Annotated in this window: 52 protein-coding genes (2 of these 52 only partly in view); 46 read left to right on the forward strand and 6 right to left on the reverse strand. The window is 32.2% G+C overall.

Annotation, left to right across the window (positions count from 1 at the left end; translation table 11 throughout):
* The 14 genes from liaF to ACFVR2_RS20345 all read left to right on the forward strand — a co-directional run.
* Positions 1-218, forward strand: the end of a protein-coding gene (gene liaF, locus ACFVR2_RS20280) for a cell wall-active antibiotics response protein LiaF (protein WP_335474909.1). 520 nt of this gene lie to the left of the window's left edge; 218 of the gene's 738 nt are visible here — the last part of the coding sequence; the start codon falls outside the window, past its left edge; its stop codon occupies positions 216-218.
* A complete protein-coding gene (locus tag ACFVR2_RS20285; protein WP_387365884.1) occupies positions 215-1,231 on the forward strand; it encodes a sensor histidine kinase in 1,017 nt (338 codons plus the stop codon). Before liaF ends, ACFVR2_RS20285 begins: the two co-directional genes overlap by 4 nt.
* A gap of 11 nt (positions 1,232-1,242) precedes the next feature.
* The gene (locus tag ACFVR2_RS20290; protein WP_387365887.1) at positions 1,243-1,881 is read left to right on the forward strand and encodes a response regulator transcription factor; all 639 of its coding nucleotides are present in this window, start codon (positions 1,243-1,245) and stop codon (positions 1,879-1,881) included.
* A 135-nt stretch (positions 1,882-2,016) separates the two neighbouring features.
* Positions 2,017-5,214 carry a DEAD/DEAH box helicase gene (locus ACFVR2_RS20295; protein WP_387365890.1) on the forward strand — a complete coding sequence of 1,066 codons (3,198 nt, stop codon included), beginning with the start codon at positions 2,017-2,019 and terminating at the stop codon, positions 5,212-5,214.
* Between the two features lie 170 nt (positions 5,215-5,384).
* Positions 5,385-6,749 (forward strand): 4-aminobutyrate--2-oxoglutarate transaminase, encoded by a 1,365-nt coding sequence (gene gabT, locus ACFVR2_RS20300; protein ID WP_387365893.1) that lies wholly within the window; start codon positions 5,385-5,387, stop codon positions 6,747-6,749.
* Between the two features lies 1 nt (position 6,750).
* Positions 6,751-8,175, forward strand: a complete 1,425-nt coding sequence (locus ACFVR2_RS20305; RefSeq protein WP_387365896.1) for an aldehyde dehydrogenase family protein — start codon at positions 6,751-6,753, stop codon at positions 8,173-8,175.
* A gap of 400 nt (positions 8,176-8,575) precedes the next feature.
* A complete protein-coding gene (locus ACFVR2_RS20310) occupies positions 8,576-8,854 on the forward strand; it encodes a hypothetical protein (protein ID WP_387365899.1) in 279 nt (92 codons plus the stop codon).
* 678 nt (positions 8,855-9,532) lie between these two features.
* Entirely contained in the window at positions 9,533-13,831 is a 4,299-nt protein-coding gene (locus ACFVR2_RS20315) for a S8 family serine peptidase (RefSeq protein WP_387365902.1), read from the forward strand.
* 463 nt (positions 13,832-14,294) lie between these two features.
* Complete coding sequence (locus tag ACFVR2_RS20320; protein WP_387365905.1) at positions 14,295-14,798, forward strand: GNAT family N-acetyltransferase; 504 nt, start codon at positions 14,295-14,297, stop codon at positions 14,796-14,798.
* Positions 14,799-15,047: 249 nt separating this feature from the next.
* The gene (gerXB, locus tag ACFVR2_RS20325; protein ID WP_387365908.1) at positions 15,048-16,142 is read left to right on the forward strand and encodes a spore germination protein GerXB; all 1,095 of its coding nucleotides are present in this window, start codon (positions 15,048-15,050) and stop codon (positions 16,140-16,142) included.
* Positions 16,132-17,631 carry a spore germination protein GerXA gene (gene gerXA, locus ACFVR2_RS20330; protein ID WP_387365911.1) on the forward strand — a complete coding sequence of 500 codons (1,500 nt, stop codon included), beginning with the start codon at positions 16,132-16,134 and terminating at the stop codon, positions 17,629-17,631. The genes gerXB and gerXA overlap by 11 nt, the downstream gene beginning before the upstream one ends.
* Positions 17,628-18,800, forward strand: a complete 1,173-nt coding sequence (gerXC, locus tag ACFVR2_RS20335; protein ID WP_387365914.1) for a spore germination protein GerXC — start codon at positions 17,628-17,630, stop codon at positions 18,798-18,800. Before gerXA ends, gerXC begins: the two co-directional genes overlap by 4 nt.
* A 428-nt stretch (positions 18,801-19,228) precedes the next feature.
* On the forward strand, positions 19,229-19,549 hold the full coding sequence (locus tag ACFVR2_RS20340; protein ID WP_387365917.1) for a hypothetical protein: 321 nt from the start codon (positions 19,229-19,231) through the stop codon (positions 19,547-19,549).
* 344 nt (positions 19,550-19,893) lie between these two features.
* Positions 19,894-20,592: a YoaK family protein gene (locus ACFVR2_RS20345; RefSeq protein ID WP_387365920.1), complete on the forward strand. Its 699-nt coding sequence runs from the start codon at positions 19,894-19,896 to the stop codon at positions 20,590-20,592.
* A 64-nt stretch (positions 20,593-20,656) separates the two neighbouring features.
* Here the strand turns inward: ACFVR2_RS20345 and ACFVR2_RS20350 are convergent, their stop codons facing one another.
* Complete coding sequence (locus ACFVR2_RS20350) at positions 20,657-21,361, reverse strand: DUF554 domain-containing protein (RefSeq protein ID WP_387365923.1); 705 nt, start codon at positions 21,359-21,361, stop codon at positions 20,657-20,659.
* Positions 21,362-21,387: 26 nt separating this feature from the next.
* Positions 21,388-22,362 (reverse strand): NAD(P)H-quinone oxidoreductase, encoded by a 975-nt coding sequence (locus tag ACFVR2_RS20355; protein WP_387365926.1) that lies wholly within the window; start codon positions 22,360-22,362, stop codon positions 21,388-21,390.
* 221 nt (positions 22,363-22,583) lie between these two features.
* Here ACFVR2_RS20355 and ACFVR2_RS20360 point away from each other — a divergent pair, with 221 nt between their 5' ends.
* The 3 genes from ACFVR2_RS20360 to ACFVR2_RS20370 all read left to right on the forward strand — a co-directional run bounded on the left by ACFVR2_RS20360 (position 22,584) and on the right by ACFVR2_RS20370 (position 24,170).
* On the forward strand, positions 22,584-23,150 hold the full coding sequence (locus ACFVR2_RS20360) for an RNA polymerase sigma factor (protein ID WP_387365928.1): 567 nt from the start codon (positions 22,584-22,586) through the stop codon (positions 23,148-23,150).
* The gene (locus ACFVR2_RS20365; protein ID WP_387365930.1) at positions 23,125-23,640 is read left to right on the forward strand and encodes a hypothetical protein; all 516 of its coding nucleotides are present in this window, start codon (positions 23,125-23,127) and stop codon (positions 23,638-23,640) included. Before ACFVR2_RS20360 ends, ACFVR2_RS20365 begins: the two co-directional genes overlap by 26 nt.
* A 62-nt stretch (positions 23,641-23,702) precedes the next feature.
* Positions 23,703-24,170 (forward strand): hypothetical protein, encoded by a 468-nt coding sequence (locus tag ACFVR2_RS20370; RefSeq protein WP_387365933.1) that lies wholly within the window; start codon positions 23,703-23,705, stop codon positions 24,168-24,170.
* A 76-nt stretch (positions 24,171-24,246) separates the two neighbouring features.
* Here ACFVR2_RS20370 and ACFVR2_RS20375 read toward each other — a convergent pair whose 3' ends face one another.
* Entirely contained in the window at positions 24,247-24,759 is a 513-nt protein-coding gene (locus ACFVR2_RS20375) for a GNAT family N-acetyltransferase (protein ID WP_387365936.1), read from the reverse strand.
* A gap of 514 nt (positions 24,760-25,273) precedes the next feature.
* Between ACFVR2_RS20375 and ACFVR2_RS20380 the strand changes: the two genes are divergently transcribed.
* From ACFVR2_RS20380 to ACFVR2_RS20455, 16 genes are all read left to right on the forward strand, one after another.
* The gene (locus ACFVR2_RS20380; protein WP_387365939.1) at positions 25,274-26,104 is read left to right on the forward strand and encodes an alpha/beta hydrolase; all 831 of its coding nucleotides are present in this window, start codon (positions 25,274-25,276) and stop codon (positions 26,102-26,104) included.
* A 65-nt stretch (positions 26,105-26,169) separates the two neighbouring features.
* The gene (locus tag ACFVR2_RS20385; protein WP_387365942.1) at positions 26,170-27,357 is read left to right on the forward strand and encodes an ATP-grasp domain-containing protein; all 1,188 of its coding nucleotides are present in this window, start codon (positions 26,170-26,172) and stop codon (positions 27,355-27,357) included.
* A gap of 17 nt (positions 27,358-27,374) precedes the next feature.
* Positions 27,375-28,115, forward strand: coding sequence for an esterase family protein (locus ACFVR2_RS20390; RefSeq protein WP_387365945.1), 741 nt, complete (start codon positions 27,375-27,377; stop codon positions 28,113-28,115).
* Positions 28,116-28,271: 156 nt separating this feature from the next.
* Positions 28,272-28,664, forward strand: a complete 393-nt coding sequence (locus tag ACFVR2_RS20395; protein ID WP_387365948.1) for a hypothetical protein — start codon at positions 28,272-28,274, stop codon at positions 28,662-28,664.
* A gap of 382 nt (positions 28,665-29,046) precedes the next feature.
* A complete protein-coding gene (locus tag ACFVR2_RS20400; protein ID WP_387365951.1) occupies positions 29,047-31,320 on the forward strand; it encodes an AAA domain-containing protein in 2,274 nt (757 codons plus the stop codon).
* A gap of 97 nt (positions 31,321-31,417) precedes the next feature.
* On the forward strand, positions 31,418-32,593 hold the full coding sequence (locus ACFVR2_RS20405; RefSeq protein WP_387365954.1) for an amino acid deaminase/aldolase: 1,176 nt from the start codon (positions 31,418-31,420) through the stop codon (positions 32,591-32,593).
* Positions 32,581-33,888, forward strand: coding sequence for a D-arabinono-1,4-lactone oxidase (locus ACFVR2_RS20410; RefSeq protein ID WP_387365957.1), 1,308 nt, complete (start codon positions 32,581-32,583; stop codon positions 33,886-33,888). Before ACFVR2_RS20405 ends, ACFVR2_RS20410 begins: the two co-directional genes overlap by 13 nt.
* A gap of 291 nt (positions 33,889-34,179) precedes the next feature.
* The gene (gene efeO / locus ACFVR2_RS20415) at positions 34,180-35,028 is read left to right on the forward strand and encodes an iron uptake system protein EfeO (RefSeq protein WP_387365960.1); all 849 of its coding nucleotides are present in this window, start codon (positions 34,180-34,182) and stop codon (positions 35,026-35,028) included.
* Position 35,029: 1 nt separating this feature from the next.
* Positions 35,030-36,280 carry an iron uptake transporter deferrochelatase/peroxidase subunit gene (efeB, locus tag ACFVR2_RS20420; RefSeq protein ID WP_387365963.1) on the forward strand — a complete coding sequence of 417 codons (1,251 nt, stop codon included), beginning with the start codon at positions 35,030-35,032 and terminating at the stop codon, positions 36,278-36,280.
* Between the two features lie 9 nt (positions 36,281-36,289).
* On the forward strand, positions 36,290-38,002 hold the full coding sequence (locus ACFVR2_RS20425; RefSeq protein WP_387365966.1) for an FTR1 family iron permease: 1,713 nt from the start codon (positions 36,290-36,292) through the stop codon (positions 38,000-38,002).
* A gap of 243 nt (positions 38,003-38,245) precedes the next feature.
* A complete protein-coding gene (msrA, locus tag ACFVR2_RS20430) occupies positions 38,246-38,764 on the forward strand; it encodes a peptide-methionine (S)-S-oxide reductase MsrA (protein WP_097977945.1) in 519 nt (172 codons plus the stop codon).
* A gap of 116 nt (positions 38,765-38,880) precedes the next feature.
* Positions 38,881-40,320, forward strand: coding sequence for an MDR family MFS transporter (locus tag ACFVR2_RS20435; RefSeq protein WP_387365969.1), 1,440 nt, complete (start codon positions 38,881-38,883; stop codon positions 40,318-40,320).
* A gap of 25 nt (positions 40,321-40,345) precedes the next feature.
* A complete protein-coding gene (rarD, locus tag ACFVR2_RS20440) occupies positions 40,346-41,281 on the forward strand; it encodes an EamA family transporter RarD (RefSeq protein WP_387365972.1) in 936 nt (311 codons plus the stop codon).
* A 36-nt stretch (positions 41,282-41,317) separates the two neighbouring features.
* Positions 41,318-41,794: a Cys-tRNA(Pro) deacylase gene (ybaK, locus tag ACFVR2_RS20445; protein ID WP_387365975.1), complete on the forward strand. Its 477-nt coding sequence runs from the start codon at positions 41,318-41,320 to the stop codon at positions 41,792-41,794.
* Positions 41,795-41,816: 22 nt separating this feature from the next.
* Entirely contained in the window at positions 41,817-42,077 is a 261-nt protein-coding gene (locus tag ACFVR2_RS20450) for a DUF1294 domain-containing protein (RefSeq protein ID WP_097977681.1), read from the forward strand.
* Between the two features lie 230 nt (positions 42,078-42,307).
* The gene (locus ACFVR2_RS20455; protein WP_387365978.1) at positions 42,308-42,607 is read left to right on the forward strand and encodes an SMI1/KNR4 family protein; all 300 of its coding nucleotides are present in this window, start codon (positions 42,308-42,310) and stop codon (positions 42,605-42,607) included.
* A 510-nt stretch (positions 42,608-43,117) separates the two neighbouring features.
* Here ACFVR2_RS20455 and ACFVR2_RS20460 read toward each other — a convergent pair.
* Both ACFVR2_RS20460 and ACFVR2_RS20465 read right to left on the reverse strand, forming a co-directional pair.
* A complete protein-coding gene (locus tag ACFVR2_RS20460) occupies positions 43,118-43,492 on the reverse strand; it encodes a hypothetical protein (protein ID WP_387365981.1) in 375 nt (124 codons plus the stop codon).
* Between the two features lie 302 nt (positions 43,493-43,794).
* On the reverse strand, positions 43,795-45,018 hold the full coding sequence (locus tag ACFVR2_RS20465; RefSeq protein ID WP_387365984.1) for an MFS transporter: 1,224 nt from the start codon (positions 45,016-45,018) through the stop codon (positions 43,795-43,797).
* 278 nt (positions 45,019-45,296) lie between these two features.
* Between ACFVR2_RS20465 and ACFVR2_RS20470 the strand changes: the two genes are divergently transcribed.
* From ACFVR2_RS20470 to ACFVR2_RS20500, 7 genes are all read left to right on the forward strand, one after another.
* Positions 45,297-45,683 carry a hypothetical protein gene (locus tag ACFVR2_RS20470; protein ID WP_387365987.1) on the forward strand — a complete coding sequence of 129 codons (387 nt, stop codon included), beginning with the start codon at positions 45,297-45,299 and terminating at the stop codon, positions 45,681-45,683.
* Between the two features lie 120 nt (positions 45,684-45,803).
* Positions 45,804-46,082, forward strand: coding sequence for a hypothetical protein (locus ACFVR2_RS20475; RefSeq protein WP_387365990.1), 279 nt, complete (start codon positions 45,804-45,806; stop codon positions 46,080-46,082).
* Positions 46,083-46,291: 209 nt separating this feature from the next.
* On the forward strand, positions 46,292-48,250 hold the full coding sequence (locus ACFVR2_RS20480) for a fructose-1,6-bisphosphatase (RefSeq protein ID WP_387365993.1): 1,959 nt from the start codon (positions 46,292-46,294) through the stop codon (positions 48,248-48,250).
* A 482-nt stretch (positions 48,251-48,732) separates the two neighbouring features.
* Positions 48,733-49,236 carry a GNAT family N-acetyltransferase gene (locus ACFVR2_RS20485; protein WP_387365996.1) on the forward strand — a complete coding sequence of 168 codons (504 nt, stop codon included), beginning with the start codon at positions 48,733-48,735 and terminating at the stop codon, positions 49,234-49,236.
* A 141-nt stretch (positions 49,237-49,377) separates the two neighbouring features.
* Complete coding sequence (locus tag ACFVR2_RS20490) at positions 49,378-49,671, forward strand: antibiotic biosynthesis monooxygenase family protein (RefSeq protein WP_387365999.1); 294 nt, start codon at positions 49,378-49,380, stop codon at positions 49,669-49,671.
* A gap of 275 nt (positions 49,672-49,946) precedes the next feature.
* Complete coding sequence (locus ACFVR2_RS20495) at positions 49,947-50,234, forward strand: hypothetical protein (RefSeq protein WP_387366002.1); 288 nt, start codon at positions 49,947-49,949, stop codon at positions 50,232-50,234.
* 88 nt (positions 50,235-50,322) lie between these two features.
* A complete protein-coding gene (locus ACFVR2_RS20500) occupies positions 50,323-51,162 on the forward strand; it encodes an SPFH domain-containing protein (protein WP_387366005.1) in 840 nt (279 codons plus the stop codon).
* Between the two features lie 472 nt (positions 51,163-51,634).
* Here the strand turns inward: ACFVR2_RS20500 and ACFVR2_RS20505 are convergent, their stop codons facing one another.
* Entirely contained in the window at positions 51,635-53,041 is a 1,407-nt protein-coding gene (locus tag ACFVR2_RS20505; protein WP_387366008.1) for a catalase, read from the reverse strand.
* Positions 53,042-53,431: 390 nt separating this feature from the next.
* On the opposite strand from ACFVR2_RS20505, the gene ACFVR2_RS20510 reads away from it, so the two are divergent.
* The 6 genes from ACFVR2_RS20510 to ACFVR2_RS20535 form a co-directional block, all read left to right on the forward strand.
* Positions 53,432-53,959: a hypothetical protein gene (locus tag ACFVR2_RS20510; protein WP_387366010.1), complete on the forward strand. Its 528-nt coding sequence runs from the start codon at positions 53,432-53,434 to the stop codon at positions 53,957-53,959.
* A gap of 194 nt (positions 53,960-54,153) precedes the next feature.
* On the forward strand, positions 54,154-54,495 hold the full coding sequence (locus ACFVR2_RS20515) for a hypothetical protein (protein ID WP_387366013.1): 342 nt from the start codon (positions 54,154-54,156) through the stop codon (positions 54,493-54,495).
* A gap of 351 nt (positions 54,496-54,846) precedes the next feature.
* Positions 54,847-55,176, forward strand: a complete 330-nt coding sequence (locus ACFVR2_RS20520) for a hypothetical protein (RefSeq protein WP_387366016.1) — start codon at positions 54,847-54,849, stop codon at positions 55,174-55,176.
* 25 nt (positions 55,177-55,201) lie between these two features.
* Entirely contained in the window at positions 55,202-56,080 is an 879-nt protein-coding gene (locus ACFVR2_RS20525) for an ABC transporter permease subunit (protein ID WP_387366019.1), read from the forward strand.
* Positions 56,077-57,096, forward strand: coding sequence for an ABC transporter permease (locus ACFVR2_RS20530; protein WP_387366022.1), 1,020 nt, complete (start codon positions 56,077-56,079; stop codon positions 57,094-57,096). Before ACFVR2_RS20525 ends, ACFVR2_RS20530 begins: the two co-directional genes overlap by 4 nt.
* A gap of 345 nt (positions 57,097-57,441) precedes the next feature.
* Positions 57,442-57,671, forward strand: partial view of a GNAT family N-acetyltransferase gene (locus ACFVR2_RS20535; RefSeq protein WP_387366025.1) — the start only. 265 nt of this gene lie beyond the right edge of the window; the window shows 230 of its 495 coding nt (coding positions 1-230); the start codon lies at positions 57,442-57,444; the stop codon falls past the right edge of the window.

Raw genomic sequence — 57,671 nt, forward strand, 5'->3', positions numbered from 1 at the left:
ATGGGATCATCGGTAATATTACTTTATATGTGCCGTATGATTTAGAAGTTTCGATCCAGCACTCTACTTTATTTGGCAAAATTAATATTCTTAAAAATAAATTGAACGGGTTTAACAAGAATTGTAAGTTCACTTCAAATGATTATAAAGAAGCTTCAAGAAAGTTGAAAATTGTCACTTCTTTAGCGATCGGAAATATTGAGGTGACAAACAAATGAAAATCGACAAAGGTATCTTTTTATCAATTTGTCTTGCTGCATTTACATCAAGTATTTTAATTTGTGGTGTTGTTTATTATTTTATAGATCATACTTTCCTTGATAAATTATTTCTGTATAAAATTGGAAATTTTTCTTTACTATTAATACTATTTGTAGCAATCATAATTATATCAATTGTTTATAGTACAGCAGTTTTGAGCACGATTCGTCATAATGAAAAAGCTTTACTGGAAGGTATATTAAAGGCAGAAAATGGAATTTATCATAAAGAATCAGAACATTCAATTCGGTCAATTGATAACGAAATCGAATTACAACTTCAAAAAATATCTAAACAAATTGAAGATTCAAGGAAGACTGTTCAAAAATTAGTAGATGAAAAGAAATTAATCGAATCTCAGACAATTGAAGATGTCGTAACGAAAGAGCGACATAGACTAGCAAGGGAACTACATGATTCCGTTAGCCAACAATTATTTGCGATTTCGATGATGATTTCTGCGATCAATGAACTTGGTGAAACTACGTTTAAAGAACAATTACAATATATAGAAAAAATGGCGATTAATGCTCAATCAGAAATGCGTGCACTTTTATTACATTTAAGACCAGTTCAGTTAGAAGGTAAAAGCTTAAAAGAAGGTGTAGAAAAGCTTCTAACTGAATTAACAAATCGTCAAGCTCTTCAATTAAAATGGAAAATCGATGATATTTCACTGTCAAAAGGTGTAGAGGATCATTTATTTAGGATTATTCAAGAAGCATTATCGAATACTTTAAGGCATGCAAATGCAAAAACCTTTGAAATACGAATTAGAAAAATTGAAGATTTTGTATTAGTTCGAATGATTGATGATGGAATCGGTTTTGATGTTGAAAACCGAAAAACTGGTTCGTATGGATTGCAATCAATAAGTGAACGTTCTTCTGAAATTGGCGGAACGGCAAAAATAGTAAGTATACCAAAAAGAGGAACCCAGATTGAGGTAAAAGTTCCAGTAATTGAATAGAGGTGGGAAAATTGATCAAAGTCGTGTTAGTTGATGATCATGAGATGGTAAGAATGGGTGTTTCTACATATTTAAGTACTCAATCTGATATTGAAGTGGTTGGTCAAGCAAGTAATGGAAAAGAAGGCGTAGAACTTGTTTTAGAAAAACGTCCTGATATTGTATTAATGGACTTAATTATGGAAGTTATGGATGGAATTGAAGCGACAAAACAAATTATTTCAAAATGGCCAGAAGCAAAAATCATTATTGTTACAAGCTTTATTGATGATGAAAATGTTTATCCAGCAATTGATGCAGGTGCAATTAGTTATATGTTAAAAACATCTAGAGCTAGTGATATCGCAGGTGCAATACGAACAACTCATAAAGGTGGCTCAGTTTTAGAACCAGTTGTTACTGGGAAAATGATGAATAGAATGAGAAAATCTGCTCAACGCGAATTACATGATGATTTAACGGCTAGGGAACAAGAAGTCCTTCATTTAATGACTGAAGGTAAATCAAATCAAGAAATCGCCGATACATTGTTTGTATCATTAAAAACGGTTAAAACACATGTAAGTAATATTTTAACGAAATTAGAAGTCGTCGATCGAACTCAGGCCGTGATTTATGCTTTTAGACATGGAATTGTAGAACAAAAATAAATATATTCACAAAAAGAAGTCAAAAATGGCTTCTTTTTTCTATTTTTATAAGATTTGAAGCAATATTTTAGATAAATAAATAATTAATGGTAAGATAGTTATATTCGTTTTATTAATTTTGGAAGGAGCAGTTAATTGAAGATCAGATTAAATCATAAAATCATAAAAGAACGCTGCGGTACAGTCTCCTTCAAAAGGGGTGACTCTTTTTATCGCGCAAATAAAGTAAAGATCGAAAAATATAATAATGATGCCTGTACAGCTACAGTTATAGGAAATGAAGATTTTACCGTTAATGTCATAAAAGAAGAAAATGATGATTTTTATTGTAAGTGCACTTGTCCAAAACTAGCTTCAATTAAAACGGATTGTCAACATATAGCTGCCGTTTTAATTTCGATTTTTGAACGGCAGAAAAAAGAGGAAAATCATACAGAAATAGATGTTTTTATAGAAAACTCCGATTTAAATAAGTCGAATGGTATTTTAGAACTTTTTCATGATAAAAAGTTTCGAAAAAGCGAAAAATTAAGACATTTTGACAATAGGCAAGTAATTAATGTTGAGTTTATTTGCGAAGTCGTTGAAATGAGTGAAGGATATAAAATCCTTGGAATAGCAATGGCATTTGGAAAAAAGAAAGTAGAAAATCTACGCAATTTTTTAAAGAATGTTAAAGAGGGAAAACCAAGTGAAATTTCGGCTGATATTATATTTGACCCTAATTTACATTGTGTACAAAATGAAGTTAATCGTATTTGGGAACTTTTAATAAAGTTGTTAGATGATGAAAAAATGTTTAATGATCCTCTAACTAAGAAAGATGAATTCATTTTCATTTCTCCGACAATTTGGAGCCAATTCATTCATTTAGTAACAGTCACAGAAAACGTTAAAATGATTGAAAACGGAATACCATTTAATGGAATTTCATTTACCGAAGATAAATTACCATTAGAATTTGAAATTGAGCAATTGGATGGTCAATACTTTTTAACTGCAAAAGGAATTGAGAAATTAACGATAATGGAAGCCTATTCAACAGTCTTATATCGTGGAAGAATATATAATCTTAAAATAGAGGAATTTAATCGCCTTGTTGAATTAAAACAAATATTTAAAAACACAGCGCATGAAAAAATAAATATTCCAACAGACCAAATCCATCTTTATGTTGAGAAAGTAATTCCGGGACTTATAAAGCTTGGTAAGGTGCAAATACCTACATCATTATCAAATCAATATTCAAATACCCCATTAAGAGCAAAGCTATATTTAGATCGTATAAAAAATAAATTACTTGCAGGGCTAGAATTTCATTATGATCGCATAGTGATTAATCCGCTAGATAAAAGAGAAATCCAGCTAAGTAAAACGTTAGTTAGAGATGAAGAGAATGAAATAGAAATATTACAATTAATGGAAGATAGTTCTTTTTCAAAAACAGAAGGTGGCTATTTCTTACAAAATGAAGAACTTGAATACGAGTTTTTAAGAAATATATTACCGAAACTTGAAAAGCTTACTGAAATTTATGCAACGACCGCAGTTCGAAATAGAATTTTTAAAGAAAATAAGAAACCTCAAATACGCGTCAATTTAAAAAGAGAACGAACGAATTGGTTGGAATTTAAATTTGAATTAGACATTCCTGAGAAACAAATCAAAGAAGTATTATTAGCACTAAAAGAAAAACGGAAATATTATCGGTTACAGGATGGTACTTTATACTCGCTTGAAACGAGAGAATTACAAGAAATCAGGCGATTTTTAAATGCAGTACCTGAGCAAGAAGTTGATTATGAAAGTGTATTAAACTTACCCATAAAAAATGGTCTATATTTATTAGATTCTACGGAAGAAACTAGTTTATTTAAAATTGAAGATCGTTTGAATCATTTTTATGAGAGTTTAATAAACCCAAACGAAATAGTAGAAGAAGTACCTAAAACATTGAAAAATCTTTTAAGAGATTACCAAATTTTTGGATACAAATGGATGAAGAATTTAGCTAAATTCGGATTTGGAGGGATTTTAGCGGATGATATGGGATTAGGTAAAACAATTCAAAGTCTTACTTATATTCAATCCGTTTTAAACGAAATCCGTTCATTGAATGCACCAATCCTAATTGTTTGTCCTACCGCATTAACGTATAACTGGTTAAGCGAAGTATTTAAATTTGTACCAGAAATTCAAGCACTTGTCATTGATGGAAATAAAAATGAGAGATTGAAAATACAAAAAGAACTAGTCAATATCGATGTATTAATTACCTCTTATTCGTTGTTAAGAAATGATATAAAATGGTACGAAAAGCAAAAGTTTCATACAGTATTTTTTGATGAGGCACAGAATTTTAAAAATCCATTTACTCAAACAGCTAAAGTCGTAAAAAAACTAAATGCTGATCAACGATTTGCATTGACAGGTACTCCAATTGAAAATTCACTTGAAGAACTTTGGGCAATTTATCATGTTGTTTTTCCTGAATTATTAGGAGGGTTAAAGGAATTTAGCAATTTAACTAAGAAAACAATCTCTAAAAGAGTTCGACCTTTCTTATTAAGAAGATTAAAAGAGGATGTGCTAAAAGAACTTCCAGAGAAAATCGAATCGAAGGAATTTGTCGAATTGTTACCAGAGCAAAAAAAATTATATGCAGCATATTTAGCAAAACTACGACACGATACACTAAAGCATTTAGCCGTGGATAAATTTACATTAGGCAAAAATCATATAAAAATATTAGCCGGTTTAACGCGTTTAAGACAAATTTGTTGCCATCCAGCTTTGTTTATAGATGGTTACGAAGGTAGTTCAGCTAAGTTTGAACAGCTTTTTCAAATAATTGAGGCATCAAAAATAGCCGGTAGGAGAGTATTGATATTTTCTCAATTTACGAAAATGTTAGATTTAATCGGTAGAGAACTATCAATAATGGGAGAGCAATTTTTTTATCTAGATGGACAAACTCCGTCAGAAGAACGTCTATCGATCTGCAATCGATTTAATGCTGGTGAACATAACTTCTTCTTAATTTCATTAAAGGCAGGAGGAGTGGGACTCAATTTAACAGGAGCTGATACAGTTATTCTTTATGATAATTGGTGGAATCCTGCGGTTGAAAACCAGGCAACAGATCGAGCATACCGTTTCGGCCAAATAAATGATGTTAATGTAATCAAGCTAGTCGCTAAAGGAACGATTGAAGATAAAATGAATGAACTACAAGAGAAGAAAAAACAATTAATAGGTGAAATTATTGAAACGAATGGAAAACCTTCATTTAATTTAACTGAAGAAGATATTCGTGAATTATTAATGTTTTAAAATAAATTGCCGCTCGCCTGAGTGGCTTTTCCCTTTCCCTCGAAAAAGCTCTTGGCTTCATTTTATTTCATTCTTAAATGTTTGAAAGCGAGTATATTAGTAATGAAGCTAATAATTTAATAAATTCATAGATTGAAAATGAAATTATTTTTATGAGAGGGAGAGTTAGCATGAGCAATAATCGAAAATTTGTTAATGTCTCAGCAGGAGTTCCAGGGCCAAAGGGGAAAGAACTTATAAAATTACGTAGCGAGTTTGTTCCAAATGGTGTTGGAAATAATACACCTGTTTTTGTAGAAAAAGCACACGGTACGATCGTTGAGGATGTTGATGGAAATGAATTTTTAGATTTTGCTGGAGCGATTGGTACTTTAAATGTAGGACATACTCCAAAGAATGTTGTACAAGCGATTAAAAATCAATCAGAGCGATTAATCCACGCTTGCTTTCATGTTGGAATGTATAAGTCTTATATTGATTTAGCTAAAAAATTAACTGAAATAACGCCTGGGGATTTTTCTAAAAAAACAATTCTATTAAATAGTGGTGCTGAAGCAGTTGAAAATGCTGTTAAAATTGCGAGGAAGTACACTGGTCGTTCAGGAATTATTTCGTTTACCCGAGGATTTCATGGGCGAACTTTATTAGGGATGTCTTTAACAAGTAAAGTAAAACCATATAAATATAAGATGGGACCATTTGCTCCTGCTACATATAAAGCTAAATTCCCTTATTTATCAAATCGACCAAAAGAGTTAACTGAAGAAGAATATATTAATTTTTGTATTTCTCAATTTAAGGATTTTCTATTAACAGATGTATCACCAGAAGAAGTAGCTGCAGTTATTATGGAGCCCGTACAGGGAGAAGGAGGATTTATTGTTCCTCCAAAGAAATTTGTAAAAGAAGTATATAATATTTGTAAGTCACATGGAATTTTATTTATAGCGGATGAAATTCAAACAGGATTTGGGCGAACGGGTGAATTGTTTGCATCAACGATTTTTGAAATTGAACCAGATTTAATCACAATGTCAAAATCAATCGCAGCGGGTGTACCCATTAGTGCGGTGTCAGGTCGAACTGAAATAATGGATGCGGCATCACCTGGTGAACTAGGTGGAACTTATGGAGGAAGTCCTTTAGGTTGCGTAGCAGCACTCGAGGTGATTGAAAAAATTGAAAGTGAAAAATTATGGATTCGAGCTAGATCGATTGGAGAAAAAATTAAATCATTTTTTGAACAATTGAAAAATGATTTTCCAATTATTTATGACATTAGAGGATTAGGAGCAATGGTAGGTATCGAATTTGTAGATCCTACTACTGATCAACCAGCAAAAGAGTTTGTTGCAGCATTAACAAAAAAATGTTGTGAAAATGGAGTCATTATTCTAAGCGCAGGTGTTCATAGTAATGTTCTTCGTTTCTTAACGCCTTTAATTATTTCTGATGAGGAATTAGATGAAGGTTTAGATATTATAAAACAATCAATACATCAAGTTGCTAGTCAGCTTGTATCTGAGGTGAAATAGAATGCAAAAACAATTTTATATAAATGGAAGATGGGTTGAAGGGATAAAACATGAAGATCTTGTTGCCCCTCATTCTGGTGAAGTTTTAGCTGAAATACCAATCGCAACGATAGAGAATTTGGAAGAAGCGATCAAAGCGGCTAATAATGCGAAATCTCAAATGGAAAAGCTCAGCTCATATGAGAGAAGTGTCATTTTAGAGCAATTAGTTGAACAGTTTAAAGAAAATCGTTCAAAACTTGCTGAGATTTTAGCATTAGAGGCATCCAAACCTCTAAAGGCTGCTCTAGGTGAAATTGATCGAACGATTGCAACTTATAAAATAGCTGCTGAAGAAGCAAAAAGAATATACGGTGAAACAATCCCTCTTGATGCAGTAGCAGGTGGTGAAGGTCGAGTCACTTATACAGTCAGAGAGCCAGTTGGGGTAATTGGTGCAATTACACCGTTTAATTTCCCGTTTAATTTAGTAGCACATAAAGTTGGTCCAGCAATTGCTGCAGGAAATACAATTGTTTTAAAACCAGCTAGTCAGACTCCACTCTCTGCAATTGCATTAGCTGAAATGATTGATAAAACGGATTTACCTAAGGGTGCGTTTAACTTGATTACAGGAAAGGGCTCCGAAATCGGCGATGCTTTAGTAAAACATCCTGAAGTGAATGCAATTACATTTACTGGCAGTCCTGAAGTAGGCATTTCATTAAAAAACAAAGCAGGATTAAAAAAAGTAACATTAGAACTAGGTTCAAACTCAGCGTTGATCATCGACGAAGATGTCAAGCTAACTGATGAATTAATCAATCGCTGTGTATGGGGAGCCTTTATTTATAACGGCCAAGTATGTATTTCATTACAAAGAATTTTTGTCCACCATACACTTTATAATGAATTCCTATTGAAGATGAAAAATGCTACTAAATTATTAAATATGGGTTCGCCATTAGACCTTCAAACAGATATTAGTGCCCTGATTTCTAAAAAAGATGTTGCTAGAATTGATGAATGGGTTAAGCAATCAATTAAAGATGGAGCCGATCTAGTAACTGGTGGCGATATAATAGAAGATCGTCTTTATAAACCAACTATTTTAACAAACGTAAAGAACAGCAGTGATGTATCCTGTAAGGAAATTTTTGGTCCAGTTGTAGTCATCAATTCATATGAACATTTTGATGAAGCAATAAATGAAGTAAACAATAGTCGGTTTGGATTACAAGCTGGTGTCTATACAAACAACTTACAAAGAGCATTGTATTCTACTAAAAAATTACATGTAGGTGGCGTGCTAGTAAACGATGTTCCTACATTTAGAGTTGATTTAATGCCTTACGGTGGAGTAAAAGAAAGCGGTTATGGAAGAGAAGGCATAAAGTATGCAATACAAGAGATGACTGAAATGAAACTAGTCTCTATTAAACTTTAATCTTTTTTGAAAGGACTTATCATATTTGAAGATGATAGGTTCTTTTTTTTATGGATAAAAGGTAAAAATTACTTCATAAAGTGAACCTTGTTCAACTAATGTCAATTTAGTTTAATAAGAAATGACTAATAACATAAAAAGAAAAAAATTACCTGTAAGTAGACATGTTGGTGAACCTTTTAGTATTCGATGGTCCAAGAATAAAGAAATATTAGTTAATAAGAAACAAATTAATATTAACACACAGGGCTAATTTTATTGCATGTAAAAGAAATTTAGACAGACATATATATTTTAATTAAATAGAATTTAAAAATTGAATGTTTATTCATTAAATATGATGAATAGAAACTAATTAAAGAATAGATGAACTACTGTTAAAATGGAGGAGTGCCATTCAATGAATAAAAATTTGCTGCCATTATCTATTATGTTTTTAGGGGTATGTCTTGTTATAAGTTCTTTTTTTATTTCGCAGTCTTTAAAATTTAATGGGGATAAAGAAAAGATACAAATCAAGCAAAGTGAGAAACTGAAACTACAAAATAGATATGAATTTATTAAAATAACTGATAATCATTATATTATCTTTGATAGACATTCTGGAGACTATTGGAGTCAAGATAATGGTTTAGACAATTGGATTAAGCAAAAACCTAATCCGACTTCATCAAAATAAATTGTTAGGCTATTTTATGGACAAAGCTAGGATATAAATCAATATGTAACTAACTTATGTTATTGTTGAACAACGCATAAATTTTAATAGAATTTTATCATCGTCTATACCTTTTTCATTCGTTTTTACTTTTTTCGATTTACCATTATTGAGGATAAAATAAAATAACCTCTTGTACAACTAAATATGCTATAGTTGTACAACATAATCGGCTGAATAATAATGGCAGATTATTTGCATTAGGGTTCATTTATAGCTTGGAGAATCGTTGCTCCAAAAAGATGATATTAAATTCGATTTTGAATTTAATGTCATCTTTTTTTATTTGTTATTGTGTATCTCGCTTATATATATAGGTTTTTTCAGAGCTCTATATGTAAGTGGGAGTTTTGGTGAAAGTATTTCTTATTTTAATAGTATCTTTTAGTTTTCTAGAAATATAGGGACCATGCTAGTTCTGAGCTAGGAAATAACTATACACAAATAGTAAGGAAAAATAAAAAAAAGGAAATTGTGTGTTTTAAAAAGTATTTTTTATGGAATTTAGTATAGTGAAAGTTTAAAAGTGTGACACAAACTTTAGTTAAAAAAATTTCAATTTGACGAAATTTTGAAAACCGAAAATTCCGTCAATTTAGAATATAATGAAAATATCAACAGAGAGGAAGAAGGGAAAAGATGAAAAAACAGATCAAAAAAAATGTTACAACAGTGGCACTTACAACAGGTCTTGTAGCTAGCGTATTTAATCCGATGTCGATTACACACAATGTTCATGCACAACCAGTTTCAAAAGTAGAACAAGTTTTATCAGCTCTTACACCAGCACAACGTGAGGCAATTAAACAATTAAAAATCAGTGATAAAGAAGGACTACAAGTATCTGCTGATGTGGATTTAACAAGTGAAGCGACAACTTCTGTCATTGTTGAATTTAAGGACAAGCCAGCAAATACAGCAGTCATGGTAGCAGAAGCAGATGGAACAACTCTTTCTGAAGCAGACGCACAAGAAAAAGTAGATGCTTCACATGACACATTTCAACAAGATTTAAAAACGATTTTTAGTAAAGAGTTAAAAGAGAAGAAAAATCCTTACGAAATTAAGCGTGCTTACAAAAAAGCATTTAATGGAGTTGCGATGACACTCCCGTCAAATAAAGTAAAAAGTTTGCTTAAATCTAGTGCTGTACAAGCAGTATGGAGCGATTTACAAGTTCAGTTAGATGATCCATCTACTAAAGAACTAACGACTACTGAACAACAATCTTCAACTCATTCGATGGTAACGTTTCCTGGCGTTGAAAAACTTCATCAAGAAGGCTATACAGGAAAAGGGGTAAAAGTTGGTATTATTGATACTGGTATTGATTATAATCATCCAGATTTAAAAGGTGCTTTTAAAGGTGGATACGATTTCGTAGATAATGACAATGATCCGATGGAAACAACTTATGCGGATTGGAAGAAATCGGGACAACCTGAAACAAGTGGTGGTGAAGCCTATTATACAGAGCATGGAACGCATGTAGCTGGAATCATTGCCGGTCAAGGTAAAAACAATGCGGACTATTCTGTAACAGGCGTTGCACCTGATGCTGATATTTACTCTTATCGTGTTTTAGGTGCATATGGATCTGGTCAAACTTCAGCAATTTTAGCTGGTATTGACAAAGCAGTATCAGACGGAATGGATATCATCAGTATGTCACTAGGAGCAAACTATAATGACCCATTATACCCTACGGCAATTGCTGTAAATAATGCCGTTCTTACTGGGGTAACAGCAGTTATTGCAGCAGGGAATTCTGGCAATAAAATGTATACATTAGGTACTCCAGGAAATGCTCCTTTGGCAATCACAGTTGGAGCAAGTGATACGTCTGTTACCATTCCACAATTTTCAGGAACTGCTCATCCATCAACAGGTGATTCAGCAGTTGATATGAAATTAGCTGCACAAGGATATTCGGATAACGTAGCAGATTTACAAGGCCAAACATTTAAATTAGTAAATGTAGGAGTTGGCTCAGATACTTCGTACTATAAACGTGATGCAAATGGTCAATATACGATACCAAGAGATGTGAATGGAAAAATAGTTGTAGCAAAACGTGGCAGCATAGGTATAGCAGATATCGTCACTAATGCTAAAAAGCATGGAGCAAAAGCTGTTATTTTAAGCAATACAGATAATGATACATTACAAGATGTATTTTTAGGAAATACATATGGCTATATCCCAACATTTTTAATAAGCAGTAAACAAGGATATGCTATTACTGGTGATTTACCTCTAACTACAGCAAAGTTAGACGCTTCGATCGACTTTACATTCGGTAATATGAGTCAAACTGTCACACAAGGTAATAAATTAGCAGACTTTAGTTCTCGAGGTCCATCTCGTGTTTTATATGATATTAAACCTGAAGTAACAGCACCAGGGGTTTCTGTCTTCTCAACTGTGCCTGCTTATATGCATAAGGATGATAATGGAAAGGCATTAACTGATTATCAAAATGCATATGAACGCTTATCTGGTACTTCGATGGCAACACCAAATGTTTCAGGGGTAGCAGCATTGTTAAAACAAGCTCACCCAGATATGACGCCAGCTGATATTAAGTCAACACTAATGAATACAGCAGATCCATTAAATGATAAATATAGTGTATATGAAGTAGGGGCAGGTCTAGTAGATCCGTACAAAGCTGTTCATGCTGGGACAGAAATTCAAGTGAAAGACCAGACGAAAACGTTAAGCAGTAATGCGAAAGATGCGGGAAGTGCTACTCTTGCAAGTAAAGGAATCAAAACGATTAAAAACATTACTGGAGCTTTAAGCTTTGGCGAACAAGCTATTAATGGTAAGGATCTTACAGATCAACGTTCAATGACCTTATTTAATAAAAGTTCTGAAGATAAAACATTTGATGTAAAGGTCCAATTCCAGACATTGGGCGCACGATTTACAAATGACTCTAGAGCAGACCAAGATGCAGCTGCGAATGGCGTTACATTAGATGTTAAATCTTCTGTAAAAGTGAAACGATATAGCAGTACGAATATGGATGCTACAATCAACGTTCCTAAGAGTGCTAAACTTGGTACTTATGAAGGGTATGTAGTTTACACAAATCAAAAGAACCCTGATGAAACGTATAAAGTACCGTTTGCCATTCATACAGTTGATGAGGGGATTGATTATGTAAAAGGAGATCCAGCTGCTTTCACCTTACCATATGAAGCAGGTAGCAATGCAACAAAGTGGTCAATTGGAGTGGACTTTAAACTAAAATCTCACGTGCGTACGTTTGACTTCTTCCTTGTCGATCCAAAAACAAACGAAGAAATTGGTTACCTAGGCACAGCTGATGGAATGGGTGCGGATGAAAATATTGAGTATTATTTCCGTGGTGTATTGAACAATGGTCAATATTATCCTTTAACAGGAAACCCGGATAGCCCAATTACATTTGATTATAAGGAAGTTGACCCAGGATTATGGAAAATACGAATGGTTGGTACAAATGATAAAGGTGCAACCTTCTCTAGTGACGCTCCGGTTTATTATGGAGTAAAAGAGCCAAAGGTTACGATGAACTATGATGCAGGCCAAATCGTAGAAACAGCTAATGCTACTGACAAAACTGTAACAGTAACAGGTAATGCATTTGATAAAGACATAGCTGAAATGCAAGCAGCAGGCATTACTGCTTCACAAGGCGAAAATAAAATGTATTATTATAATCCGAATAATTCGAATGAAATAAACATTCCTGTAGACGGAAATGGAAACTTCAATTCGACAATTCCATTAGCTACAGCTGGCCCAATATCGTTACCAATTACAGAGTATGACTTCTATGACAGAGATAAATCAACTGTAGAAAATTATGGAAGTTTTAAAGACATATACTTTGTGAAAAAAGGTACTGCTTATTCTACAGCAATTGCCGATAAACAAAGAATCAACATGGGAGATACAAATACAGTTACGTTCTCAACAAAAAATATTGCAACTAAAGTGAAAAAAGCTGAATACTCATTCTTATATCCAGTCCAGTTCCTAGATGTTGTGAATGTTAAGCCACATGGAATATATAATGGAAACTTAGATGTTCAATATACAACTACTTCTTTTAACAGTTCTTACAATAAAATGACGATCACAGCAACGGCGCTTGGTGACCTTGCGACTACGGGAATTAATGGAGATACTTCTTTAGTAGACCTAACGTTTAAAGCAAAAGACAAATATTACAAAGGTCCAATGCAATTTGAAGATCCAGCTGGTTCATCTAGATTCTTTAAGGCTGTATATACAAACGTGGATAATAGTACCTTAACAACTCAAGGTATTCAACCATATTTCTACGTTACTCCTACTTATTCTCTTATGAGGGGAGCGGTTCAGGCGGAAGGATTAGCAGTAGGGTTTAATAATTTAGGTTCTCCTAATATGAACGCTAAGATTGACTATAATAAAGCTGGTACAAAAATTAGTGTGAAAGATTCCGATGGTAAAGAATACGGAGTAGCTGATCCTTTAGGATATAGTTCAACTTCTCCATTTGGTTTTACATCTAGATTACCAATTACAGATAAGTCGTTTACATTATCAATTGACGTACCAGGACATTTCACATTCAAAAAGGACTTTACAGTTGGTTTGAAAGAAGACGGTAAAGTAACAGCTGGATCTAAACCAGTTGATTATAGCTATATTCCTGGTGGAGATGTAAATAAAGATAATGTAATTGACGTGAAAGATGCTCTGTACATCCAAACGTATTGGGGAACGAATAAACGTGATGCAGATATCAACTATGATGGTGTGGTTGATGAGCAAGATATGCAGTACGTAATTAATAACTACCTAGTGCAAAACCCATTTTTTGACAATTCACCAAAGGCAGTTAAGAAATACAAAGGCGAAACTTTAGATGACGTTTTAACAGATCTTGGTCTAGAGTAATAGAATAGTAATAATTTTTAATCGGTGACGATGAATAATCGTTACCGATTTTTTTATGTAAAAAACAGTAGTCTGGGGGGAGGGGGAATCAAATTAAATAATGGCGAAAGATTCAGGTACGTAATTGATTGAGATTTGGGAAAGCTATATGAAGGTCACAGGAAAATTTCTTATTCAACAAAATGGTAGTTTAGTAGAATAAGATAAAGGGATTATAAAATTTTTAATTGAATATAATCAGTGATTCGTTTTTAACTCATGGTATGGAGAATAAGTTTATATGTCATTTGTGTGAATATTCCGACTGATATGAACAACCCTATGGATTTCAAGGAGATGTACCAATCTATAATATTTGTTCATGCTGTGGGGGAAAGTTTGGTTATATGACAAACAAATTACTTAAAACCAATAGATTAAAACGGAGAAAAGGCAATTTCATAAACTTGAAGGGAGAATAAAAATGGAAATTCGAAAATTAACAATTGAAGATTTACCTGAGTTTATTCGTTTAAGAAGTGAAGGATTATCGTTATCACCAGAAGCATTCGGAGAAAGTTTAACTGAATATAAGGGAAAATCAATCGAACAGCACACAAATAATTTTCCTAAGACTTTCGATAATTTTATAATTGGTGCAATCGACAAAGACGTACTTGTTGGGGTTGCTGGCTTCTACCAAAAAAGATCTGATAAAATGAAACATAAGGGAACAATTTGGGGAATGTATGTTACTCCAGATTATCGTGGTAAAGGTGTAGGGAAGAAAGTTTTAAGTCAAGCGATTCAGAATGCTATGGAGATTGAAGAAATTTTACAAATTGAATTGGCAGTCATTTCATCAAATCAATCTGCAAAAAGACTTTATGAATCTGTAGGCTTTGAAAGCTTTGGGACTGAAAAAAGAGCATTATTTGTAAATGGTGAATTTTACGATGAGGACCATATGGTTAAGTTTATTAAATAAGAAGAAAGAGATGATCAAACATATGATTTGATCGTCTTTTTTTGGTTCTATTAAAGTAGTTTGTTGATTTTATTAAACTAACGGCATGATAGTTTCTGAGGTATTTTAATGATAAATTAAAGAACCACATACTATATATGTAGGTTTTGATATAGATAATTAAGTAGGAGTGTGAGTTCAAAAATAATAATAATATTCCAAAAGGATATACTATCTTGGTAACGAATTTGCTTTAAAGGAGGAATGTACATGAAAAACCAAACTATCAACTTGCTTCAAATGTCATTTATCTTAATTGGTAGTACTGGACTTGTTAACCATGTCATTATCATTCCTATGGTTTTGGACGTTTCGGGCCGTGATTCTTGGATTACCATTTTGCTCTCAAGCGTTTCTTTACTATTCTTGATACCGATTCTCTACTTTATCCAAAAACGTATGAATGGAGAACATTTGTTTCTATGGCTTAAGGGAAATTTCGGGAGATTTATTACCTATCCATTAATGGCTATGATCCTCCTATACTTATTTTCCTCGGGTGTCGTCCTTTTAAAGGAAACGTTAACCTTTTTATCGTTTTATCTGCCGATGACACCTAGAGTATTATTAGGTGCTACTTTTTCTATAATCTGTTTTTATAATGCAAAGCACGGAATTCAATCCATAGGCTTAACGGCGGGAATCCTTCTCCCAATAGTTATTCTTTTAGGTTTTTTTGTCATGGCTGCGAATTTTCCGCATAAAGACTACGCTTTTTTAAAACCCTATATAGAACACGGTACTACTCCTGTTATAAAAGGCATGATCTATCCAATATCAGGATTTGTAGAGGTTGCTTTTATCCTATTTTTTCATCATCACTTAAATGAAAAAATAAAGTTTACAACTTTGATTTGGATTGGAATCACTTTTGTAATCCTTACTCTTGGCCCAACTATCGGAGCCATCACAGAGTTTGGTCCATTCGTGGCTGCTAAGCAACGATACCCAGCCTTTGAAGAATGGAGGCTAGTATCAATTGGTCGTTATATTGAACATCTCGACTTTTTATCAGTTTATCAATGGTTTGTTGGAGCTTTCATCCGCTTGTCTCTTTTAACTTTTTTAGTCTCAGATATTCTTCAGGTTACAAATAAGAAGGTAGATAGTGGAGTAAAATTTTTTTTCCTCGGGTGGGTCACTCTGATTTCCATTTTGTCCATTAATGACACGTCTTTTTATTTGTTTTTATCCCGTCAATTTTTACCGGGTACTTTTGTATTCATACTCTTGATTCTTGTACTTTTAGCCATCCTCTCCATGTTTGTGAATAAAGAGAATGGAGGTAAAACCAATGAAGCTTAATAATCAACCTGATCAAGATAAGATGAAGGTCAAATGGGATGAAGAAATTTTAAGGGGCTGGTTTGAAGGAGCGCAAGATGTCATCTTCCAAAAACATCAAATCGATAGTGGCAAACGTTATTTTTCTATTTTATCTGTATATTGTCAGAGTCTCATTGACATAAAAGAATTGAGAAAAACTATCATGCCTCATCTTCATGAAGTGTTGGAAAATGGATTTTCCGGTGATGCAAAGGATTTGGAGTCAAAACTTGATTTCCCTATAACTTTCGTTAAATCAGACTTTTCACAGGAAGATCTCGCCCAAAAAATTTATGAAGGAGAAGTTCTCTTTTTCCTCACTGCGTCTAGGCTGGTTTTTTCCATCAAACTAGCGATGCTTCCAGCGAGATCTGTAGAAGCACCTAGTACGGAAGTGACACTAAGAGGGGGGAGAGACGGTTTTGTAGAAGAACTTCAAACCAATATTGGATTAATACGAAAAAGATTGAAAACAAGCTCCCTTAGTTATGAAGAATTTGTTATTGGAACTAGAAGTAAAACCAGGGTTGCTGTTCTTTTTTTGAAAGATGTTATTTCACAGGATATTTTAGAAGAAGTACGATCCAAATTAAATAATATTAAAGTCGATGGCATTGTTTCATCTGATCAAATTGAAGAACTTATTACAGACCGACCTTTCAGCCTCTTCCCTTTATTAGAATATACGGGACGACCTGATTATGCTGTAAATTGCCTACTATATGGACGTTTCGTTTTATTAGTGGAAGGCTCTCCGACTGCATCTATTGGACCTGTTACTCTTGTGTTTTTCGTGAATAATGCAGAGGACCAGCATTCGTCAGCGCCTTTTGCAAGTTTGGGAAGAGTACTGAGGATCTTCAGCTTAATTATAGCTGTTTTTCTACCGGGATTTTGGATTGCATTAGTCGCTTATCATCCGGATCAAATACCATACACATTGTTGGCAACACTGGCTTTGTCTAGAGAGGGAGTTCCATTCCCTACTACTTTAGAGGGATTCTTGATGATTTTTTTATTTGAGTTACTGAGAGAGGCAGGTCTTAGAATCCCTACTACTGTTGGTCAAACGTTATCTGTAGTAGGTGGTTTAATTATTGGGCAAGCTGCCATCAGCGCAGGATTGGCTTCTCCTGGTATTGTCGTAATGATGGCAATTTCTGTGGTTTCGACATTTACTTTGATCAACCAGTCGCTTTCGGGAACATTAAGTATTCTCCGATATTTTGTCTATCTACTATCAAGCTTACTCGGAATAACAGGGCTTATATTTTCTGTTTTTATTATTTGTATTCATCTTGTGAATTTACGCTCTTTCGGGGTTCCATTTATGGCCCCCTACTCTCCATTTGTACCAACTAGTTTGATACCAGCAACAATCCGAATTCGTTTTAAAAATATGATAAAGAGACCGAAAGAGATTCATACGAACGATAGCACGAAACAAAAGGATGAGGAAAAAAGATGAGGAAAAAATTTTTTCAAAAAAAACTTCTTATATTATTTCCATCTATTTTTCTGTTAACAGGCTGTTGGGACACAAGGGAAGTTGAGCATGTATGGTACATAAATGCCTTAGGAGTTGACTTTAAAGATAATCAATACGTGCTCTATCCACAATTTATCAATTTTTCCACTTTTGCAAAACAAGAAACCACTATGCGGACACCACAGCCAATTTTTATTGGAAAAGGAACAGGGGAGATTTTAGACCATTCAGCGTTCGATTTTTATAAAACGGCTCAACAAAGGGTCTCTTGGGAGCACATTAATACAGTCGTATTCTCTGAGAATATATTAAAACATGGAGATATTCGACAAATTGATGAATTTTTTGCTCGTTTCTTTCAGTTTAGGAATACGATGTGGGTATTTGGAACAAAGGAACCAATCGAGGAGGTTCTAGCAACTGGATCTATCTTAAATCTCTCACCCCTTTATACTGTGAGGGATATCCCAAATGAAATGACAAAAAACTATTCTCTTTTTAGTCCTTTGATATTTTACAAATTTCGTGCTTATTTTTATGAGCCTGCGATGACCACACAAATACCATTCTTATCGATTACAAAAAAATGGAAATCAGACAAAAATGATTTCCCATTATTAAAATATAGCGGGTCGGCTTTTGTAGCTTCAAAGCGCTACAAAGGGTATTTGTCTGATAAAGACTTATCAGGTTTAAAATGGACGGGCAAGACTTTCACCCGAGCACCGATCCTATTAAAAAAAGATGGGGAGCCCGTTACAGAAATCGTATTGAAAAAACCAAAAATCCAAACAGTAGCCTATATAAAGAACCACGAACCGCATTTTCGAATGAAGATTCGCGTAGAAGGAGATATTTTTCAGGTAGTAAAATATTTACCTATGAAAACCGTAAAACAAATAGCTGAAAAAACATTGAAAAAGGAAATTGAAGAAACCTACAAAAATGGGATTAATAAAGGAATTGATGTTTATCAGCTTTCACAAATACTTTATCGAAATAATTTAAAAGACTGGAAAAAATTTGAAAAAAACGGAGTTATCCCGCTTTCGGCGTCATCCTTAGAAGTTGAGGTAAAGGTACAAATTATGACAAGCGGCCAATGGAAGTCAACCAATTTACAGAAGCCATTCTCACGAGAACCATAATTAGGCTAATTAATTTCATGTTACATTGATCCATTTAATGAAACCCGAATAAGAAATTTAAACTACCATGAAAGAACGATTGTAGCTTACATTCACTGTTGTGAATCATAGATTCATGGTTGGCTAACGCATGCTTTAGTTGAACAACAAGATCGACATAAAAGTCGATTTTTTTTATTGAGCTAAATTACAGGATCGTGGAATAAGGATTTTCTTAATTTATATTAAAAAAGGCGATATTCCCCCAAGTAATGGTTAGCTTAAAACAAGTGTGTCGTGGCGAAAGAGAATCTGAAGGAAGTCGGCGGCAAATTTCCGACCTAAGGAACACGAACTTCATATCATCAATTGATTGTTTGATATGATCATGAACAAACAAGTATCCTATGGAGTACGATGTAGTATTCGATATTAGGGAGGAATACACATTGAGTAATACGAATGTACATGCATTACTTAGATGGAAGAAAGAATTAAACGCAGAAATCAAAAGACTAGATAAAGAGTTAGTCGATTTAACAAAAGAAATAGATAAAGTTAGAACAAGATATTCAGTAGCCGAAAAAGCATTTATACAATATCGTAACGAAACAATCTCACAAGAATTTGTTACACCATTAAGTGTACAACTTAATGAATTAAATAATAAGTACGATGTTTTATTGCTGGTGAATAAACAGAAAAAAACAGCTATTACTTCAATTTTGGAAACTGTCGATTCAATTATTAACGGATATTTCACAAACTAATGGTGTTTTCAATTTTGAGGAGCTCCCTAGCCGGTAGGCAAGTGAAAACTAAGGTTTTGACAATATTAAGAGAAAGAGGGTTTGGGTTCTTATTCAACTACGCACTACTTTAGTTGGATAAGAGTTCCTAAAGGTTGTCTAATTAGACAACCTTTTTTTAGTTCAAAAATCAACATTTAAATTTTACAGAGCTTTTTTTAAAAAAACAAACAAATAACCAAAAAACAACCAAAGTAGATAATTGATTAGTTTGGGTTGTAATTGTTGGATTATTGTTCACATTTATATACATACTAACTGTGATATGATTATGTTAGTTTAGTAATAGTAGTAGGAGAACAAGATTGAAATCTAAACAAAAAATAATTCCATCATTATCATCAAATTCAGTCTATCTTGGATTATTGTTAGCTTTAGTAGGTGGATTTTTAGATGGGTATACGTTTATAAGCAGAGATGGTGTATTTGCCAATGCGCAAACGGGAAATCTTGTTCTATTGGCAATAAATCTATCATTTGGAAATTGGAAAAACTCTGTGGATTATATTCTACCTATTATAGCCTTTATTCTAGGTGTATTAGTTGCTGAATCCGTTAAACATCCACGTTTAAAGGAACTTTTATATAGCTATAGACGGTCGATTCTTATATTAGAATGTTTCGTATTAATTATTGTAGGGGTATTACCTAGTAGTGTACCTAATTTAGTTGTGACAGTTTGCATTTCGTTTGTCTCATCATTACAAATATCAACGTTCACTCATTTAGATAAATGGACATACAATTCAACTATGACAACGGGTAATATTAGAATTGCATCACAGGCAGCATATACAGCTTTTGTAAATCGTGATAAAGAAGCAAAAACAAAATTTAAAGAGTTTTTAGTTATTATCCTTTCCTTTTCATTTGGTGCATTGTTTGGAAGTCTTTCCACAAAGTATATTGGGAATCAAGCTGTTTGGATTGCTGCAGGAGTATTATTAATCGCATTGATCTTATACCATAAAGACAAAGGTTTTTTTAGAAGGAAACTACATTAATTTGAATTGAAAAATGAGCCCTCTTTTGGGGCTCATTTTAGTTTTCAGACATAGTCCTAAATATTTATTTAAAAAATTGAATCAAACAAACAAAAATAAGTGCAAATATAATAGAAGGTAACATATTTCCGATTTTTATTTTTACTAATCCTAATGAATTCAAACCAAGAGCAATTAATAAAATTCCTCCTGTACCTGATATTTCAGCAATAATTGAATCTAATAAATGCTGAGTAACTAGATTCGGTACAAATGATGCAAAAATAGCAATGAATCCTTGATAGATTAAGACTGGGACAGCAGAGAATAATACGCCAATGCCAAGTGTTGAAGTTAAAATGATTGATAGAAAACCGTCCATCATTGATTTTGTATATAAAATTTCATGATTATGACGAAGTCCGCTATCTAGAGCTCCAAGAATGGCCATCGCGCCAACACAGAATAATAATGTCGAAGTAACAAATCCTTTAGAAATAGAACCTTCGTTTTTAGAATGAAATTTACTTTCGATAAATAGACCTAGTTGATCTAGTTTAGCTTCGATATCTAACCATTCTCCTACAACTGCACCTAATGATAAGCTGAAAACGACGATCAGAATTTGATTTGTTTTCATAGCTAAAGTAAATCCTATGACAATAATTACAAGAGAAATTGACTGAGTTACTAAGTTTTTCATTCGATCTGGAATTCTTTTAATAAACAAACCTAGTAAAGAGCCAAAAATAATAGCTGCTGCATTAACAATTGAACCGAGTAGTACCATGATTATCCCCTTTAACTTGCATATAATTAATCTATTTTTAAGACTATTTTTCCGATATTTAAATTGTTCTCCATTCGAGAATGTGCTTCATTCACTTCATGCAAACTATACACTGAATCGATAATCGGTTTTATTTTCTTATTGATAAAAAGAGGTAATACATATTTTTTGAATTGGTTCGTTAAATAGATTTTTTGCTCAAGTGTTTGTGAACGCAAAGTACTCCCTATAATCGAAATTCTTTTTGTCAAAAGTGGTAATAAGTTCATATCGTTCACTTTAACTCCACCCATTGTACCAATCAAAATGAGCCTACCATTACTATTTAATGATTGTAAGTTTTGATGGAAATAGGATGCACCAATAAAATCTAAAATGACGTCTACACCTACATGATCAGTAACTTTTTCGACTACAGTTTTAAAATCTTCATTTTTATAGTTAATCACATGATTTGCACCTAATTCGGTACAAGCTGCAAGTTTCATTTCATTACCAGCAGTAACGATTGAACTTGCACCAAATTCTCTTGCTAACTGAATTGCAGCGGTCCCAACACCACTAGCTCCGGCATGAATTAAAACAGTTTCATTTTCTTTTAATCTACCTAATTCAAATAAATTTAAGTAAGCTGTCAAAAATACTTCAGGTATAGCCGCAGCCTCTTCGAACGAAAAATGATCTGGGATTGAAATTGCCAAATCTGAAGGAATGGAAACATACTGTGCATAACCTCCGCCTGGCAATAAGCTACAAACATGATCCCCAACTTCCCAATTTGTAACACTAGCCCCAACTTGTTCAACAATCCCGGCCATCTCTAAACCTAAAATTGGAGATGCGCCTTTAGGTACGGGGTATTTACCATGTTTTTGAAGTAAGTCAGCTCGATTAATAGCCGTAGCATGAACTTTAACAAGTAGTTCATTCTCACCTAAAACAGGCATTTCATAATCGTCAATAAATAAATGCTTTGATTCATCAATTTGAACTGCCTTCATTCTAAAAAACCTACCTTTAATTAAGTTATTTCTTATCATACTATATAACTAATCGAAAGAATATTTTAAAAACTCGGATTGATGAAATTTGTATTTTTTCTTAATAGCATTCCTTACTCATTCTTTTTAAAGTAATTTTAAGGAAAATATTTTTTTAAAAAATTCGAACTATTAACTGATTTCAAGTGTATATAGAGTAAGTGGTGAAAGGAGGAGAACTAGTGCCTGAAAGAATTGACAAAGATCGTTTTGAAGAATTGTTTAATAATCACTCGTCATTGGTATATCGCACTGCTTACTTTTTAACCAAATCAAATGTAATGGCAGATGATATTACGCAAGAGACGTTCATTCGAATCATAAAAAAATTACAACTGTTTGATCAAACAAAACCAATTGAACCTTGGATTTATCGAATGACAGTAAATATCACTCGCAATATGATACGTAAACAAAAAATCAAGAAACTTTTCGGCATTAATCATGATGTTCAAGCTGAAAATGACGTTGAACAATCGATTTTACAAAATGAAATGGAAGATGAACTATGGAAAGAGATAAACTTATTACCGCAAAAGAGTAAAGAAGTGATTGTTCTTCATTATTATTTAGAACTCAAATTAAATGAAGTGGCGAACTCTCTAAATATTCCAATCGGTACATGTAAATCAAGGCTAAATTACGCGTTGACAAAATTAAGAAATCGTTTATCGAAAAACGAACTGTTTAAAGTAGAACAAAAACTGAAAGGAGAAGAACTAAATGGTGGAAAACAATCCTATTTCTGAAATTAAACACACTCTTCAGAAGAAATTAGATCAACATAATCCTTCTGTCACATATGATCAAATATGGAATAAAGCTAATTCCAATTTGGGGCATAATCGAATTCGAAAACCGGTTGTTTCAGTTGGGATTCTTTTGATGTTGGCATTTACCATTTTTATTAATTCACCTATTAAAAACGCACTGAAAGAAGACATAGGTATTACAAATAAATCTAAAAGTATTTCTGCAGATGCCAGTATTGGACTATTAGTCGTAAACGGAGCTCAATATCGGTTTGAAGGAATTTTACATAATAAGGAATTTGAACTTAAAGACCAAATTGGTGTAGTCAAAGAAGTTGTTCAAGATCATACGATTCCGAAAATCAATTTTTCGTCTAATATGTTAAAGGTTGGCGATAAAATTTATTTAACGAATGGGGATCCAAAAGTCATGATTGTAAAACAGGAGGACGGAACAATCTTAAAGTTTTTAAAAACTGAAAAATGATTGAAATTGGAGTCATAAATAAAGAAATTTAAATTCCAATTTGAAAATAGGGAGTGTCCAAAATGTCAAAATGGTTAAGTGTAGCTGTACTTTTTTTCTTTCTTATTCTCGCTGGATGTTCAGCAAGTAATGGTTTGAAAGGTAATAAACCTCCAAAAACAATGGTTCAAATAGCGAATCAAACATATGACACGAAGTTAGGTACTTATTGTTGGCAAACGAAAGGACAGGGGGAATGCGTTGATACAGCTGGACCTGTCCAACTATTAGAGGGGAAAAAGCCGATTGAAGTAAAACCTGGAGAAAATGTTAAAATTATAATAAATTATAATCCTAAACCAAATGAAATCCACTTAACTCAAATAAATAATAGTAAGGAAGCTGAAATATTATTAGTGAGGAATCAATTTTCAGCACCTATAAATAAAGGGGTATATTATTACTCATATGGAGTATGGTGGATGGATAAAAAAGATAAGCACTTATCACATGGCGATGCCTCTTATGTTTTTGCTTTAGAAGTAAAATAGAACGTTTTTCGTTAAAATAAGAAAGGGTAAGTTTTGAAAAACAGTGATCAAAACTTACCCTTAATAGATTACTAGTTTATTCTTCTGTTGGATTTTTTGGTCCATCAAGATCTAATTGATAAAAGGACAAGTCAAGCCATCTATTAAATTTATAACCTGCCTTTTTAATTGTGCCTGAATAAACAAATCCGAAGTTTTTATGCATGGCAATACTTTTTTCATTGTCAGCATCTATTCCAGCAATTAAAGTCATATACTCTCTTTCTTTGGCATTAGAGATTAATTCTTTCATTAATGAAGTAGCAATACCTTTTTTTCTGTGTTCACTATTTACATAAACTGAATGCTCAATCGAATATTTATAGGCCGGCCAAGCTCTAAAAGGACCGAATGTAGCAAATCCGACGACTTTTTGATCAAGTTCGAAGACTAGAATTGGAAGCCCTTCATCCATCTTTTGTTCAAACCAAATTTTTCTGCTTTCAAGCGTTTGTGGTTGATAAGTATAAACAGCAGTTGTATTAAGAATGGCATCGTTATAAATCTCTAAAATGTCCATTAAATCCTTTTGAGTAGCTTCCCTAATCATTTTTTCTTTCCCCCAAATTTAATTTGTTATCTCTTTATATTTTAGAACTTTTTAGACGAATCGTAAAATTTAAATTTATATTTGAATCGGTTTGTTCATAATTTTAAATCCCAATTTTAATTGTTCATAGCTTACTTTATAAACGTTGTTTCCTATAGTAATCGATCCTTCCATAGTGTGAAATAGAGGATAATCATTTATCGATTATTCTCTATTTCATTATTCGACATGAATGTTCAAGAAGGAATCTACTCTATTTTCGTTGAATTAATTACAAATGATTTTTCAGACCGATTTGGTAACTGCTTGGGAAGAACAATTAGTTAGGCAGTTGGTTAGAAAAAAAGATTAATTGACTTAGAGTTAAATAAAGAAATTAGAACAGAGAATTATATAAAGTTATTGAAGAGTACTCTTCTTAGTGTGATTTATATTTATCAAACACGTATTCATTAGAAGAACTTAAGCAGTTGTTTTTTTCAAAAGGTAAGTTCAAAGGAGCGAGGAAGTTAAAATGAATCAATCCTATTTTTATTTAAAACTAGAAACACATCAATTACATATGTCTTATAAAAATGAAAAACGTCGCGTACGTGTTTTATTGCCAAAAAATTATGATAAAGATGAGGATAAAAATTATCCAGTTGTCTATATGCATGATGGTCAAAATATTTTCTATAGTAGTGAATCTTATAGCGGGTATTCATGGAAAGTGATACCGGCTATTAAATTAAACCCCGATTTACCGAAGATGATTGTTGTTGGGATCGATAATGGTGGACAAGACCGAATTAATGAATATACGCCTTGGAAAATTACTGAAAGCCCACTTCCTGAAGATTATGAACTAGGTGGGAAAGGCGTGGAGTTTGCTAATTTTGTCATGACAGTCGTGAAGCCGTTCATCGATAAGCAATATCGGACTAAATCGGATAAATATCATACAGCGGTGATTGGTAGTTCACTTGGAGGAAATATTTCGGCTTTTATGGGTGTTGAATATAAAGATCAAATTGGTGGTTTAGGTATTTTTTCTTTAGCCAATTGGATTACAAGTAAAGCATTTGATCGTTATATTGCTAGCGAAGAGTTGGATCCTGAGCAACGAGTGTATATTCAAGTTGGTACTCAGGAAGGCGATGATGCCGATCGACAATTGATGTATGGTAATATGAAGCAGGCATATATCGATTGCTCGCTTAAGTATTATAAACAACTGATAGAAGGCTCTGTTCCAATTGATAGCATTTGTTTAAATATTTTTGCGGATGAAGTACATGATGAAAAAGCTTGGGCAAAACACTTACCAGAATGTTTACGTTTTTTAAGTGAGAAGTGGTCATGAATGAACTGAATAATGATATTTGACTTAAATTAGATAAAAATTACTTTTTATAAAGGAGCATTTTTATGAATTATATTTTGATCTCACCATATTATCCAGAGAATTTCCAATCATTTGCTCATCGTTTAAAAGCCGCAGGTGTCAATGTATTAGGTATTGGCGAAGAGCCATATGACCAATTAGGTTCCAAATTACAAAACGCTTTAACAGAATATTATCGTGTGAATAATTTAGAAGATCTAGATGAAGTGAAACGTGCTGTTGCATTTTTATATTATAAACATGGTCCAATTGAGCGCATTGAATCCAATAACGAACACTGGTTAGAACTTGATGCGCAGTTGCGTGAACAATTTAATGTATATGGTAATAAACCAAGTGATTTGAAAAAGGTTAAATATAAATCTGAAATGAAAAAGCTGTTTAAAAAAGCAGGTGTGCCTGTTGTAGATGGCAAAGTCGTTAAAACTAAAAAAGAGTTAACTAAAGCCATTGATGAATTCGGACTGCCAGTTATTGCTAAACCGGATAATGGTGTTGGATCAGCTGCAACCTTTAAATTATGTTCAGAAGAGGCTGTACGCCATTTTGAAGAAGTATGGGATGAAGCACAAGTATACTTCATAGAACCATATGTCGAAGGAGGCGTGCTTTGTACATTTGATGGTTTAGTCGATCAGAAAGGGAATATTGTTTTCCAAACAAGCTTTACATATAATGTGCCAACTTTAGAACTCGTTAAGGGCCAGTTGGATTTAGCTTATGTGATTCAAAAAGAGATTGATACAAGACTGGAAACTTATGGAAAGGCGATTGTGAAAGCTTTTGGGATGAAAGAACGCTTTTTCCATATTGAGTTTTTTAAATTAGAAGATGGGGATTATGTTGCACTTGAATATAATAACCGGCTAGCTGGCGGCTACACGATTGATATGTACAATTTCGCGTACTCCATTGATTTATTTGCTCAGTATGCTTCTATTGTGACTGGAGGCGAATTTAAAGAGTCCAATGCAAAAAACCAGTATTGTGTCGGTATTACACAGCGTGATGCGAATGAGTATAACAACGATACGAATGATATTTATGAACGATTTGGCGACCGTGTAAAGTTTGAAAAGCGCATTCCAGATGCGTTTGCGGAACTACAAGGAAATCAATTTTATGCGATTAATGCAGATTCGCAGGAAGAAGTCGATGACATTATCAGTTTTGTACATGATCGAAAAAATTACAGCATTGTAAACGTATAAGGATAGGAGATTTTTCCATGAATATAGAACATTTAAGCCATTGGAGTGGAGAATTAGGACGCGAAATGCTGTTGAACAGATATGGGCACAGTGGTATGCCAATCTTAGTTTTCCCTTCATCTGGGGGGACGCATTTTGAATACAATAATTTTGGAATGATTGATGTGTGTCATGACTTCATCGAGTCCGGAAAAGTTCAGTTTTTTACACTTTCTACTATAGATAGCGAAAGTTGGCTACACGACTCAAAATCGGTTCATGACCGTGCATTAGCTCATGAAGCATATGACCGTTATGTGATTTCAGAAGCTATTCCATTTATTAAACATAAAACAGGTTGGTTTGATCCAATGATGACAACAGGTTGTAGCATGGGAGCATATCATGCGTTGAACTTTTTCCTGAAACATCCGGATGTCTTCCAAACAACCGTTGCACTTAGCGGTATTTACGATGTGCGTTTCTTTTTTGGGGACTACGGAAATGATCCTCTTGTATACGAAAATTCACCAAGTGATTACATATGGAATCAAAATGACGGCTGGTTCATTGATCGATACCGTTCAGCAGATATCATTATTTGTACCGGGCTAGGTGATTGGGAACAAGACGGGCTGCCTTCATATTTTACATTAAAAGAAGCCCTTGAAGAAAAACAAATTAAAGCATGGTTTGATGAGTGGGGCGAGGATGTTTCGCATGACTGGGTTTGGTGGCGACGCCAAATGCCGTATTATTTAGGAGAATTATTTAAATAAAAAATCATAAAAACATCAATACAGTTGGATGATAAGTTTTTTAAAATTTCATCTTAAAAGTAACAATACTTTTGGCAATAAACTCTAAATACTTTTTTAGGGCTACTTACACTAAAACATGTTAGAGTTGAACATCATAAAGGGGTGGTAATGAAAATGAAAATTTTGTTTGATGAAACTTATACTTCAAATGAGGGAAAGAGAACAAGTAGGAATATTTGGTATGGAGATGCTGATTTAACTGTTGATGGTGAATTTGGAAAAAATATTAATCTTAATGAAGATTTTATGGATAATTTATGCGAAATAATAAAAAATGACTTATCTAAAAATGCAGCAAATAAGGCTACTGAAACTAACTGGTATATTTATGGAAGTGGTGTAACTCAGGACGCGATTGGAGACAATATCCGTCCGACAATTATGGTTCGTGAGAGGTCTGACGAATTTATAACTAATTTTAATATGAGTGACCACGATTTTGCAGTAAATATCGATGCTATTCTGCTGTTTAAGGCGGATTTTGAAAAACGTTTAGCTAGTCATTGAGGAGTTATTTTATTAAATGAATTTTCATACTATTCGAGGAGAATGATTTCAAAATGAAGTCATTCTCCTTTTTCATCTGGTGGGAGTCATTTTTGTGGAGAAAAAGAACATTTAAAGGTACAAATTGTGAATAAATATATTTAAATTCAATAAAAAAATCAAGAATATTTTAACTGATTAGATAGGTTGAATAATTTAATAATCTGAATGAACTAGTGTATGATTAGTAAATTACTATTAAAGTTTAACTTTCTATAGTGTTCATAAGGAATGTTTTATTTGTTAAAATAATGTCTAAAATTTAAGGTAACTCACTAACGCAAAATAGATGACTATAGAGAAATCTTTAAATATCAATTTCAAAATTAATTAGGTGAAATAAATGATTGTAAATACACTAAATGACGTAAATAAGTTAATTACAGAATGGCAAACTGCAATTGAAGCGGAAAAAAATTATTTAAAATTTCACGGTGGGAGGAGTTATACACTTTCTAATGGGACTCCACTGTACCAAATTGGGCAAAGTACGGTTATCTTGTTTACGATTTATGCAGAAATTTTTGTCCCAGAAGGAACACCGGTTCGAATAAAAATAGAAAATCAAGAGTATCAAGGTGAATTATTGTCATTTAAAGGCTCTCAAGTTGAAATTAAAATTAATGAAAAAATTACTTCGATGATTCCATATGCTGAACTTTTTAATGAACCGTGGGAGTTACTAGATCAATTAATTGAAAGACTTGAGGAAATAAAAGATTATCGTAGTAAACAAAAAAGAATTATGAAGCTAATGAATGCTGATTCTACTGCTAAACATTTAAGTAAAATGAAGAAAGAAAGTTCAACAAATCAGGAGCTAATCTATCGTTCGTTTTATAATGCAACAACATATATATGGGGACCACCGGGTACTGGGAAATCTTATAATTTAACAAATATTATTTTAAAACATTACGAAAAAAATAAGTCAGTGTTAGTAATTGCTCATTCTAATGCTGCAGTAGATGTTTTAATGAAAAATGTAATTCATGAATTAGAGCAGAAAGATAAATGGAGAAGTGGCGAGATTGTCCGCTATGGTTATACAAAAGATGAAGTGTTATTACAACACGAAGATATCCTTTCTTCAAAACTTGTTGAGGTTAATGGAAGTATAAATCAATATGAATTGGAAAATTTAGATGAGCGAAAGCACTCGATGCTAAGGAAAGCTAGAAGAGGTGCAGCTTCAAAAAAAGAATTAGATGATTTAAGCAAAATTCAAAATAAGTTAAATAAAATTCGAGGGGAAATTCGTGAAAAAGAAAAAGAGTTGATTGATCAAGCAAAAGTGATTGGAACTACATTATCCAAATGTTCAATTGATCCTTTAATCTATTTACGCCAGTTCGATTTAGTTATTGTGGATGAAATTAGTATGGCATATACACCACAAATCGCCTTTGCTTCTACATTAGGGAAACGAATAGTTGTATGCGGAGATTTTAAACAATTACCGCCAATTGCATCATGTTTTCATAATGAAAATGTGAAAAAATGGCTACAGGAAGATTTATTTCATCATACAGGTATTGTCCAAAAAATAGAAAATGGCGAACCGTTAATTAATTTAGTTTTATTGAATCAGCAAAGGAGAATGCATCCGGCTATATCTGGATTTACGAATAATGAAATCTACCACTCGTTGGTGTTTGATCATCCAACTGTCAAAAAAAGACAGGAAATCGCAAAACATAGACCATTTCCAATGAAAGCAAATAGTTTAATAAATTCACAATTTCTAAAAACCTATGCATTAAAAGATTCAAATACGAATTCTAGATATAATTTAGGGTCTGCGATTATTGCAATTCAATGTATTCTTTCAAGCGTAGTAGATGGGGTCAAGTCAATTGGAATTGTTACGCCATATAGAGCACAGGCAAAGTTAATTACGGCACTTCATAAAGAGATTATCGGCAAAACAAAATATCGAGAATTACCAATACAAATCGCAACAGTTCACCGATTTCAAGGAGCGGAGTGCGACGTAATCATTTTTGATTCAGTAGATACGAAACCACAATATTCACCTGGATTACTACTAACAGATCAAAACAGTGAAAGATTAATTAATGTTGCTTTGACTAGAGCTCGAGGTAAATTTATTCATATTGCTGATATTCCATTTATAAAAAGTAAAACAAATTCAAAAAAGACGATTAATAAGTTAATTCATTATCAAATGGATAAGGAATACAAGGTGAGTAAAGAAGAGTTTGAAAAGGTTTTTTCAAAGAGTATATCAAAGAGGTTAAGACTGTTTTTAAATGATTCAATTGATCAAAAAAATGAATTAGTAAATGATCTAAAAAATGCTAATAAAAAAATAATTGTCTCCATGCCAAATCTATCTGAAATGTCTTTGGAAATTCGAAAAATAATAAATGAGGTTGAGGTACCAATTCTCTTTATAAGTGAAGTTCATTTTGAAAATCAAAAAAATAGAAGTTTTATTAAAAAAGATCAAGTTCAACCTTTTATTATGATAGATAACGAAATTTTATGGTTTGGAATTCCTTTGTCAAATGTAAGTTTAAACCAATCAAATAACTCGGCAAGATTGAATTGTCCTTTAACATGTCAAATATTAAAAGGATTTATAGAGTTTTAAAAGTTACATAGAAAGTATTCTATGTAATTTTTTTTTATTCTTATTAATTAATTTTCGGCATAAAATAGAAATAAAATGCTACGGGATAGGTGAATAAATGGTCGATCGATCGGTATTTTCTAAATTGTCTATGCCATGTGCTTTTTTAGATTGGGATGCTTTTGTTCAAAATGTGGATGATATTGCAACTAAATCAAACGGTAAGAAAATACGAATTGCTACAAAATCAATTCGTAGTGTACAAGTTTTAAAATATATTTTAGAGAGAAATGATTGTTATGAGGGGTTAATGTGTTATAACCCTCATGAAGCTGATTTCCTTGCTGAAAATGGTTTTGATAATTTATTAATTGGTTATCCAACAGTTGATGTCTTAGGATTAAATAAAATTGCATTACAAATAAAAAAGGGTAAAAAAATCATTTGTATGGTGGATCAGACTGACCAGATTAGTATGATTGAAAAGATCGCAGTGAAAAATGAGATTGTTATGCCACTTTGTATCGACGTAGACATGAGTACTTCATATTTAGGATTTCATTTTGGAGTAAGAAGGTCACCAATTAAAGAAGCTAGAGATTTAGTACCGTTACTAACACATATATTGCAATCCTTGAATGTGCGCTTGGAAGGAATTATGGGATATGAGGCACAAATTGCAGGTGTTGGTGATGATGCAAAAAATAGGTATTTGAAAAATAAAATAATCCAGTTTTTAAAGAAGAAATCATTAGGTGAAATTGCGAAAAAAAGAAGAGAAATTGTTAAATACATTGAAAAAGATGGCTACCACCTTGAATTTGTAAATGGTGGAGGTACTGGAAGTCTTCACTCGACGTCAAAGGAAAAAGTGGTTACAGAAGTAACAGTAGGATCAGGATTTTACGCTCCAACATTATTTGATGAATACAGAAGTTTTCAATATCAGCCAGCAATTGGCTTTGCTTTACCAATCATTCGAAAACCAGCAGATAAGATTTTTACATGCACAAGTGGAGGTTTTATTGCTTCAGGTGCTGTAGGAAAAGAAAAATTACCTACTCCATATTCCCCAGAACATTGTACTTTATTGCCACTAGAAGGTGCTGGTGAAGTTCAAACCCCAGTTTTTTATTCAGGTCATGAAGATTTAAAAATAGGAGAAGCTATTTTATTTAGACCAAGCAAGTCTGGTGAAATTGCTGAGCGTTTTTCTCATTTATATGTAGTAAGTAAAAATAAGATCATCGACCAGTTCACAACATACAGAGGAGATAGGGGGTGCTTCCTATGAAAAGTATGTTATGGAAAAACTGGTCTGGAAGTGTAAAATTTATTCCGAATCAAGTATTGTATCCATCATCAATTGAAGAAGTAGTTAGCCTCGTTAAAAGAGCTAACACGGAAAAGAAGAAAATAAGAGTAGTAGGCTCTAGTCACTCTTTTACACCACTAATTTCAACAAACGACTATTTAATGTCATTAGATAATTTAAATGGCGTTATTTCAATTAATAAAGAGGAACAAATTGCCGAAGTTTGGGCTGGAACTAAGCTAGAGCAATTAGGAAATGAATTATACGAATCAGGTTATTCACAAGAAAATTTAGGTGATATAAATGTTCAATCCATTGCAGGTGCATTTTTAACAGGTACACATGGCACAGGAGTTGAACATGGAATTTTATCTACACAAATCGAAGAGATGACAGTTGTATTACCATCAGGCGATCTATTAGATTGTTCAAAAACAAAAAATACAGATATTTATAGGGCACTTGGCGTATCGTTAGGTTTACTTGGCATCGTTGTTAAATTTAAAATTAGAATAAAACCTGCAAATACGTATCGTTATGAGAGTAAAAAAGTAATGATTGATGAAGTTTATAGTAATCTATTAAATTTGAAAAAAGAAAATGAACATTTTGAGTTTTACTTATTTCCCTATTCAGAGAATGTTCAAATGAAGCTTATGAATGAAACTAGAACGAAGAAGCATTCATTTAAATTTGAGAAATGGAAGGTAGCAACGATTGAAAATAAAGCATTCTGGTTATTAAGTGAATTTAGTAGAAACTTTCCAAAAAGTAGTTCTCAAATTAGTAAAATAAGTGGTAGCAGTGTGCCAAATTCAAGGATGGTTGGACCGAGTCATGAATTATTTGCAACAACTCGAAATGTAAAATTTAACGAAATGGAATACAGTATTCCAGCTCAATATATGAATGATGCGACTTTAGAAATACAAGAAGAGATTAAAAATAAACGATTTAACGTCCATTTCCCAATCGAATGTCGATTCGTAAAATCTGACAACTTTTTAATAAGTCCTGCTTCGATGCGAGATTCAGCGTATATCGCAATCCATATGTATAAAGGAATGCCTCATCAAGAGTATTTTAATAGAATAGAAGAAATTCTTCAAAGCTATAACGGAAGGCCACATTGGGGGAAAATGCATTCAATGAATATAGAAAAACTAAATCACTCGTATCCATCATTATCTAACTTTCTTACTATTCGAAGTCTATTAGATCAGAATAATATTTTTGTGAATGCTTATTTAGCGAAATTATTTAAGATTGAATAATAGTTGTTGGTTATACGCCTTGCTGTATAATGATTTAATATTCTCAGTCATTACTAACTTAATTATATAAGTGTTAATTTTAAAAAGTACGAACATTAATTGAATTTAATTAGAAAATTAATGATCTTTTTTGTTAAAGTAGCAGTAATTCTTGAATGACTGAACAAGTTTCAGTCATTTTTTTATGAAAATCTAATTGAAAATATTTATCAATTGTATTATGATAAGTAATGAGAAAAGTTATCAATATCAATTACATATATTTAATTTAGAGTTTTCGGGGGTATTTTCATGAAGAAGCAAACTACAATGATCGCAATTTCTCTTGCTACAAGTTTAATGATGGCAGGTTGTGCACAAAAAAGTGAAGAAGCTAGTAACGTAAAAAAAGAATCAAAAGTAGAAGCAAAAATAAATTTAGATTCAGAGATTAATAATTATAGAGATTTCGTTGTATCTCAAACGGAAGAGTTCGTATCAAATACACAGAAGTTCGTTGATGCAATTAATGAAGGAAATATGGCAGAAGCAAAACGTTTGTATCCAATTAGTCGTTCATATTACGAAAGAATTGAACCAGTGGCAGAATCATTTGGCGATTTAGATCCAAAAATCGATGCACGTGAAGGTGATGTACCTGCTAATGAGTGGACTGGTTTCCACAAAATTGAGCAAGTTCTTTGGGTTCAAAATACAACAAAAGGTCTTGAAAAATACACAGAACAACTTATGAAGGATGCTAACTACTTAAGAGCAAAAGTAGAAACAGCTGAAATTGATCCAGTATTATTTGTAACTGGTCCTGTAGAATTATTAAATGAAGTATCATCTTCAAAGGTTACTGGTGAAGAAGAGCGATATTCTCATACAGATTTAGCTGATTTTGCAGCTAACGTGGAAGGTTCAGATAAAATCGTTCAATTATTATCTGATAAATTAAAAGCAAAAGATGCTGATTTAGCTTCAACAATTGAAACTAGATTCAATGATTTAATGACAACTTTAAATACTTATAAAAAAGGTGATCAATACGTTGATTACAAACAGTTAAAAGAAGATGAAGTAAAAAAATTGGCTCAACAAGTAGATGCATTAGCAGAACCGATTTCTCAAGTTGGGTCAACATTAGGGGTTAAATAATATGAAAAAATTAGAAACGAATAAAGTTTCTAGAAGAGATGCATTAAAACTTTTTGGAGTTGGTGGAGCGGGTATCCTTATTGGGGCTACTGGAATTGAAGCTGCTACTGAAAAAGTAACTAATTTCTTTTCACCAGCTAAAGCGGATGCAAGAGAGATTCTTCCGTTTTATGGTAAGCAACAACAAGGGATTACAACTCCTGCTCAAGATTTTATGTATTTGGCGTCATTTAAACTAGAAACTACTTCAAAAGCAGATGTCAAAACAATGTTTAAAAAATGGACTGAAGCAGCAGCTTTAATGAGTGAAGGAAAGGAACTAGGTGATTCAGATTTTCCTTCATCACCACCAATTGATACGGGTGAAGCAACAGGTCTACAACCAATGAAGCTTACGTTTACATTTGGAGTTGGCCCTTCATTTTTTGATCGATTATCAATTCAATCAAGTAAGCCATCAGGGTTAAAAGATTTACCTCATTTCCCTGGTGATGATTTAAGAGAAGAATGGAACGGTGGAGACATCGTAGTTCAAGTTTGTGCAAACGATCAACAAGTTGCCTTTCATGGCGTAAGAAACTTGATTCGAATTGGACGTGGAACGGTTAGTTTAAAATGGATGCAGCACGGCTTCCAACGTTCATCTGGAGCGGATCCTTCCGGTAGTACACCTAGGAATCTAATGGGCTTTAAAGACGGTACTGGAAATCCAGATACTAAAGATGAAAAAGAAATGAATACACATATTTGGGTACAAAATGGCGATGGTCCAGTTTGGCTAACAGGTGGTTCTTATCTAGTTGCAAGACGTATTCGAATCCGTGTTGAGGAATGGGATCGTAGTTCATTACAAGATCAAGAACAAACATTTGGTCGTCACAGAGCAAATGGTGCACCAATTGGTGAAAGTAGTGAATTTGCTAAAATAGATTTAAAGAAAACAGATGATAATGGGAAATTACTGATTCCTGCAAATTCACATGTTGCCTTAGCAAAAGGAAAAGGAAAAATTAAAATTTTAAGAAGATCTTATTCATATACTGACGGACTTGATATTCAAACGGGAAAATTAGATGCAGGCTTACTATTTGTTAGTTTCCAAAGAGACTTAGAAAAACAATTTATTCCTTTACAAGATAAACTAGCGAAAATGGATTTATTGAACGAATACATTGAACATAATGGTAGTGCAGTATTTGCATGCTTCCCAGGGGTTAAGAATGGAAGCTATATTGGTGAAGGATTACTCTAGGTGAATTGCATGAAAAAAAATATAATTTTAATAGCTAGTTTACTATTTTTTAGTTTAATAATTAGTCCGTTTCATAAAACATTTGCTGAAACTGATATACAAGAACAAGTACTTTCACATATTGGTAACTCATTAACAGAGGTTAAAAATGGTGAAAAAGATAAAGTGAAAACAGATTTATTGGCGATTAAAGATTTAATAAAAAATGAGAAAAAAACGTCAAAATTAAATAAGCTTGTTGACCAAGCGATTAAAGATATTGACCAAAATGATCTTGCAACAGTAAAAGATGATATTCGCGGGGTAGCTTTTGAAACTGAAAAGTGGATAGAAAATACGAATGATAAAAAGGATCTTTCTCAGATTAATCTTACTAAACTAGTATCTCATTTAAATAATGTTAAAACTTTATCAAATGAATCGAATTGGGCAAAAGCACAATCTGAATATAAGCTTTTTGAAATTGAATGGTCTAAAGTAGAAAATGATGTCAGAAAAGCAAACAGTGGTTTTTATGGTTCAATCGAAGCAAATATGATTACTTCAAGGTCAACTTTGTTTACTGAAAATCCTTCCATTGCTAAAGTAAATGATTCTTTTACTAAATTAATTGATGTTTTGAATAATCCAAGTAGTGATTCAGCAAAAGAAGTAAGTATTGAGAAAGCAATTAAACTACTAAATCAAACAATCAATTATGTAGAATCAAATGATATTGGGAAAGCGCAAGCTACATTTAATGAATTTATACAGGATTGGCCTTATGTTGAAGTAATGGTTCAATCAAATTCAATGGAATTATATAAGCAGATAGAAAATGATACATCCATTGCATTAACCAGGTTAACAGAAAAGCCTAAATCTGCTACAACGATGAAAACATTAAAACAAATTCAAAACAATTTAAACTTAGCTACGAAGAAAACATCTTATACGATGTTTGATGCAGGGACAATTGTATTTCGTGAAGGTTTAGAGGCTTTAATTATTATTTCTGCTTTACTAGCATTAGTGTCAAAAAGTAAACAAGAATCAGCACGTAAGTGGATCTTTGTAGGTGGTGCTTTTGGTATTCTAGCTAGTTTAGTAGCCGGTTTATTATTCCAGTTCTTATTATCAAAAATTTCGGCTGGAATTAGCAATCAATTAATTGAAGGAATCTCTGGTCTTATTGCTGTTGTTTTCATGTTAACAGTTGGGTTATGGTTGCATAAACAATCTCGTCAACAAGAATATGGTAGTAAGATGAAAGAAAAAGCAAAAGCTGCTATTGCGGGCGGAGGAATACTTTCATTAAGCTTACTTTCATTTTTTGCTGTATTTAGAGAAGGTGCCGAAACTGTCGTATTTTATATCGGTATGAGTTCTTCAATTACAGCGAAAGAATTGATTACAGGTTTTGCAGGTGGAATCATTTTACTTGTTATTATTGGAATCTTTATCTTAAAAGGAAGTAAATTCATTCCGTTAAAGCCGTTTTTTACAATCGCAAGTTTATGTATTTATTACTTGACGTTTAAATTCATTGGTCAAAGTATCCATGCATTACAAGGAATTGGCTATTTGCCTGACCATATGAGTACTATTTTTCCAACAATACCTAAATTAGGGATTTATCCTTCCCTGGAAAGTATCATTCCACAACTAATTTTATTATTATTTGTCATTTGGTTGTTTGTTGGAACAAGAATCAAAAACAATAATAAATCAATTGCTGCTTAATTTGCGTTAAGAAAACAGACATGATTGTCATTAATATAGACAATTAATGTCTGTTTTTTATCGTCTTTTCTGCGTATTTTTAGTCCAATCAGATTAACAGAATAGATTTGATAAAAAATTGGTAAATTATGAGCTAAAATATTTAAAAATTCTTTTAAAAGAGATAAGATAAGATTAAAGAAATATGAAGGTTTCACATAATGATATTATGTAAACTAGGTAATGTAAGGAGGATTTAAAATGATTCAAAAAGCTACATTTGCAGGTGGTTGTTTTTGGTGTATGGTAACACCGTTTGAGGATTTACCTGGTATACATGGTATTGTTTCAGGTTATATGGGTGGGGAATTAGAAAACCCTACGTATGAAGAGGTTAAAAAGGGAACTACTGGTCATTATGAAGTGGTTCAAATTACGTTTGATGATGAATTATTCTCATACAAAAAACTATTAGAATTATTTTGGCCGCAAATTGATCCAACAGATCCAGACGGTCAATTCCAAGATAGAGGTTCACAGTACCGAGCTGCAATCTTTGTTCATAATGATTCACAGCTTAAAGAAGCAATGGAATCAAAAGAAAAATTAATTGAAAGTAATATTTTTAAGAAACCGATTGTAACCGAAATATTACAAGCAACTACTTTTTATGAGGCTGAAGAATATCACCAAGACTATCATAAAAAAAATCCAAAACACTATAAAGAAGACAGAGCAATGTCTGGAAGAGACGAATTTATTGAATCAAATTGGAAAAAGTAGGCAGGGAAACAATAGAAGCTCCATTAGAGCTTCTATTATTTTTAAGGAAGCATAGGAATATATATCTATTCTAAAAAACTTCAATCCTTATATCTACTCTCGAATGGAGGTATAATATGGAAACAAATCGAAGGCTAGTGACGATTGGGTTGTTGGTTGCTGTTACATTGTCTGCGATTGAAGGAACAATTATAACAACTGCCACACCTACGATCACTACAGAATTATCTGGTGTTAAGTTAATGAGTTGGATTTTTGCAGCTTATATGTTGGCAATGACTGTAACGACACCGATTTATGGAAAGCTATCGGATTTATATGGTCGTAAAAACTTATTAATGTTTGGCATCATTTTATTTATTTTAGGTTCAGTTTTATGTGGTTTTTCACAAAATATGGGTCAATTAATATTATTTCGTACAATTCAAGGGCTAGGTGCTGGAGCTGCATTACCCTTAACAATGACAGTAATTAGTGATCTGTATCCATACCAAGAAAGAGCTAAAGTGCAAGGGTATATTAGTGCGGTATGGGCAGTTTCAAGTGTAATCGGTCCATTAGTTGGAGGATTTTTTGTAGACTTTATTTCTTGGCGTTATATCTTTTTTATTAATTTTCCATTTGGAATCATTTCTATTATTCTATTTTGGAAATATTATCATCAAAAAATTGACCGTAAAAATACAATTTCAATTGATTATTTAGGGTCCATTCTTTTTATATTAAGTACTTTATCTGCATTATATGCTTTAGTAGTAGGAGGAGAGCAACATAACTGGACTTCTCCAAATTTATTATTCCTTTTTGCATTTGCAATTATTTTATTTGGGTTATTTCTTTTTATTGAATCAAGAGCAAATGAACCATTATTACCACTTTCTTTATTCAAAATCCGTCATTTAGTCGTAACATATGCAGCAATGTTTATCGCACATGCTCTTCTAATATCGATCGAGGTATATTTACCTGTTTATAATCAAAGTGTGTTTGGATTAAGTGCGACACAGTCCGGTTTAATGTTAATTCCTCTTTCATTCGCTTGGACATTAGGTTCTTTTTTATCTGGTCGTTTCATTAAGAAAATGAAGGCAAAAAATATTATCCTATTAGGGGCTTTCTTATGTATTATAGGTTCATTAGGGATGAACTTTTTCCATGATTCGAAAATATTAATTTATCCATTTAATGCATTTTTAGGACTTGGCTTTGGATTATCTTTTCCAATTTATATGATCCTTATTTCATCAGCTGTAGGAATGAACCAACGGGGTATTGCAATTGCCGCAAATTCCTTTTTAAATACTTTTTCGCAAACAATTACAGTTGCTGTGTTAGGAACCATTTTTACGATTAAGGCATCCGAAGTTTTAAATGGTCACAAATTAATTCTAAATGCTCAAAATCAAATCAATCATCTTTCGACAGTAAAAGCTGTAACTGCTGGTTTTGAAATCATCACATTATTTATGGCGGTATTTAGTATTATTACGTTTATTTTCGTCTTATTTTTACCATCTGAACAAACTGAAGAAAAAAACGTTGAAATAGCACACTAATATAGAAAAAGAAAGCTGGGAGAGAATGAACAACACACTTAAAGGGATTTTGTACGGTGTTATTGCGTATGTGGTATGGGGTGTCTTACCAATTTATTGGAAACTAATTCAAGATATTTCCCCTTTTGAAATATTAACACATCGTATTATATGGTCTTTTGTAACGTTAATACTTTTCATTCTTCTTACAAAAAAATTAAAGCAATTTAAAATCACTTGGAAGCAAGTTGTAAGTAATAAAAAAGTATTAGTTTCAATGATTGCTATTTCACTATTAATTAGTACGAATTGGCTAATCTATATTTGGGCGGTCAATTCAAATCATATTCTTGATGCAAGTTTAGGCTATTATATTAATCCATTAGTTAGTATTATACTTGGAGTAATTGTATTGAAAGAGTCATTGTCAATTTGGCAAATCGTATCAGTTTGTTTAGCAACAATAGGTGTAGGATATTTAACAATCATGTCAGGTACGTTACCAATCGTAGCAATATTATTATCTTTAACATTTGCCTTTTATGGATTATTGAAAAAGATTTTAAATATCGATTCTTTTTTAGGTCTTACAATAGAGACATTATTAATTTTTCCTGTAGCCTTACTATACTTTGGTTTCCTAGCTTATAAAGGCCAAGCAGGTCTTGTACAGAGTGCACCAATCGAGCAATTATTAATAGTAGGTGCTGGTTTAGTAACAATCATTCCTTTATTATTTTTCGGTAAAGCAGCACAATTAATTCCGTATACTTATGTTGGATTTTTGCAATTTATATCGCCAACAATTAGTTTATTAATAGGGATTTTATTATACGATGAAAGCTTCTCAAAGAAGGACTTTATCTCATTTTCATTTATTTGGTTAGCATGTATCGTATTTGCGGTCTCAACTACACCGTTTATGAAATCAATTGAACAAAAACTTAAAAATCGAAATAAGAAGCAATCAATATCTGCCTAAAAATATATTTTTTTTGTAGCATTGAAAGGAGTAAATATGGCTGTTAGTAAAACGAATGCAATGAGAATGTTAGATTCAAAAAAAGTTAGCTATACGACCTTAAATTATGAGTCGAATGATGGAAAGATTGATGGGGTTTCTGTAGCAAATAAAATAAATAAAGATCCTGAATTAGTTTATAAAACACTTGTATCAATCAGTCAATCTAAGGCGATTTATGTTTTTGTCATACCAGTTGAAAAAGAATTAGATTTAAAATTAGCCGCAAAAGCTGCTGGAGAAAAGAAAGTTGAATTATTACCAGTGAAAGACCTTTTAGTAAGTACAGGATATGTTCGAGGTGGTTGCTCACCGATTGGAATGAAAAAGCAATACCCTACTTTTATTGAAGAATCTGTAAATAATATAGAAGAGATTATTGTAAGCGGTGGAAAAATAGGTATACAACTTCAATTGAATGCAAAAGATTTAATACAAACAACTCGTAGCAAATTAGCAAAAATTTCAAAATAAACGAGTCATATGAGGGATCCAAATGGTAGGGTATTTTATGTTTTATTTAGTAATCGTAAACATTGTTTCATTCGCAATTATGGGAATTGATAAGTCTCGTGCAAAAAGAAAAGCATGGAGAATTCCTGAACGCATTTTATTTTTATTTGCAATTATTGGAGGTTCGATTGGTTCTATTTTAGGAATGTATTATTTTAAACATAAAACAAAGCATCCAAAATTTGTTTTTGGTTATTGGATCATCCTATTTATCCAATTTGTTATCTATTTTTTCTTCCTTTAATTTAGTGGGATAGTCTTTCCTTATTTGTATAAAATATTTTTATGACAATTTAAGGAGGCGAAAGAAATGGGACGTGGAAATGGTGGAAGAAAAAATAATTCAAGTCAAAAGCAACCAAACTACGAAGATAAATCAAATTTATCTGAATCAAAAAAAGCACAAAAGTAAAACAGTTAGCCTGTGATCACTTGGTTGATACAGGCTTTCTTATTGGAAATGGGGAATAAATAATGCAAAACGAATGGTTTTCAAGAATTAAAGGACTAGGTATAGATGAAGTCTCAAATGAAAATATGACAATCTATTTTATAAAAGAAGAAGATTTAAATGAGGCTAAAAAGGACTTAAGTAAAAAAATACAATGGCCAGATAATTTGTTAATAATTGGCTTCGATGACGAAACGGATGATGTTATTTTTATCAACGAGGAGTCAGGGGAAGTATGCACTGCCTATGAATTTGAACGAAAATGGGAAGTCGTAACACTGTATTCAAGTTTGAATGAATTTTTAGCTGCATATGGTTATTGAGTTTTAATAAAAACAGAGAGATTCCAAAAGTGAAATTATATGGGACCTCTTTGGGTAGTTAAGTGTAATTTGCAAATAAGTAATCTATCTGTGCAAATAAATGATGAAAAGATGCAAAAAAACACCGGACTGCAAATAAAATTAGAAAATAGTAAATAAAAATAGAAAACCGCAATTAAAAAAAGTAAATCTACAATTAAATCTAAGAGAATCGCAAATAAAAAAATAATTCCTTGTACCAGTTAGGGTATTATGACCTTATATTTGTAAAATAGTTGATACTATGAATTAGAAACTAGTAAATATGTTTGAATTCTTACTAAATCTAAGAAAAATCTATTCATTATTTTAAATAAAGATCGATAATATCAGCTACAAATGAAAAGCGCGTTGAGATACCCCTTATTACTTCTATTAAGTAAAAGTTTGCATTAGTTATAGTTGAAATGGAACAGAAAAGCCATATCATTGATATGGCTTAATACTTAAGTTTTCGACACTTTATGAAAATCAAAACTTTATATTTAATAGATTTTTTAAATCAGTGAGTAATTCTGGATGTTTTACTTTTGACCAATACATCATTTCTTGCCCTTCGCCATTAGAACTTACTTTCTTTCCATTAGGCTTTTGAAAAATTATCCTTCCATCTTTAAAAAAATTCATTATATATACTTTGTTGCTCATTGATTCCTTATCTGACAATACAAAGATGTAATTCCCCTTATTATTTAATTCTTTGTTCTTCTTGATTAATTCTTCTTTTGAAGGCTGAACTACTTCCATTTTGTTTACTTTTTCGATAAAATCTTCAATTTTTTTATTATTCTTTATAGACATTGATGTTTTTTCAGAGGATACTCCTTTATCAACACCTTGAACCATTAAGATAACATATTCACTTGGATTTGGAATTTCTAAAATTTTATCATCAGACTTTGACTGGCACGCACATAATAAAATTGTAATTAAAATGATTACAGAAACTTTTTGTATATATTTTATTTGATATCAACTCCTCTACGTACAAATTCGACATGAATAGTAAATTTCCTTTTATTTCCAATGGTTGTTATTCTACAAACAGAAATATTTTCTTTAATAAGCAGCAAACTTTACGAAAGGAACTTTAATATAAAAAGAGGCGCCTCAGTGTCAGTTAACCTGATCTGAGACAGCCTCTTTATTTACATTGATAATTTTTGAGTTTCGTTCACTAACTCTGCTTTAGATTTTTTGTCTTTATACAATAATCTAGCAAGGATTAAGAGAGAAACCGTTCCAAAAATTAAAACCATATATTGTAAACCAATAGTATCTAAAAATAATCCTGTACTTAATAGTACGATTTGAAATGTTACACGGTCATACATACTTCTAAATGAGAAAAGTCGACCATGATATGATTTGTCAATTGAAGTTTGGAAAACAGTTGAACAAACAGGAAAGAAGCAACCAACTGAAAATCCGAAAATTGCAAATGAGATAAGTGTCATCCAATGGTGATCTGCAAAGAATAGTGATAGTTGAGCAAAAGCTACTAAAAAAGTAGAAAAGTATAATAATTGTTTATTCGTATACTTTTTTGTTAATCGCTTAATGACAAATGCTCCAATCATGAATGAGATACCTTCACTTGTATAAATAAGGCCTTTGATTGAAGGATCATGTTGAATATCACTTATTTCGATTACCATTAAATTAAATCCACCAAGGAAAAGTACTGGCACCAGGTTTAAGATAAATAAATTTAAGATTGTTGGACTTTTTCTAATGAGTGCAAATATTTCAGCAAAACCTTTATCAGCTTTAGATTTTTTTGTTTTTTCTACATTGATTGGTTTGATTGTAGGTTCTTCAATTCGTAAAAAGAACGTCATTAAAAATAAAAATGCATATGCTAGCATACTCATTCCGTATACATTTGTGAGACTAGTTGATACAACTAAAATACCACCAATAGAAGTTCCGGCAATCCTTGATATTGTAGAAATATTCATATGAATCCCATTTAAAGTTAATAACTGTTCGTTTTTCACAATCATTGGTATTAATGCTTGAAGCGCTGGGAAGTAAAATGCAGCAGAAATTTGCAGCATAACTAAAAATAAGACCATGAAAATAATACTCTCGTATTGTATTGCAAAAAACATAAGAATCACACTTAAAGTTCGACCTAAACCACTAATTAATAAAATCCTTTTCTTTGAATATTGATCAATTAACCGTCCAGCCAATGGACCAACAAAAACTCCTGCTAATAAACCGAAAAAAAGAATTAACGATTTAAAGAAATCAGAAGGTACATGTTTTTGCATAAATTCCAAATTTCCGATAATTCCGAACCAAAGACCTATACCGGCTCCTAATTCACCGAACAAAACGATCCAAACGTTTCGGTTTTTCCACATAAAAATTTCTCCTCATATACCCTAATATTATAATTCGACAAAATCTATTATCTCATCAATAGTTAAAAAAGACTATGTAAAATCGAAATAAAAATAGAAAAAGTAGTTTATAGGGATCAATTAATTGGGGCGTCGAAGTGCTTAATTAGCTAAATGGCATGTTAGTGTCTCAAGAAAAGGATTAAATGGGATAATAGCTTAGTGAAATAAGGGTATTGTTGTATTTGAATTAATAAATTAAAATTTTCATAACGTTAATTATTACATAGGGGATAAAAATGAATAATACTTATAAAAACTTATTTGATGAATATGTAAAAGAACTAGATAAAGCTGTTTCATTTGAAAAAGATAAATTGGATTTCATTAGAGAAAAAATGTTAATTGAAGGAAAATCAGAGGTAGAAATTGAGAATTATATTATGGGAAGATTTGACCCTATATGCTGTTCAGGAAGAGTTATTGCAGTGTTTAGGAAATATTGGTTAAAGTGCAATGATTTAAATGTAAATAACAAAAATAATGGTTCTGACGAATATATTAACCCTAAGGTCTTTACTATTGACTGGCTTTCAAATGATGGAGACCCTTATGAATTATTTGAATTAATGAATGGTATGCCTTATTATCCAATTGGAATAGATGAAAATGGCGATTATTGTTAAATTTCCATTATTTTATAAATAATAGTTTCGTAAGTTCATTTTGGACATTTCTAAAGGCTGATTTAACTAACGAATTGTATTTTTCCCACTATTTGGAGATTATCTTTTGAGGAGAAAAAAATGAAGAATATTAAAGAGAAAATCGATACTTTAATGATTGAATTAGGATTTGAAAAAATAAAAGTGAACAATGTCCTAAACTATTTTTTAAAAGGATCTTATTATAAAGTAAACTATAGTGATGAACTAAAATCATATATCATTGAAACTGCAAGTAGTTTAACTGAAGCAGAAAATAATGTGTATGAAGATTCTGATGTATATCCAAACTCACTAGGAGAAAAGAAAATTCTTGAAGAACTTCGCAAAGACTTAATTTGTTTTTCTATTAGTGATTAAAAAACTTATGCAACTAATGCGATGAGATAGTTGATGATTAAGTTGGTAGTCTTATATCATATAACTTATTTAATCCAACAAAAAGAAACATAATTCCTGCTAACATACAGGCATCCAAATTATTGGTTCCTTTCTTTTATCATATAAGTATTAAGAGCATCCTTCGAGAGAAAAATAAATGAAGAAATTACAAAGGAGATACCAAAAAGTTGAACATAAAATACTTAGATTTACTGGCTCATAAATATGATAGTGAAGAAAAAGTTGTAACTGAGATTATTAATCTTGAAGCCACCCTCAATCTGCCAAAGGGAACAGAGCATTTTGTTAGTGATTTACACGGGGAATATCAAGCTTTTCAACATGTGTTAAGAAATGGTTCGGGTAGAGTAAAAGAGAAAATAAGAGACTTATTTCAAGATGAACTATCTGATACAGAAATAAATGAATTTGCAACGTTAGTTTATTATCCTGAAGAAAAATTAAAGTTAATTAGAGATAAGTGTGTAAATAAACAAGAATTACAACACTGGTATACGGAAACCATTGACCGTATGATCAAGTTAATTTCTTATTCATCAACTAAATATACACGCTCAAAGTTACATAAAGCATTGCCTCAAGAGTTTGTTTATATAATAGAAGAGTTACTTTACAAAATTGATGAAAATACAAATAAGAAACAATATTATTCAAAAATAGTCCAGCAAATTATTTCTCTTGGTCAGGCTGATAAGATCATTACAGGTATGGCATATTCTACTCAGAGGTTAGTAGTTGACCATCTTCATGTCGTGGGTGATATTTATGATCGCGGACCTGAACCTGATAAAATTATGGATACTCTAATTAATTATCATTCTGTTGATATTCAATGGGGAAATCATGATGCCCTATGGATCGGTGCCTTTGCTGGATCAAAGGTTTGCCTAGCTAATATTATTCGTATCTGTGCTCGATACGACAATTTAAATATAATAGAAGACGTGTATGGAATAAATCTTATACCACTTCTAAATCTTGCGGATAAGTACTATGAGGACAATCCAGCGTTTAGACCAAAGAGCAATTCGGATAAAAAAAAGTCTGATCATGAACTTTTACAAATCACTAAAATTCATCAAGCAATTGCAATTATTCAGTTTAAGCTTGAAATGTCAATCATAAAGAGACGCCCGTATTTTAATATGTCAGAAAGGCTTTTGCTCGAAAAAATTAATTATGACAAAAATGAAATAACAATTAATGGGAAAACTTACCCATTAGAAAATACTTGCTTTGCAACCATTAATCCAGATAATCCTAGTGAATTATTAAAAGAAGAAGAGCAAGTCTTGGACAGACTATTATTTTTTGTACAGCATTCTGAAAAGTTGGCCAGACATATGAATTTTCTAATGAAGAAAGGCAGCCTTTATTTGAAGTATAATGGGAACTTATTAATACATGGATGCATCCCAATCGATGAAAAAGGAAATATGGAAAAAATGGTAATTGAAAATCATACTTATGCGGGTCGTGATTTACTTGATATTTTTGAACATTATTTACGACATGCTTTTGCACATCCTGAAGAGACGGATGATCTCGCAACAGATATGGTCTGGTATTTATGGACAGGAGAATATTCTTCATTATTTGGGAAAAGAGCAATGACAACCTTTGAAAGGTATTTTATTAAAGACAAAGAAACCCATAAAGAGATTAAGAATCCCTACTACCATTTACGTGAAAATGAGGAAATCTGCAGTAAAATTTTAGCAGAAATGGATCTTAATCCTAACGTAGGTCATATAATAAACGGCCATACACCTGTTAAAGAAATAAAAGGAGAGAATCCAATTAAAGCAAACGGAAAGTTGATTGTCATTGATGGAGGATTTTCCAAGGCTTATCAATCAACAACTGGGATTGCTGGATACACTTTACTATATAATTCCTTTGGTATACAGCTTGTCGCCCATGAAAAATTTAATTCAAAAAAAGATGTTCTACTAAAAGGGTCAGATGTTTTATCAGTCAAGAGATTGGTGGATAAAGAACTCGAAAGAAAAAAAGTACTAGAAACTAATGAGGGAGAGCGATTATTACAGGAAATATCCGTTTTAAAAAGTCTGTTGGAAAATCGCTATCGGAGCTTAGATCAATCATTACAATTTAATGATTAAAGACTTTTATAAGCATAAAAGCACCATGGACTTTATTAAATCATAGTTAAGCAGCTAAAAATACTGAATGTGGTAGTCATTACAATCTCAATGTTAAACATTTTGTAAGAAGATCATTTTATTGATGGTCTTCTTTTTAGTACAAGTAGAAAATACACTTTATATTTAAACTTTAAAAAATAAAGTTGACACTCTTAACTGTTAAACTCCATGAGGGAACTTGTGAATGGTGTTAAGTAGGGATCTTGAATCGATGATAGATGAGATTCTACTTGGATGAAAAATGATATTTTCAATTGCTCCAAAAATAATAACGTTTTGATTTAAAATAAAATATCCTAAACACATGTTTCAGTTGAAGAACACGAGTTGCTTGCAGCTCGTTTTTTTGAAGTAAATGGCTTTTAGTTACATAAGAAAGGGAATACGATTACCTTTATAGAATTATTCATTATTAATCCAATACATAAGGCGGGAAATAAATGAACATTAGAGAAATCAAACTAGACGATGCAGAAAATTTTGTACAACTCATTAAAGAAGTTGAAAAACAGGCTGATTTCATGCTTTATGGAGCTGGAGAAAGAAATATTACAGCCGAGAAACAACGTAAACAGTTAGAAGTTATTGAGAAATCGCCGAATTCAACCATATTTGTTGCAGAAGATTCTTCTGGAATATTAGTCGGTTATGCGTTTGCGATTGGGAGTAGTGCGATAAGAAAAAAACATTCGGTCTATCTTGCCATAGGAATCTTAGAGGAATACACAGGTAAAGGTATTGGTACTAAATTATTTCAAAACATCGAAGAATGGGCAATTAAACATAGTATTTCAAGATTAGAACTGACCGTTGTAAAACAAAACGAAGCAGGTGTAGGTTTATATAAAAAGATGGGGTATGAAATTGAGGGAACAAAAAGGAACTCACTAATAATAGACGGTAATAGTTTTGATGAATACTACATGGCTAAATTATTATCTTGAGTTCATATGTAACTAAAACATGCAATAGTTGAATAACACTGAGGTGCTTTACGATCAGTTCCTTTTTCACTTTCTTAAAGTAAAGATTAATAAAAGGACTCTTAAAATAATATTGATTAACTTATGAAAAGGGGATTAAATATGATATTGGAAGCCGTTATGCTACAAGTTAAGCAAGGTATGGAAGAGGACTATGAAGAAGCATTTCGTGGTGCATCACAAATAATTTCTTCAATGAAAGGCTACATATCTCACGAATTACAGCGTTGTATAGAAGTAAAGGGGAAATATTTACTACTAGTTCAATGGGAAACATTAGAAGACCATACAGTTGGTTTTAGACAATCTAACGAGTATCAAGAATGGAAAAAGCAATTACATCATTTTTATGATCCATTTCCGACTGTTGAACATTATAATAGGGTTAAACTTTAGTAAATCTTATTCAGCTACTTGGATGTACGATCTAAACTTCGATTCACTGTGGTGAATTTGAGGATTCGCGGTTGGCTAAGGCATGCGATAGTTGAACAGGAATTGACTGCTTCGGTGTTTTTTTAAATTAAAGTAAATGTCAGTTTAGTTGAAGATGGATTTTCTAAAATTCTATTAAATATGCGAAAATAACCAAGTTACAGAAGTCGATTTAAGCTGTATAATTAGCCTATTATTAATCTTAAGAGTAGTAAAGTATCAGGAGGATTAATGGAGTGATCAACTGGATACTTCGATTAGGACTGATTATAACAGGTGTTCTTCTATTCCTACAAGGAATGATCACAAATGAAAAAAATAAAGAAAATTTATATAACGCAGCAGATATAACTGTATACGCAAATGAGATTTTAGGCTGTATCGGGTTTATAATTACATTTATTCTTGGAGATTTTTTAAAGTTTTTGCCAGTTTGGTTAGTAAAATCTCTTTGGTTTTCTTTAGGGATTGGATTTATACTTCTTGGATTACTTTCAAATTTAGAATTTCTTTTACATTATTGATCTAAAGGGATTCCAAGAATTAAAACGATTAATTTTATTCCTTATTAGAATAGAGTAGTATTTTTTAAATATAGAAGAGGAGAAAAATATGAAAAAAGAAGCATTTCGAATTAACGGTTACATCGTGTTGGTGTTAATAATAGGATTATTAATACTTGGCGCGGTTATTTCTTTAACTAGTGGTCATGCATTTTTCATGATCGCTTCATTTTTATTCGTTTGTTTGATTTCATCTGGATTTGTAATTAACCAACCTAAAGTAGCAGTTGCTATGGTATTTATGGGGAAATATTTAGGGACAATCTATGAAGATGGATTCTATTGTACTATTCCATTTACAAGTAAATCAAAAGTTAATCTAAAGGCTGTTAACTTCAATAGCGATGTATTGAAAGTAAATGACATCCACGGGAATCCAATCGAGATTGCTGCAGTTGTAGTATACAGTGTAGTTGATGTTGAAAAAGCATTGTTTGATGTTGCAGATTATCAAAAATTTGTAATGATTCAAAGTGAAACAGCAATTCGTCATATTGCAACGAAATATGCTTATGACACGACAAATAAAGAAGAGTATTCTTTAAGAGGGAATGCAGAAGAGATTGCAGATGAATTACAAATTGAGTTACAAGAGCGACTTCAAAAAAGCGGAGTAAAAGTTCATGAAGCTCGATTAAGTCATCTTGCTTATGCCCCTGAGATAGCAAGTAGTATGTTACAAAGACAACAAGCGAAAGCTGTTGTTCAAGCTAAAAGAGAAATAGTAGAAGGTGCTGTTGGCATGGTGGAAGATGCTTTGAAAATGCTTGAAGAAAAAGGATTATTAACTGCAACAGACAGTCAAAAAGCCGATATGGTTACTAGTCTTCTTGTAACAATCATTTCCGAAAAAGGTGCACAACCTGTTATAAGTACAATGAAAAAATAGAAACCAAAAAATTGTGGTTTCTATTTTAAGTTCAAATATACATATAACTAACTCATTGCTTTAGTTGTAGAAAAATAGGCTACTTCAGTAGTCCTTTTTTTATATTACAAAATGTAAGAATAGTTAAATTAGAAAATACTAAATTGTGCTATCATTTATATTAAATGAAGATACTAGATAAGTTAAACAAAAGGAGATCGTGATGAGATTATGGGATCAATTAAATAAAGGATCTTACTATACTTATAAGGTTTGATACACAAACACTTTTTAATAACAATCATAAAATGCTGCTTTCTTAATTTTAGGGTATTAATCTGGAACAAAATTGCGTCAACTTAGCTTTTTTAGGGCCAGATTGGTTGCATATTTACGATGCCGATATGGCAATCGTCGTATCACGTTGAAATCATATTTTTTGTAGTTATCTTATCAATCATAAAAGACTTAGTAAAATTTTATTTTTATATCTTCATTGTTTTTTTAGTTGTATCTCAATTCTTTTTGCCAAGTCAGATGATACCTTATTTAAATACTCCATAACTTTCTTTCTAATATCATCGGATATGATGATCAAGTCGCTAGCTAAATTTTCTACAAGATGTTCTTTTTCTATAGGAGCTAACGTCATATAGAATTCACCAGCCTGCACAAAATCATCATGCTTTGTTATTGAAGTTCTTTCTAGTTGTCCTTCAACAGATCTTCCATTACCACTTGTAATTTGATTAGCCGGAGTCCAGTCTTGCTGTTGATTGATTGGTACTTTACGAAATTCTGGCCCAATTCTTCTTCTTTGAGAATCATTATAAATATTAGCTCGGCCCTGCAGTATTTTATCATCAGATAATTCTGCTCCGTCAAGTAAATTTGAAGGGGAGAAGGCGACTTTTTCTACTTGTTCCATATAATTATCAGGATTAGTATTTAATACCAATTTCCCAACTGGTATAAAAGGATATTCTTTCTCATCCCATACTTTTGTATCGTCTAAAGGATCATAAGAAAGATGGACTTCATCTGCAGGATCCATGAGCTGAACGTATAAGCCATATTCTACTGATTTACCACCTGCAATAGCATCGAATAGATCTTTACCAGCATAATCTGGGTTTTCTGCGGCAAGTCTATTTGCTTCCTTGCGATCAATGTATTGTACACCTTCAAATGGATACCAAAGGTATTTAACATACTTTCTAATACCTTGAGCATTTCTCCAAACATATGTACTAACACTATGTCCTAGAATGTGACGAAAGCTTTTTACTGTACCTGCGTCAGAGTAGAGACGTACAACAAAATGAATAGATTCAGGTGCTCTTGCTACAAAGCTCCAAAATCTATCAGGGTCAATTAAGTTATTTTTGGGTGAAGGTGAGAGTGCTTTAATAAATTCTGGGAAACGTATCGCATCACGAACAGAAAAGACGGGGATATGATTACATAAAAGGTCAAAAATACCTTCTTCTGTATAAAATTTTGTAGCGTAACCACGGACATTCCTTGAAGTATCAGGTGTTCCTTTCGTACCGACAGCTAATGAAAACCGAACCATAACTGGTACCTTATGATCTGGGTTCTGTAAAAAGTTCAGTTTTGTGTATTCGGACATCGAATGGATCGTTTGAAAATAACCAAATGCAGCAAATCCTTTCACATGAACCGGTCTTTCTAATATTTTCTCATGAATAAACTCTTGTAAGGACTCATGAAGTACACTATCTTGTTCCAGTACAGGCCCACTAGAGCCTACTGTTTGTGAATGAAGTTTAGCTGACTTATCATTAGTCCATTTAGAGAGGACTCTATCTATCTTTTTTCTTTCATTATAGTCTTCTTCTGATAAAGCTCGCCTCTGTTTTGAATCTTTTTCATTCATATTCACGGCCTCCAAAATTCAATTTCCATCAATCATTACTAAATATGAATTTTTAGCTATGAATATGTATCATCTCCTTATATTTTCAACTTTTCATAATTTGTTTAGGTGGGCTGTTATCTCTATTAATTACATCAAGTATTGCTAACTATTTAATTTGGAAGGATAAGAAAGAAATAATTGGGTTCCTTTCTAATATTTAATCTAACTCGTTGTGCAACTAACGCATGCTTATGTTGAATAGGATCATGAATCGCAAATGACGCTTTCCTTATTCAACATAATGGCAGTTTAGTTGAACAAGGTTTTTAACAATTAGTGTCGAATAAAACCCATATAGGTAAAATGGGATTTTATGGTAAATTTTAATTAAAAAAGGGAGGAAATAAAATGAAAAAAATACTCACGCTATTATTATTTACAATACTGTCTTTAACAGCATGTACAGAAAAAACAGATAATAAGGTTACTGACAATAAGACTACTAATTATAATTATAAATTTACAGAAAAAACAGATAATAAGGTTATTGACAATAAGACTACTAATTATAATTATAAATTTATCGGAGAAAGCGAACATTGGAAGGCTGAATATATTTATAAAGGAACAGAAAAGTGGAAAAGTGATAAGGGTAAAGCATCTTATTCTAATAAAGATCATTTTGAACTCGTATTAAAGTATAAGGGTTCTTTAAAAGAGTTGTCATCTATGAAAAACCTAGAGTATTCCTTCAAGACAAATAGCTCTGATGGGAAATCAACAGAGAAATTCACTGAACCTCCTAAAGAACGTGTATTTACTTCCAGAGGGGGTTCCGAAGGTGGAGCAAAAGTAGACAAGGATGAAGTCATTCAAGTACACGTAAAATGGAATGAATCTGAAGAGTCATTTGAATTGCTTAATAAAAAAAAGTAGTACCAAAAATATTACCTTATGTAACTAACTAATGCTTTAGTTGTACAACGTGAAACGTGATCGACGATTTTGTCGATCTTTTTTTTATCGAACAAAATGGCTGTTTAGTTGAAATAATAAGGGCTTTTTGTTATAGAAGAAAATAATTTTAAAAACAGGGGATTTTATCCAACAAGGGAGATGAGGTGAACAAATTGAAAAAATTTTCTATTATTTTATTGAGTGTTGTTTTTTCAGCAATCTTTTTGGCTGGGTGTGATAACGATATTAAAGAAAAAAAGTCCTCATCTTCAATTGTAGCAATCGTTTATCAAACTTTATCGGATAGGGAAAAAGCTGAATTAGTAGATGATCGTGGCAAAGTAGAACAAAAAGTGGTTACAAACAAAATTGCACACCTAACGGATAAAAATTATGATGGAAAAGAAGTTTATGCTGTTACGTTTAAAACAAAAAACAGTCAATTAGCTGGTGATATTGTCGTTTATTTCGATGGTGAAACCCAGAAAGTTATCGGTAAAGGCTTTAGAGAATGAAAAGTTAAGAAGATTGTTGTACAACAAGATCCACACATTGATACTATCCCCTTATAGTAGAACCGTGCAAGAGCCTATCCTTTATATGGGTAGGTTTCTCTACTATAAGGGGATTTATTATGCCTTTAAAATCCCTATTAGGATGATCAAGACCTAAATTTAAATAATCCTTAAGAATAGAACGTTTAGCATAATAACCATGAGAATTATTTCATGTCTTATTTTTAATCATCTTATTTTAATATATACTATTCTATTATTTTGTCGCTAAATTCTAATTTTTCTTACAATAATTTCCAGTGTGGTTTAAAATATATGTAATCAGCTTTTAAACTTGAAAGGATGATGGAGTTGAAAAAACTTATTTTTGCAATTATTACACTAGGATTTCTGTTTGGACTTACATGGTTTATTTCAGATTTTATGCATGGTAAAATGATCGACTATGCGTTTTTTGTAGGTTTGATCGTAACGATAATCATACGATTTTTTACAAGTAGTGGCGGATTTGCAACCAATAGCATTAATTTAAGCACTCAAACACAGACTGGTATGAAAGTAACGGGGGAGAATGCTAGTCCTTTTACAGTAACCCAAAAGTCATTTTCATTACGGGTGTCTTTTACTTTTACAATCGTGTCTTTACTTATTACACTAGCTTATTACTGGAAAGTATTTTGAAATGAAGGAGTGAGATTAAGATCAAATGAGCATACGCTTTTATCTTTGGAAAAAATTCTATCAATTACTATTTACAATCATTTTGATTGGAATTATTGTAGCATTTTCAGCTAGCTTACATACGTCAAAAAATAAACTATTCTATTCGGTTTTAGAACAAATTAAATCGTTTGGTCATAGCTTTCTTCATTTAAACGAAATGACAATTCAGATCGGAATCTTTTCAAAGCAAACACCATTATGGAGCTACTTAGTAGAACCGTTTACCTATTCGTTTATTATTTTATCATCTTCTTTTATCTGTACATTCACGCTAGGTATCTTGTTTTCGTATGGAACCTATCTTTTATCACCCAAAATGCAAAGAGTCGTCAAAGAGGGATTATTTTTCTTACAAAGTATTCCTGATGTGATGTTCATATTCGCAGTTCAATTATTCATCATTTGGTTGTATAAAAAAACGAATATTCTCATTGTTGATCCTGTCGCAGGACTTGAGAAAGTCTATGTATTACCGATACTTGTGGTGTCTATTCTTCCTGGGATTATGTTATTTCAAATGACATATTTAGCGATTGAGGAAGAGAGTAAAAAAACATATGTTGAATTTGCAAAGTCAAAAGGGCTTTCAAGTGGGTGGATACTCTTCAAACATATCTTACGAAAAGTAGTTGTAACACTGTTTTCTCATTCGCACTATTTGTTTTGGTTGCTTGTATCGAATTTATTAGTTGTGGAATATTTATTTAACATGCATGGATTTTTTCATTTACTATACACCGTAATAAAAACACCTGATGTATTTTATATTTGCTTGGTTACTTTATTTTTACCATTCTTCTTGATTGAAATGATTTTTAATGTGGTTGCAATTAAACTGACAGGAAAGGAGCAATCTCAATGAAAAAAGGTTGGAAGCGAGTACCTTTCCTTGTATCCTTATTTTTTCTGCTTGGTTTAGTAGCTTTTAGTTTTCTTTCCGCGTATGTTTTAAAGGATCATATTCATGTTCAAACAACACTTTTGCGTGATGAAAACGGAAAAATGATAAAAACTCTACCGTTTCCGCCAAGTTGGGAGTATCCTTTTGGAGTTGACCGATTTGGTGCTAACATCTTTTGGGCAGTCATTGACGGTGCAAGGTACACTATTCTAATTGGATTAATCGTAAGCATCTTGCGGGTTGGGTTAGGTGTTTGTTTTGGGATTATTTACGGGATATATTTGAAAAAGATGCAAGCATTTTTTACAACTTTCGAACGAGCATTCCGTTTTATACCAGCAATTCTTCTCGTCATGTTGTTCTTTGATGTGAATCTATTTAGTGATGCTACAAACGGCTTTTCTTATATTGTTTCAATCATTTTTTGGTTAACAATTGTTGCATTACCTTCACTTACCCAAGCGGTAGGTAATGAAGTAAATCATTTTAGTAAAGAAGATTTTATTACCGCATCAAAACTGATGGGTGCAACGAAATTTCAGATTATTCGTAAACATATAATGCCATTTTTACGTTCTAGAATCTTACTAATGATTGTCCAACAAATGATTAGTATTCTATTATTACTTGTTCACTTAGCTGTATTTCGAGTGTTTGTCGGTGGTAGCACAACAGTTCATCTCGATTCTGTTAACAGTGTCAGTTTACCAAATACATATGAATGGTCGGCGTTAATCGGTGTGTCATACCAAGAATTAATGCTCAATCAATGGATCGTTTTTGGTCCGAGTATCGCATTTATCCTTACATTATTAGCTTGCAATGTTATGAAAAGAATGTTAGAAAGTGCTGAAGTAAGCGTTGTTATTCCAAAGACTGGGCAAACACCATTAAAAGAGATTAAACAGATAAAGAAATCGGACTTTACGTTTGTCGAAGCCGTGGTAAGGAATAAGAACATTAAAGAGTTTCAGTAAAGAATAAAAGGAACTTCGCTGGAAGTTCCTTTTTCATTCAAATCCTTTTAAAAGCGATGACATACGTTATATTATCACAGTAATAATATCATAATAACAATCATCTTATTAAACCATACTTCCATTTAGCTAATAAAAAAAATCTATTTCAACTCATTGTGTTAGTAAAACATCACAAGTTACATAATTGCAGCTTCTTTAAATTGTACAATTTAACAATATAGTTAAATATGAAAAAAGGACATCTGGAACGCTATATTGAATAAAGAGATAACAGTGAACTTAAAGATAAGTCGTTAAATTGAAAACAGGAAGATCTTAATAATTTAAAGGCGGTGTAAATTTATGAACAGCAGTCCAATTGTGAAAGAATACACCAATGATTATCAAGCTCAAGTAGTTGATTTAATTCTTGATATACAGCAACAAGAATACAGTATAAAGATTACCAAGGATGACCAGCCTGATTTGTTTACGATAGAAGAATTTTATCAGAATGGAAACGGGAACTTTTGGTTGGCTCTTTCTGGCGATAAGGTAGTTGGTACAATCAGTCTTTTAGACATAGGGAATCA

It is taken from the genome of Gottfriedia sp. NPDC057991, assembly GCF_042886615.1.
Taxonomy (GTDB): domain Bacteria; phylum Bacillota; class Bacilli; order Bacillales; family Bacillaceae_G; genus Gottfriedia.

Excerpts from the sequence above, each read along its gene's own strand:
- ACFVR2_RS20285 (WP_387365884.1), top strand. The coding sequence starts at position 215 with ATGAAAATCGACAAAGGTATCTTTTTATCAATTTGTCTTGCTGCATTT.
- gabT (WP_387365893.1), top strand. The coding sequence starts at position 5,385 with ATGAGCAATAATCGAAAATTTGTTAATGTCTCAGCAGGAGTTCCAGGG.
- ACFVR2_RS20305 (WP_387365896.1), top strand. The coding sequence starts at position 6,751 with ATGCAAAAACAATTTTATATAAATGGAAGATGGGTTGAAGGGATAAAA.
- ACFVR2_RS20310 (WP_387365899.1), top strand. The coding sequence starts at position 8,576 with ATGAATAAAAATTTGCTGCCATTATCTATTATGTTTTTAGGGGTATGT.
- ACFVR2_RS20315 (WP_387365902.1), top strand. The coding sequence starts at position 9,533 with ATGAAAAAACAGATCAAAAAAAATGTTACAACAGTGGCACTTACAACA.
- ACFVR2_RS20320 (WP_387365905.1), top strand. The coding sequence starts at position 14,295 with ATGGAAATTCGAAAATTAACAATTGAAGATTTACCTGAGTTTATTCGT.
- gerXB (WP_387365908.1), top strand. The coding sequence starts at position 15,048 with ATGAAAAACCAAACTATCAACTTGCTTCAAATGTCATTTATCTTAATT.
- gerXA (WP_387365911.1), top strand. The coding sequence starts at position 16,132 with ATGAAGCTTAATAATCAACCTGATCAAGATAAGATGAAGGTCAAATGG.
- gerXC (WP_387365914.1), top strand. The coding sequence starts at position 17,628 with ATGAGGAAAAAATTTTTTCAAAAAAAACTTCTTATATTATTTCCATCT.
- ACFVR2_RS20350 (WP_387365923.1), bottom strand. The coding sequence starts at position 21,361 with ATGGTACTACTCGGTTCAATTGTTAATGCAGCAGCTATTATTTTTGGC.
- ACFVR2_RS20355 (WP_387365926.1), bottom strand. The coding sequence starts at position 22,362 with ATGAAGGCAGTTCAAATTGATGAATCAAAGCATTTATTTATTGACGAT.
- ACFVR2_RS20365 (WP_387365930.1), top strand. The coding sequence starts at position 23,125 with ATGGTGGAAAACAATCCTATTTCTGAAATTAAACACACTCTTCAGAAG.
- ACFVR2_RS20370 (WP_387365933.1), top strand. The coding sequence starts at position 23,703 with ATGTCAAAATGGTTAAGTGTAGCTGTACTTTTTTTCTTTCTTATTCTC.
- ACFVR2_RS20375 (WP_387365936.1), bottom strand. The coding sequence starts at position 24,759 with ATGATTAGGGAAGCTACTCAAAAGGATTTAATGGACATTTTAGAGATT.
- ACFVR2_RS20380 (WP_387365939.1), top strand. The coding sequence starts at position 25,274 with ATGAATCAATCCTATTTTTATTTAAAACTAGAAACACATCAATTACAT.
- ACFVR2_RS20385 (WP_387365942.1), top strand. The coding sequence starts at position 26,170 with ATGAATTATATTTTGATCTCACCATATTATCCAGAGAATTTCCAATCA.
- ACFVR2_RS20390 (WP_387365945.1), top strand. The coding sequence starts at position 27,375 with ATGAATATAGAACATTTAAGCCATTGGAGTGGAGAATTAGGACGCGAA.
- ACFVR2_RS20395 (WP_387365948.1), top strand. The coding sequence starts at position 28,272 with ATGAAAATTTTGTTTGATGAAACTTATACTTCAAATGAGGGAAAGAGA.
- ACFVR2_RS20400 (WP_387365951.1), top strand. The coding sequence starts at position 29,047 with ATGATTGTAAATACACTAAATGACGTAAATAAGTTAATTACAGAATGG.
- ACFVR2_RS20405 (WP_387365954.1), top strand. The coding sequence starts at position 31,418 with ATGGTCGATCGATCGGTATTTTCTAAATTGTCTATGCCATGTGCTTTT.
- efeO (WP_387365960.1), top strand. The coding sequence starts at position 34,180 with ATGAAGAAGCAAACTACAATGATCGCAATTTCTCTTGCTACAAGTTTA.
- efeB (WP_387365963.1), top strand. The coding sequence starts at position 35,030 with ATGAAAAAATTAGAAACGAATAAAGTTTCTAGAAGAGATGCATTAAAA.
- ACFVR2_RS20425 (WP_387365966.1), top strand. The coding sequence starts at position 36,290 with ATGAAAAAAAATATAATTTTAATAGCTAGTTTACTATTTTTTAGTTTA.
- ACFVR2_RS20435 (WP_387365969.1), top strand. The coding sequence starts at position 38,881 with ATGGAAACAAATCGAAGGCTAGTGACGATTGGGTTGTTGGTTGCTGTT.
- rarD (WP_387365972.1), top strand. The coding sequence starts at position 40,346 with ATGAACAACACACTTAAAGGGATTTTGTACGGTGTTATTGCGTATGTG.
- ybaK (WP_387365975.1), top strand. The coding sequence starts at position 41,318 with ATGGCTGTTAGTAAAACGAATGCAATGAGAATGTTAGATTCAAAAAAA.
- ACFVR2_RS20450 (WP_097977681.1), top strand. The coding sequence starts at position 41,817 with ATGGTAGGGTATTTTATGTTTTATTTAGTAATCGTAAACATTGTTTCA.
- ACFVR2_RS20455 (WP_387365978.1), top strand. The coding sequence starts at position 42,308 with ATGCAAAACGAATGGTTTTCAAGAATTAAAGGACTAGGTATAGATGAA.
- ACFVR2_RS20460 (WP_387365981.1), bottom strand. The coding sequence starts at position 43,492 with ATGGTTCAAGGTGTTGATAAAGGAGTATCCTCTGAAAAAACATCAATG.
- ACFVR2_RS20465 (WP_387365984.1), bottom strand. The coding sequence starts at position 45,018 with ATGTGGAAAAACCGAAACGTTTGGATCGTTTTGTTCGGTGAATTAGGA.
- ACFVR2_RS20470 (WP_387365987.1), top strand. The coding sequence starts at position 45,297 with ATGAATAATACTTATAAAAACTTATTTGATGAATATGTAAAAGAACTA.
- ACFVR2_RS20475 (WP_387365990.1), top strand. The coding sequence starts at position 45,804 with ATGAAGAATATTAAAGAGAAAATCGATACTTTAATGATTGAATTAGGA.
- ACFVR2_RS20485 (WP_387365996.1), top strand. The coding sequence starts at position 48,733 with ATGAACATTAGAGAAATCAAACTAGACGATGCAGAAAATTTTGTACAA.
- ACFVR2_RS20490 (WP_387365999.1), top strand. The coding sequence starts at position 49,378 with ATGATATTGGAAGCCGTTATGCTACAAGTTAAGCAAGGTATGGAAGAG.
- ACFVR2_RS20500 (WP_387366005.1), top strand. The coding sequence starts at position 50,323 with ATGAAAAAAGAAGCATTTCGAATTAACGGTTACATCGTGTTGGTGTTA.
- ACFVR2_RS20505 (WP_387366008.1), bottom strand. The coding sequence starts at position 53,041 with ATGAATGAAAAAGATTCAAAACAGAGGCGAGCTTTATCAGAAGAAGAC.
- ACFVR2_RS20510 (WP_387366010.1), top strand. The coding sequence starts at position 53,432 with ATGAAAAAAATACTCACGCTATTATTATTTACAATACTGTCTTTAACA.
- ACFVR2_RS20525 (WP_387366019.1), top strand. The coding sequence starts at position 55,202 with ATGAGCATACGCTTTTATCTTTGGAAAAAATTCTATCAATTACTATTT.
- ACFVR2_RS20530 (WP_387366022.1), top strand. The coding sequence starts at position 56,077 with ATGAAAAAAGGTTGGAAGCGAGTACCTTTCCTTGTATCCTTATTTTTT.